Origin of the sequence: Nocardia transvalensis NBRC 15921, from assembly GCF_000308875.1 — a bacterium.
Classification (GTDB): Bacteria; Actinomycetota; Actinomycetes; order Mycobacteriales; family Mycobacteriaceae; genus Nocardia; species Nocardia transvalensis.
The window spans coordinates 57,516-113,982 of sequence record NZ_BAGL01000014.1 but is presented as its reverse complement, the minus strand read 5'-3'; the positions used below and the strand labels follow the sequence as shown (position 1 = coordinate 113,982).

At 67.6% G+C, this 56,467-nt stretch carries 57 protein-coding genes, 1 tRNA gene and 1 pseudogene (2 of these 59 only partly in view); 32 read left to right on the top strand and 27 right to left on the bottom strand.

The annotated features are described in order from the left end of the window. Window positions 1-342, top strand: the 3' portion of a protein-coding gene (gene soxR, locus ON41_RS06485) for a redox-sensitive transcriptional activator SoxR (RefSeq protein WP_063709841.1). 195 nt of this gene lie to the left of the window's left edge; the window shows 342 of its 537 coding nt (coding positions 196-537); its start codon lies beyond the left edge, outside the window; its stop codon occupies window positions 340-342. 127 nt (window positions 343-469) lie between these two features. Here the strand turns inward: soxR and ON41_RS06480 are convergent, their stop codons facing one another. The 6 genes from ON41_RS06480 to ON41_RS06455 all read right to left on the bottom strand — a co-directional run bounded on the left by ON41_RS06480 (window position 470) and on the right by ON41_RS06455 (window position 7,077). Further along, window positions 470-1,321: an SDR family oxidoreductase gene (locus ON41_RS06480; RefSeq protein WP_051161037.1), complete on the bottom strand. Its 852-nt coding sequence runs from the start codon at window positions 1,319-1,321 to the stop codon at window positions 470-472. A gap of 89 nt (window positions 1,322-1,410) precedes the next feature. Further along, complete coding sequence (locus ON41_RS06475) at window positions 1,411-2,538, bottom strand: glycosyltransferase (RefSeq protein WP_040746021.1); 1,128 nt, start codon at window positions 2,536-2,538, stop codon at window positions 1,411-1,413. A gap of 94 nt (window positions 2,539-2,632) precedes the next feature. Further along, entirely contained in the window at window positions 2,633-3,592 is a 960-nt protein-coding gene (locus ON41_RS06470; RefSeq protein ID WP_157185383.1) for a GAF domain-containing protein, read from the bottom strand. Window positions 3,593-3,616: 24 nt separating this feature from the next. Then, entirely contained in the window at window positions 3,617-5,434 is a 1,818-nt protein-coding gene (locus ON41_RS06465; protein WP_051161045.1) for a putative bifunctional diguanylate cyclase/phosphodiesterase, read from the bottom strand. A gap of 765 nt (window positions 5,435-6,199) precedes the next feature. Beyond that, a complete protein-coding gene (locus ON41_RS06460; protein WP_040745976.1) occupies window positions 6,200-6,634 on the bottom strand; it encodes an effector binding domain-containing protein in 435 nt (144 codons plus the stop codon). Then, on the bottom strand, window positions 6,631-7,077 hold the full coding sequence (locus ON41_RS06455; protein WP_040745974.1) for a GyrI-like domain-containing protein: 447 nt from the start codon (window positions 7,075-7,077) through the stop codon (window positions 6,631-6,633). The genes ON41_RS06460 and ON41_RS06455 overlap by 4 nt, the downstream gene beginning before the upstream one ends. A gap of 220 nt (window positions 7,078-7,297) precedes the next feature. Between ON41_RS06455 and ON41_RS06450 the strand changes: the two genes are divergently transcribed. Then, window positions 7,298-7,984 (top strand): uracil-DNA glycosylase, encoded by a 687-nt coding sequence (locus ON41_RS06450; protein ID WP_051161044.1) that lies wholly within the window; start codon window positions 7,298-7,300, stop codon window positions 7,982-7,984. An 86-nt stretch (window positions 7,985-8,070) separates the two neighbouring features. Here ON41_RS06450 and ON41_RS42905 read toward each other — a convergent pair whose 3' ends face one another. From ON41_RS42905 to ON41_RS06440, 3 genes and pseudogenes are all read right to left on the bottom strand, one after another. Next, the gene (locus ON41_RS42905) at window positions 8,071-8,874 is read right to left on the bottom strand and encodes an MSCRAMM family protein (RefSeq protein WP_276325720.1); all 804 of its coding nucleotides are present in this window, start codon (window positions 8,872-8,874) and stop codon (window positions 8,071-8,073) included. Between the two features lie 213 nt (window positions 8,875-9,087). Further along, window positions 9,088-10,491 (bottom strand): annotated as a pseudogene (locus ON41_RS42900) (MFS transporter); the annotation flags it as partial. 129 nt (window positions 10,492-10,620) lie between these two features. Next, complete coding sequence (locus ON41_RS06440; protein ID WP_040746013.1) at window positions 10,621-12,348, bottom strand: N-acyl-D-amino-acid deacylase family protein; 1,728 nt, start codon at window positions 12,346-12,348, stop codon at window positions 10,621-10,623. A 157-nt stretch (window positions 12,349-12,505) separates the two neighbouring features. Between ON41_RS06440 and ON41_RS06435 the strand changes: the two genes are divergently transcribed. Beyond that, window positions 12,506-12,581: transfer RNA gene (locus ON41_RS06435), tRNA-Ala, on the top strand. Between the two features lie 70 nt (window positions 12,582-12,651). On the opposite strand, the gene ON41_RS06430 is transcribed toward ON41_RS06435, so the two are convergent. The 5 genes from ON41_RS06430 to ON41_RS06410 all read right to left on the bottom strand — a co-directional run bounded on the left by ON41_RS06430 (window position 12,652) and on the right by ON41_RS06410 (window position 15,962). Further along, window positions 12,652-13,788, bottom strand: coding sequence for an RNA polymerase sigma factor (locus ON41_RS06430; RefSeq protein ID WP_373281321.1), 1,137 nt, complete (start codon window positions 13,786-13,788; stop codon window positions 12,652-12,654). A gap of 95 nt (window positions 13,789-13,883) precedes the next feature. Next, window positions 13,884-14,099 (bottom strand): hypothetical protein, encoded by a 216-nt coding sequence (locus ON41_RS06425; protein WP_040745972.1) that lies wholly within the window; start codon window positions 14,097-14,099, stop codon window positions 13,884-13,886. 28 nt (window positions 14,100-14,127) lie between these two features. Next, the gene (locus tag ON41_RS06420) at window positions 14,128-14,721 is read right to left on the bottom strand and encodes a dihydrofolate reductase family protein (RefSeq protein ID WP_040745970.1); all 594 of its coding nucleotides are present in this window, start codon (window positions 14,719-14,721) and stop codon (window positions 14,128-14,130) included. Between the two features lie 12 nt (window positions 14,722-14,733). After that, a complete protein-coding gene (locus tag ON41_RS06415; protein WP_040745968.1) occupies window positions 14,734-15,378 on the bottom strand; it encodes a VC0807 family protein in 645 nt (214 codons plus the stop codon). Further along, window positions 15,375-15,962: a TetR/AcrR family transcriptional regulator gene (locus ON41_RS06410; protein WP_083905173.1), complete on the bottom strand. Its 588-nt coding sequence runs from the start codon at window positions 15,960-15,962 to the stop codon at window positions 15,375-15,377. Before ON41_RS06410 ends, ON41_RS06415 begins: the two co-directional genes overlap by 4 nt. 185 nt (window positions 15,963-16,147) lie before the next feature. Between ON41_RS06410 and ON41_RS06405 the strand changes: the two genes are divergently transcribed. Further along, on the top strand, window positions 16,148-17,290 hold the full coding sequence (locus tag ON41_RS06405; RefSeq protein ID WP_040745966.1) for a serine hydrolase domain-containing protein: 1,143 nt from the start codon (window positions 16,148-16,150) through the stop codon (window positions 17,288-17,290). On the opposite strand, the gene ON41_RS06400 is transcribed toward ON41_RS06405, so the two are convergent. From ON41_RS06400 to ON41_RS06385, 4 genes are all read right to left on the bottom strand, one after another. Beyond that, window positions 17,287-17,481 carry a hypothetical protein gene (locus ON41_RS06400; protein ID WP_157185382.1) on the bottom strand — a complete coding sequence of 65 codons (195 nt, stop codon included), beginning with the start codon at window positions 17,479-17,481 and terminating at the stop codon, window positions 17,287-17,289. The genes ON41_RS06405 and ON41_RS06400 overlap by 4 nt on opposite strands. A gap of 432 nt (window positions 17,482-17,913) precedes the next feature. Beyond that, entirely contained in the window at window positions 17,914-18,441 is a 528-nt protein-coding gene (locus ON41_RS06395; protein ID WP_051161035.1) for a nitroreductase/quinone reductase family protein, read from the bottom strand. Window positions 18,442-18,466: 25 nt separating this feature from the next. Then, window positions 18,467-18,643, bottom strand: a complete 177-nt coding sequence (locus tag ON41_RS06390; RefSeq protein ID WP_157185381.1) for a hypothetical protein — start codon at window positions 18,641-18,643, stop codon at window positions 18,467-18,469. A gap of 563 nt (window positions 18,644-19,206) precedes the next feature. Next, window positions 19,207-19,536: an ArsR/SmtB family transcription factor gene (locus tag ON41_RS06385; RefSeq protein WP_040745961.1), complete on the bottom strand. Its 330-nt coding sequence runs from the start codon at window positions 19,534-19,536 to the stop codon at window positions 19,207-19,209. A gap of 476 nt (window positions 19,537-20,012) precedes the next feature. Here ON41_RS06385 and ON41_RS06380 point away from each other — a divergent pair, with 476 nt between their 5' ends. The 6 genes from ON41_RS06380 (at window position 20,013) to ON41_RS06355 (ending at window position 26,064) form a co-directional block, all read left to right on the top strand. After that, complete coding sequence (locus ON41_RS06380) at window positions 20,013-21,098, top strand: GNAT family N-acetyltransferase (protein ID WP_040745960.1); 1,086 nt, start codon at window positions 20,013-20,015, stop codon at window positions 21,096-21,098. A 2-nt stretch (window positions 21,099-21,100) separates the two neighbouring features. Continuing rightward, a complete protein-coding gene (locus tag ON41_RS40050) occupies window positions 21,101-22,351 on the top strand; it encodes an MFS transporter (protein ID WP_083905171.1) in 1,251 nt (416 codons plus the stop codon). 29 nt (window positions 22,352-22,380) lie between these two features. After that, window positions 22,381-23,382, top strand: a complete 1,002-nt coding sequence (locus ON41_RS06370; protein WP_040745957.1) for an aldo/keto reductase — start codon at window positions 22,381-22,383, stop codon at window positions 23,380-23,382. After that, window positions 23,369-24,628 carry an ATP-grasp domain-containing protein gene (locus tag ON41_RS06365; RefSeq protein WP_040745955.1) on the top strand — a complete coding sequence of 420 codons (1,260 nt, stop codon included), beginning with the start codon at window positions 23,369-23,371 and terminating at the stop codon, window positions 24,626-24,628. Before ON41_RS06370 ends, ON41_RS06365 begins: the two co-directional genes overlap by 14 nt. Window positions 24,629-24,833: 205 nt before the next feature. Next, window positions 24,834-25,400: a DUF8020 domain-containing protein gene (locus tag ON41_RS06360; protein WP_157185380.1), complete on the top strand. Its 567-nt coding sequence runs from the start codon at window positions 24,834-24,836 to the stop codon at window positions 25,398-25,400. A 133-nt stretch (window positions 25,401-25,533) separates the two neighbouring features. Further along, the gene (locus ON41_RS06355) at window positions 25,534-26,064 is read left to right on the top strand and encodes a hypothetical protein (RefSeq protein WP_040745952.1); all 531 of its coding nucleotides are present in this window, start codon (window positions 25,534-25,536) and stop codon (window positions 26,062-26,064) included. 12 nt (window positions 26,065-26,076) lie between these two features. On the opposite strand, the gene ON41_RS06350 is transcribed toward ON41_RS06355, so the two are convergent. Then, window positions 26,077-26,721, bottom strand: a complete 645-nt coding sequence (locus ON41_RS06350; RefSeq protein WP_040745951.1) for an HAD family hydrolase — start codon at window positions 26,719-26,721, stop codon at window positions 26,077-26,079. After that, a complete protein-coding gene (locus tag ON41_RS06345; RefSeq protein ID WP_169336472.1) occupies window positions 26,715-27,818 on the bottom strand; it encodes an MFS transporter in 1,104 nt (367 codons plus the stop codon). The genes ON41_RS06350 and ON41_RS06345 overlap by 7 nt, the downstream gene beginning before the upstream one ends. Window positions 27,819-28,274: 456 nt before the next feature. On the opposite strand from ON41_RS06345, the gene ON41_RS06340 reads away from it, so the two are divergent. From ON41_RS06340 to ON41_RS06330, 3 genes are all read left to right on the top strand, one after another. Further along, window positions 28,275-29,189 (top strand): D-alanyl-D-alanine carboxypeptidase family protein, encoded by a 915-nt coding sequence (locus tag ON41_RS06340; protein ID WP_040746006.1) that lies wholly within the window; start codon window positions 28,275-28,277, stop codon window positions 29,187-29,189. Window positions 29,190-29,255: 66 nt separating this feature from the next. After that, complete coding sequence (locus tag ON41_RS06335) at window positions 29,256-29,669, top strand: hypothetical protein (RefSeq protein WP_157185379.1); 414 nt, start codon at window positions 29,256-29,258, stop codon at window positions 29,667-29,669. 165 nt (window positions 29,670-29,834) lie between these two features. Beyond that, window positions 29,835-30,791 carry an ABC-2 transporter permease gene (locus ON41_RS06330; protein ID WP_246829459.1) on the top strand — a complete coding sequence of 319 codons (957 nt, stop codon included), beginning with the start codon at window positions 29,835-29,837 and terminating at the stop codon, window positions 30,789-30,791. A 2-nt stretch (window positions 30,792-30,793) separates the two neighbouring features. Here the strand turns inward: ON41_RS06330 and ON41_RS06325 are convergent, their stop codons facing one another. The 3 genes from ON41_RS06325 to ON41_RS06315 are packed head-to-tail and all read right to left on the bottom strand — an operon-like array spanning window position 30,794 to window position 34,181. Next, window positions 30,794-31,723 carry a carbohydrate kinase family protein gene (locus tag ON41_RS06325; RefSeq protein ID WP_040745946.1) on the bottom strand — a complete coding sequence of 310 codons (930 nt, stop codon included), beginning with the start codon at window positions 31,721-31,723 and terminating at the stop codon, window positions 30,794-30,796. Further along, entirely contained in the window at window positions 31,720-33,183 is a 1,464-nt protein-coding gene (locus tag ON41_RS06320) for a mannitol dehydrogenase family protein (RefSeq protein WP_040745945.1), read from the bottom strand. The genes ON41_RS06325 and ON41_RS06320 overlap by 4 nt, the downstream gene beginning before the upstream one ends. Then, window positions 33,180-34,181: an NAD(P)-dependent alcohol dehydrogenase gene (locus ON41_RS06315; RefSeq protein ID WP_040745943.1), complete on the bottom strand. Its 1,002-nt coding sequence runs from the start codon at window positions 34,179-34,181 to the stop codon at window positions 33,180-33,182. Before ON41_RS06315 ends, ON41_RS06320 begins: the two co-directional genes overlap by 4 nt. Before the next feature lie 104 nt (window positions 34,182-34,285). On the opposite strand from ON41_RS06315, the gene ON41_RS06310 reads away from it, so the two are divergent. The 6 genes from ON41_RS06310 to ON41_RS06285 all read left to right on the top strand — a co-directional run bounded on the left by ON41_RS06310 (window position 34,286) and on the right by ON41_RS06285 (window position 41,133). Continuing rightward, window positions 34,286-35,296 carry a sugar-binding transcriptional regulator gene (locus ON41_RS06310; protein WP_040745942.1) on the top strand — a complete coding sequence of 337 codons (1,011 nt, stop codon included), beginning with the start codon at window positions 34,286-34,288 and terminating at the stop codon, window positions 35,294-35,296. Window positions 35,297-35,319: 23 nt separating this feature from the next. Continuing rightward, complete coding sequence (locus tag ON41_RS06305; protein ID WP_040745941.1) at window positions 35,320-36,657, top strand: ABC transporter substrate-binding protein; 1,338 nt, start codon at window positions 35,320-35,322, stop codon at window positions 36,655-36,657. Then, window positions 36,654-37,613, top strand: coding sequence for a carbohydrate ABC transporter permease (locus ON41_RS06300; RefSeq protein WP_040745939.1), 960 nt, complete (start codon window positions 36,654-36,656; stop codon window positions 37,611-37,613). Before ON41_RS06305 ends, ON41_RS06300 begins: the two co-directional genes overlap by 4 nt. Continuing rightward, the gene (locus ON41_RS06295) at window positions 37,613-38,497 is read left to right on the top strand and encodes a carbohydrate ABC transporter permease (RefSeq protein WP_040745937.1); all 885 of its coding nucleotides are present in this window, start codon (window positions 37,613-37,615) and stop codon (window positions 38,495-38,497) included. The genes ON41_RS06300 and ON41_RS06295 overlap by 1 nt, the downstream gene beginning before the upstream one ends. Window positions 38,498-38,513: 16 nt before the next feature. Further along, on the top strand, window positions 38,514-39,593 hold the full coding sequence (locus tag ON41_RS06290; RefSeq protein WP_040745934.1) for an ABC transporter ATP-binding protein: 1,080 nt from the start codon (window positions 38,514-38,516) through the stop codon (window positions 39,591-39,593). Between the two features lie 112 nt (window positions 39,594-39,705). Next, entirely contained in the window at window positions 39,706-41,133 is a 1,428-nt protein-coding gene (locus ON41_RS06285) for a phosphatase PAP2 family protein (protein ID WP_083905170.1), read from the top strand. On the opposite strand, the gene ON41_RS40045 is transcribed toward ON41_RS06285, so the two are convergent. Together ON41_RS40045 and ON41_RS06280 are read right to left on the bottom strand one after the other, a co-directional pair. Continuing rightward, window positions 41,030-41,908, bottom strand: coding sequence for a phosphotransferase enzyme family protein (locus ON41_RS40045; protein WP_083905169.1), 879 nt, complete (start codon window positions 41,906-41,908; stop codon window positions 41,030-41,032). The genes ON41_RS06285 and ON41_RS40045 overlap by 104 nt on opposite strands. Beyond that, window positions 41,905-43,140: an NsdA family TPR-like regulatory protein gene (locus ON41_RS06280; RefSeq protein ID WP_506339395.1), complete on the bottom strand. Its 1,236-nt coding sequence runs from the start codon at window positions 43,138-43,140 to the stop codon at window positions 41,905-41,907. The genes ON41_RS40045 and ON41_RS06280 overlap by 4 nt, the downstream gene beginning before the upstream one ends. A 233-nt stretch (window positions 43,141-43,373) precedes the next feature. Here ON41_RS06280 and ON41_RS06275 point away from each other — a divergent pair, with 233 nt between their 5' ends. From ON41_RS06275 to ON41_RS40040, 6 genes are all read left to right on the top strand, one after another. Continuing rightward, window positions 43,374-43,682: a hypothetical protein gene (locus ON41_RS06275; protein ID WP_157185378.1), complete on the top strand. Its 309-nt coding sequence runs from the start codon at window positions 43,374-43,376 to the stop codon at window positions 43,680-43,682. Window positions 43,683-43,686: 4 nt separating this feature from the next. Continuing rightward, the gene (locus ON41_RS06270; RefSeq protein WP_083905168.1) at window positions 43,687-44,769 is read left to right on the top strand and encodes a Gfo/Idh/MocA family protein; all 1,083 of its coding nucleotides are present in this window, start codon (window positions 43,687-43,689) and stop codon (window positions 44,767-44,769) included. Continuing rightward, complete coding sequence (locus tag ON41_RS06265; protein WP_040745928.1) at window positions 44,766-46,016, top strand: DegT/DnrJ/EryC1/StrS family aminotransferase; 1,251 nt, start codon at window positions 44,766-44,768, stop codon at window positions 46,014-46,016. Before ON41_RS06270 ends, ON41_RS06265 begins: the two co-directional genes overlap by 4 nt. Before the next feature lie 5 nt (window positions 46,017-46,021). Further along, complete coding sequence (locus ON41_RS06260) at window positions 46,022-46,474, top strand: NUDIX hydrolase (protein ID WP_040746001.1); 453 nt, start codon at window positions 46,022-46,024, stop codon at window positions 46,472-46,474. A gap of 137 nt (window positions 46,475-46,611) precedes the next feature. Further along, a complete protein-coding gene (locus ON41_RS06255) occupies window positions 46,612-46,914 on the top strand; it encodes a hypothetical protein (RefSeq protein WP_040746000.1) in 303 nt (100 codons plus the stop codon). 19 nt (window positions 46,915-46,933) lie between these two features. After that, a complete protein-coding gene (locus ON41_RS40040; RefSeq protein ID WP_083905167.1) occupies window positions 46,934-47,512 on the top strand; it encodes a GDSL-type esterase/lipase family protein in 579 nt (192 codons plus the stop codon). Here ON41_RS40040 and ON41_RS06245 read toward each other — a convergent pair. Next, window positions 47,472-48,371, bottom strand: coding sequence for a MurR/RpiR family transcriptional regulator (locus ON41_RS06245; protein WP_040745925.1), 900 nt, complete (start codon window positions 48,369-48,371; stop codon window positions 47,472-47,474). The two genes, ON41_RS40040 and ON41_RS06245, sit on opposite strands and share 41 nt — an antisense overlap. A gap of 151 nt (window positions 48,372-48,522) precedes the next feature. Between ON41_RS06245 and ON41_RS06240 the strand changes: the two genes are divergently transcribed. Genes ON41_RS06240 through ON41_RS06210 form a run of 7 tightly spaced genes read left to right on the top strand, consistent with a single transcriptional unit; the run spans window position 48,523 to window position 55,534 of the window. Further along, complete coding sequence (locus ON41_RS06240; RefSeq protein ID WP_040745922.1) at window positions 48,523-49,299, top strand: amino acid ABC transporter ATP-binding protein; 777 nt, start codon at window positions 48,523-48,525, stop codon at window positions 49,297-49,299. Window positions 49,300-49,336: 37 nt separating this feature from the next. After that, window positions 49,337-50,230, top strand: a complete 894-nt coding sequence (locus tag ON41_RS06235; RefSeq protein ID WP_040745920.1) for a glutamate ABC transporter substrate-binding protein — start codon at window positions 49,337-49,339, stop codon at window positions 50,228-50,230. Between the two features lie 11 nt (window positions 50,231-50,241). Further along, window positions 50,242-50,892, top strand: coding sequence for an amino acid ABC transporter permease (locus ON41_RS06230; RefSeq protein ID WP_040745919.1), 651 nt, complete (start codon window positions 50,242-50,244; stop codon window positions 50,890-50,892). After that, on the top strand, window positions 50,889-51,767 hold the full coding sequence (locus tag ON41_RS06225; RefSeq protein ID WP_040745917.1) for an amino acid ABC transporter permease: 879 nt from the start codon (window positions 50,889-50,891) through the stop codon (window positions 51,765-51,767). Before ON41_RS06230 ends, ON41_RS06225 begins: the two co-directional genes overlap by 4 nt. Before the next feature lie 28 nt (window positions 51,768-51,795). After that, on the top strand, window positions 51,796-52,587 hold the full coding sequence (locus tag ON41_RS06220) for an enoyl-CoA hydratase/isomerase family protein (RefSeq protein ID WP_051161033.1): 792 nt from the start codon (window positions 51,796-51,798) through the stop codon (window positions 52,585-52,587). A 5-nt stretch (window positions 52,588-52,592) separates the two neighbouring features. After that, complete coding sequence (locus ON41_RS06215; protein WP_040745997.1) at window positions 52,593-54,737, top strand: acetate--CoA ligase family protein; 2,145 nt, start codon at window positions 52,593-52,595, stop codon at window positions 54,735-54,737. Then, window positions 54,734-55,534: a crotonase/enoyl-CoA hydratase family protein gene (locus ON41_RS06210; RefSeq protein ID WP_040745916.1), complete on the top strand. Its 801-nt coding sequence runs from the start codon at window positions 54,734-54,736 to the stop codon at window positions 55,532-55,534. Before ON41_RS06215 ends, ON41_RS06210 begins: the two co-directional genes overlap by 4 nt. 300 nt (window positions 55,535-55,834) lie before the next feature. Here ON41_RS06210 and ON41_RS06205 read toward each other — a convergent pair whose 3' ends face one another. After that, on the bottom strand, window positions 55,835-56,467 hold the final stretch of the coding sequence (locus ON41_RS06205; RefSeq protein WP_040745914.1) for an FHA domain-containing protein. The gene runs 666 nt beyond the window's last position; the window shows 633 of its 1,299 coding nt (coding positions 667-1,299); its start codon lies beyond the right edge, outside the window; the stop codon is at window positions 55,835-55,837.

The following is a 56,467-nucleotide window of genomic DNA, read 5'->3' as shown; positions in this document are numbered from 1 at the left end:
GGAATTCCGCTGAGTGAGATCCGCAAGGCGCTGGGCACCCTCCCCGAGGGCCGCACCCCCAACCGCAAGGACTGGGAGCGCCTGTCCACGATCTGGCGCGTCGACCTCGATCAGCGCATCGAGCAGCTGACCCGCCTGCGCGACAGCCTCACCGGCTGCATCGGCTGCGGCTGCCTGTCCCTCGCAAGCTGCCGCATCGTCAACTTCCACGACAAACTCGGCGACGACGGCCCCGGCGCCCGCGTCCTCGACGTCAACCTCAACTGCGACCAATCCCCCGACGACGTCGGATGCGACATGCCCGCCGAAACGGTAGACGCGGGAAGTATGGATTGCCGCTGAGCGCCCAACCGTTATCCCGGCACGCCACCACCGTCATCCCGGCACGCCACCACCGTCATCCCGGCACGCCAACTCCGTCATCCCGGCACGTCAACTCCGTTGTCCCGGCACGCTTTTGGCTGGGACCCTACTTCTTCAGAAAACTGTTGAAGATATCGTTGGCCCGGCGCATGGCGATCTCGTACGGCAACGCGAACTTACGGGCCCACCAGTATCCGAAGCGGACATCGAACGAGGTGTGGATCATGAAGCGCCCCTTCTCGATACCGCGCAGAATCTGGCCGGCCACCTGCTCCGGCGGCGAGGCGTGCCGCTGGAATCGCTTGACGTAGCGCTGGACTCGCGGATCGTCGCGATCCACCCCGGCGATCTCGACCGTCTCGACCAGATGCGTATCGACGGCACCGGGCACCACCAGGTGCACCGAGATGCCGTGCCGCGCCAGGTCGAACCGCAGCACCTCCGACGCGCCCCGCAGCCCGAACTTGCTGGCGCTGTAGGCGGCGTGCCACGGGAACGCGAGCAGTCCGGCGGCCGAGGACACGTTCACCAGCGCGCCGCCGCGCCCGGCGCGCACCATCGGCGGGACGAAGTTCTCGATCACGTGGATCGGCCCCATCAGGTTGACGTCGACCATGGTCCGCCAGTGCCGGTGCTCGAGGTTCTCGACCGTGCCCCACGCCGAGACGCCGGCCACGTTCATCACGACGTCGAGGCTGCCGTGTGCGGCGTGCACGTCCTCGGCGAACGCCGTGACCGCGTCGTAGTCGCTGATGTCGAGGGCGCGCGAGAACAGCACCTTGCCGCCCTCGCGGCCGATCTCCTCCGCCGTCGCCGCGAGACCGTCGGCGTCGATATCGGTCAGGACCAGTTCGGCGCCGGCCCGGGCCGCCGCGATCGCGGTCGCCCGCCCGATGCCGCTGGCCGCGCCGGTGACCAGAGCCTTCTTGCCACTCACGGACTTCAAGCGATCGCGCACGCCGTTCCTCGAATGCTCGCTGGGTCGATTTCCTGCTGCTGCCGAGAGCATACGGGCTGTTACCGGTTTCAGTTCGGTGCCCTGTGCCGTCAGGACCGGCCGCTGAGCACCTCCAGCATTCCGGCCACCGCGGCGGGCCAGGTGAATTGCTCGGCGCGGGTTCGTGCGGCGCGGCGCCGGTCGCCGGGCGGCAGGGCGAGGACGCCGGTGACGGCCTCCGCGAACGAGGTGGGGTGGTCGTCGGCGACCGCGCCGCATTCCGCGGTGACGATATCGGCGAGCGCCGAGGACCGGCTCGCCACGACGGGCGTCCCGGCGGCCAGCGCCTCCAGCGCGGCCAGCCCGAAGGTCTCGTGCGGGCCCGGCGCCAGCGACACGTCCGAACTCGCCAGCAGCGTGGCCAGCCGGTCCCGATCGGCGATGAAACCGGTGAAGTGCACGACCGGGCGCCCGTCGGGCAGCGGCGCCAGTCCGCGCGCCAGGCGGTGCAGCGCCTCGCGCCGCGGCCCGTCACCGGCCACGATCAGACGCGCGTCCACGCCCTCGCGGCGCAGCGCGTCGACGGCCTCGATACTGCGGTCCACCCGCTTCTCCACCGACAACCGCCCGCAGTGCACCAGCAGATGCCGCGCGCCGAACCGCTCCCGCAGCACGCCGTCGCGCCGCCGCGGGCTGAACATCTCCAGATCCACCCCCAGCGGCACCAGCGCGACATTCGGCGCGGCGATGCGCCCGAACTCCGCGCGCGCGAATTCCGTTGTGCAGACCACGATGTCGTAGTCCGCTGCGGTGCGCCGGTTGGCGGCGTCGGCGGCGCGGCGGGCCATCGGGCCCGGCAGCACCTGGCCGATCAGCCGGTCCAGCCGCTCGTGCGAGATCATCACCCCGGCGATATCGCGGCGACGCGCCCAGCGCCCGAATCCGCGCAGCGTCAGCCGATCCGACACCTCGAGCACATCCGGCCGCAGCCCGGTCAGCACGTCGGCCACCCGCCGCGGATCCGCCGCCCGGTACCCGCCGGTCCACGGAATCGGCAAGGCGGGCAAGGTAATTCGCCGCACCCCCGAGCCGAGGGTCTCCTCCGCCCAGCGCGGACCCGGCACGATCAGCACCACCTCGTGCCCAGCGGTCACATACCCCGCACCCAGATGATGCAGGGCGGTGCGCAGCCCGCCGGAGCGCGGACCGTAGAAGTTGGCCAACTGAACGATGCGCACGCGCCGATCGTCGCCCCACCCCGAACCCAACGGGCCAACACCGCCTGAACACAGGCGGAAGTATCGGAAAACCCGCACCTCCGGGGCATCGGCTCTACTCCTCCGGCGCCACCCGAATCAACCCGTGCGACGGCTCATCCCCCAACCGCGACAACTCCACCCGCACCGGAATCCACTCCGTATCGGCGAACCGGATACGCAGCACAAGCTCGCGACGGTCCGCACCGGACAGAATCTCCCGGCACGCCGCCCGATACCGCCCGAAGTCGTCCGGATGCGGGCGCGGCCGCTCGGTCAGCCAGCGGTGCAGCGGGGGCGGCGGCTCGTTGGTCCACTCGTAGATCAGCCCCATGGCCAGCTCGACGAATCCGACGCCCACGCGCGAGGCTCGGGCGGCGGCGCGGGTCATGGCCAGATCCGTATCGGGCACCGACGGGCGCATGTCGGTGACGTCGTAGACCAGCGCCCGCGTCACGTGCTGCCGGTCGCGATGCACCCGCACCACCATCCGGATGCCGCGCACCCGCCCGTCGTCGCCGAGGAAATCGGCCTCGCCCTGCCAGCGGCCCGCCGGATCGGTCCCCGCCACCACCGCCGTGTACTCCGTCCGTCCGTCGAAGCGCACCATCCGCCCGAACACCTCCGGCGGCGTCCGCACGGTTCGTACCTCCGACGCCGACCGGGCGAAGACCAGTTCCTCCAATCCCGGCCCGTGATGCGCCAATTCGGTGTCCGATATCCAGTCCCACGCGGCGACGGGCCGACGTTGCGGTGGCTCCTCACCGGGCTCGCCGACCCACAGCTGCACCCCGTGCACCGCCCCGAACGCGCAGCGAACCGGCTCCGCGATCCCACACATCCCGGCGCCGGAACGGCTCACCGAGCCCGCGGCATCACGGACATCGTCCAGCAGCGCGGATACCAGGTCGGCCGCCGCGAACCGCCGCGCCCGCGACACGTTCGTCCAGTCCCGTGCCCGGCCGCCGTCGGCAACGATCGTCGGCTCCGATCCCGGGCCGAGCGTCTCCACCAAGAGCCAGTCGTTGCCGGTCACGCCGGATAGCATCGCAGACCGGAATCAGATCCGGTTCACACCCCGCGAGACCCGGGGCAGCTCGAGATCGAGCGGGATGCGGCCCATCGCCAGATGCGTCTCGACCTCCTCGGCCGGCATCGGACGGGCGATGAGGAAGCCCTGCGCCCGATAGCACCCGAGGCCGACCAGGGTGCGCGCGGCGACGGCCGTCTCCACGCCCTCCCCGACGACCCCGAGCCCGAACGATCCGGCAAGGCCGACAATGGATTTCACGATGGCCAGATCGTCGGTGCTGACCCCGAGCCGCTGCACGAACCCGCGGTCGATCTTGACCGCGTCCACCGGCAGCGCCTTGAGATGCGACAGCGAGCTGTATCCGGTGCCGAAGTCGTCGATGGCGATCTGCACGCCCATCCGCTTGAGCCCGCGCAGCGTGACCTGGGTGCGCGCCAGATCCTGGACCACCACGTGCTCGGTGATCTCCAGGCACACCGAACTGCCGTCGATACCGAACCGGCGTAGCTCGTCCTCGATGCGCTCGACGAAGTCCAGGCTGACCAGCTGCACCGGCGACACGTTGATCCGGATCACCACATTCGACGCCAGCCCGTGCTGCCGCCACTGCGCGAACTGCGCACATGCCGAGCGGATCACCCAGCGGCCCAGCTCACCGGCCAGATTCGTGGCCTCGGCCACCCCGACGAACGCGCCCGGCGGCAGCAGCCCGCGGGTGGGGTGCTGCCAGCGCACCAGCGCCTCGAGCGCCACGATGCGGCCGGTGCGCAGGTCGACCTCGGGCTGGTAGTGCAGCAGCAGCGAACCGTCGGAGACCGCGCCGCGCAGATTCAGCTCGACATCGTCCTGCAATTCGAATTGCGCGCGCATGGCGTCGGTGAACACCGCGACCCCGTCGCCGCCCCCGGATTTGGCCGACAGCAGCGCGTGATCGGCCCGCCGCAACACATCGGCGACCGTCGTCTCGCCGGGAATACCCAATGCGACGCCGACGCTCGCCCCGCGGCTGACGGATTCCCCGCCCACCGACACCCGCCGGATGATCAACTGGTGAATCCGCGTGGCCTCCAATTCCGCGGCCACCGCGTCCATCGGTTTCGCCGGGACGATCACGAACTCGTCACCACCGAGCCGGGCGATCATGTCGTTCGGATCGAGATGTTCTTGCAGCCGCGTCGACAGTGTGCGAATAAAATTGTCACCGGCGGTATGGCCGAGAAAATCGTTGAGCGCCTTCAGGCGATCGAGATCGAGGAAAAATGCGGCGACCGGCCCGGGACTGCCCGGCCGTAGCCGTTCCTCCATGTGTTCCAGCAATGCCCGCCTATTGGCCAGACCGGTCAGATCGTCGTGCAGCGCGATGTAGCGCAACCGCTCCTCGGCGACCACCCGGGCCTGCAATTGGCCGAGTAACGCGGCGATAGCCTTGAGCACGTTGATTTCCCGGGTGCTCCACTCCCGATCGCCGAGCTTCATGAATCCGAGCAGGCCGGTGGGCTCGCCGCGGGACATCAGCGGCACGGTCGCCGAGGTCACCCCGGAGATGCCCGAGGATCGCCGGATGGTCTCCTGGTAATCGGCGAATTCCGCTGTGGGGCGGACGATCATCGGTTCGGTCGCGTACTCCATCGCGCGGAATACCGAGTCGGCCTGGTCGAAGTAGACGACCTCGAGCGGGTCCGGATCCGGGACCGCGGGGCGGCGCGGCCATTCGGCGACCAGCACCGTCGCACGCCGTTCCCGATCGGTATGCCGGACGAAACTGAAATCCACATCGAAATACTCGACCAATTTGGCCAGCACGCGTTCCGTCGCCGCCACCATCGTCGTGGCGTCGACCCCCATCAACTCCGCGGCGACCTGGGTCACCAGTGAGTCGAGCGTTCGCCGAGGCACCTTGTCTCCGATCGTGCTATCCGCGGGTGTCCGTGCCGCGGACCGGACGTCGATCGTCACCGACGATCGCCACCGGTGCGTGGCTCGAACGAAGTACCAACGCCTTACTCAGTTGTCCGGGCACCCCCAGCAGGTCGATGAATCCGCCCTGAAGTGACGCTAGTGTATAGCCGGATTCCGCTGAAATCGCGACGAGTTCGCTGCGACGCCACGGGTGATCGTTCTCAATAGCCATATCGGCGCTGCACTCCCGGTCTCGACACAGGGGTAAACACCACACACCGGTATCCCGCACCTCGCCCGAGCGACCCCGGCGCGGTGCGTGACAGCGCGTCTCGCAACTTCGCAGCATTTGCCTCGTACGTCCGAGTATCCCACCGAATCGGCGTACTTCGGAGACCATCGTGTGCTCGCGAATCCACGACAGCCGCCCGACCGGCCGCGCTGGCTTCGACAGTCATACAGTTCCTACTCCGTTGCTGCGCGGTGCCGCGCGACTACCCTGACCCTCCCGTCGGCCACCGGACCGCGTCCGGCGCCCGGGGGTGGTCGCCTAGGCAGTATCCGTCATCGGACCGGAATTGACCAGACGTCTGGCAAATCTTCCGAAACCCGAGCGGAAGGTCGGAAATCGGGCCTGGTCAGAGAGTTGAAGTCGACAACTGGACAGAACCGAAAGACCAGTCGGTACCCAGAAGGCTACCTGGCGGCTAACTAGACCAGGATGGAGATGAGCAGCTCGACCTCGGCCGGTCCGCGCCAGATCTCGATCTCCTCGCGGTAGGCCCGGGTGATCTCGGCCGAGGCCGTCGCGTCGTCGACCTGGGCCCAGACGTCCTCGACCGGGTCGTGGTAGTCACCGTTGGGTTCGAAGCGGGCGTAGACGCCCTTGGGCACTCGGATCAGCACATCGCCGACCGGCACCGCCTCGACGACCGGGTAGTCGTAGCTGACCAGGACGTTGTAGTTACCGGCCGGATCGGGGACGTACACGGTGTAGAGCGGGTGGTCGGCGCCGTCGCGATCGCGCAGCCGGTCGCGCAGGAATTCGATCAGCTCGCTGTTGCTGACCTTGAAGCTCGGGCGCACCCGCGGCACCACCAGACCGCCGTAGATCCCCTCGTCGCGCACCACGATCGAATAGCTCATGACTGCGCCTCGACCGCCAGGTACAGATCGATCTTGTAGGCGTGCGGATAGCACTCGAAGTCCCCCGTGTAGGTCCGTTTGATCTGGTTGTGTTCCTCGGCGTAGGCGATCTGGGTCCACAGATCGGTCATGATCCGCGGGAAGTTGCCGACCGAGGAGAACCGTGCGTACGTGCCCTGCGGTAGCCGCGCCACGATATGGCCCCGGGTGACGTCGTCGAACGACTGGCATTCGTAGCCGACGATCTGGGTGTTGAAGGTGTTGAGCTCGAAGGAGTAGTCGGTGTAGGCCGAGGCGAGCGGGCCGCCCAGGTCCTGGTGCAGGACCGCGGCCCAGGCGGCCTCCAGGTCGCGGTCACGCAGTTCTCCGAGCGGGCGCTTGGGACTCCGCACCGGAAGCCCGGCGACCCACGTCTCGTCCCGCTCGACGATCTCAAACTGCATGGATGAAAACTCTCTCGAGGTGATCGAGTGGGCAGCGCGCAACGAGGTGGCTGGCGCGTGCCGTCCGGCCAGGAAGGTCATGCTATCAACACGCACGGTGAGAGATCGGCGACACGACTCGGCGGCCCGGCATGGGGCCCGCCCGGCGTGTCCGACCCCGGCCGTCACCCGGACGCTCCGGCGTGATTAAGTGCGAATCGTGTACCGGACGCTGGCCGATATGGACGCCGCGCTGACCGACTGCCGCGCCTGCCCGCGGCTGGTGGAGTGGCGGGAGCGGGTCGCGCGCGAGAAGCGGGCCGCCTTCCGCGACGAAACCTATTGGGGCCGGCCGGTGACCGGCCTCGGCCCGGCCGACGCGCCCCTGCTCGTGGTCGGCCTCGCCCCCGCCGCGCACGGCGGCAACCGGACCGGACGCATGTTCACCGGCGACCGCAGCGGCGACGTCCTGTTCGCCGCCATGCACGCCGTCGGCCTGACCAATCAGCCGACCGCCACCCACGTGGGCGACGGGCTGCGGCTGCTCGGCGCGCGGGTCACCGCCCCCGTCCACTGCGCCCCGCCGGACAACAAGCCCACCACCGACGAGCGCGACCGCTGCCGGAGCTGGCTGACCACCGAACTCGGGCTGCTCGCCCCGACCGTGCGGGCGATCGTGGTGCTGGGCGCCTGGGGCTGGCAGGCCCTGATGCCCGCGCTCACCGAGGCCGGCTGGACAGTCCCGCGCCCCCGCCCGAAATTCGGGCACGGCGTGCGGTACTCGATCGCACCGGCCCGGCCGGACCGCGGACCGCTGGAACTGTTCGGTTCCTATCACGTCAGCCAGCAGAACACCTTCACCGGACGCCTGACCCCCGCGATGTTGGAAGACGTTTTCGCCCAAGCGAAGTCGGCCGCCGGGCTCTGAGTAACCGAAATCGGCTTCCGAATTCGCGGCGGCCCTCCGACGACACCGGCACCGAGCGCGCCGGAGGGCCTGCCCCGGAACGGTCCTCAGACCGTCCCGGGAGACTGCCGGTTGTCCACGGCGCGTCCGTTGCGCTCGGCGAGGCCCACGGCCGTCGACCCGTGTCCCAGTTCCATATCGAGGGCGTCGACGTCACCGCCGCGGACGCTGACCCGAGCGGTCACCGGGCCGTATCCGCTGGCGACCAGGGTGTAGCTGCCCTCGTCCAGATTGCCGAAGCTGTAGGAGCCGTCCGGACCGGTCGTCACCGTGTCGACCACGTTGCCGAGCGCGTCCGCCAGAGTCACCTGGGCGTCCTCGACCGGACGGCCGTCGCGCACGTGCACCATGCCGCGCAACCGGACGCCCGGCCGCAGCAGCACGTCCAGCGGCGTGACGCCGCTGCCCGACACGCGCACCGGAACGGCCGTCGGATGGAATCCGAGCGCGCTCACCGCCACTGTGAACTCGCCCTCCGGCAGCTCCGCGAGCCCGAACCGGCCGTCGGCGCCCGTGATCGCCGAGGCGAGCACCTCGCCCCGCATATCCAGCGCCGAGACGTGCGCCTCGGAGATCGCCGTGCCGTCGCCGGCGGCGGCCACCGTGCCCGCCAGCCCGGCCATGGCGGCCAGGGTGATATCGCAGGACACCGGGCGGTCGCCCAGCGACACCGTCGACGCGTCGGGCCGCCGCCCCTCGGCGGAGGCGATGAGGACGTAGGAGCCGGCGGCCGGAGCGGCCAGCTCGTAATACCCGTCGGCGCGCGAGAGTGCCCGGCCCAGTTGCTGTCCGGACGTCGAGATCAGGGTCAGCGTCGCACCCGCCACCGCGGTGCCGCGCGTGTCGTGCACGCCGCCGAACAGCACGGGACCGTCCACCGACGGGCGTGGGGCAGCGCCGTTCCGAATCCCTTCGCCGCCATGGCTCGCCACCTCATTTCGCCGCGCCGCGACACCGTTGACCGCCGGCACGCCGTTGCGCTGCGCGGACGCCTCGGGAACCGATACCACCGGAGTGGCGTCGCCGGTCTCGCGATCCGCACCCGCGGCATGCTTCGGGGCGGTGGCCGCCGCGATCGCCTTCCGCGCCGGAATGAACAGCGCGACCACCGCGCCGAGCGCCGAGACGCCGCAGCCGATCAGCAGGCCGACGCGGAACCCGTTCTCGGTCGGGATGGAATGTCCGGCCAGGGTGACGCTCAGCTGCGCGAGCACCGCGCCGATCACCGCCGCCGCGGTCGAGGTGCCGATCGAGCGCATCAGAGTGTTGAAGCTGTTGGCCGCCGCGGTCTCCGACTGCGGCACCGCACCCATCACCAGCGCGGGCATGGCCCCGTACGCGAATCCGACGCCGACGTTGATGATCAGCGTGACCACCAGCAGTCCCCAGGTCGTGCCCATGAGCGCCATCGACGATCCGTAGCCGGCGGCGATGACGACGCAGCCGACGATGAGCGTGATCTTGGGACCGCTCAGGGCCGACAGCCGCGCGCCGATCGGCGAGACCGCCATCATCATCAGACCGGCGGGCGCCATCCACAGGCCCATCGCCATCATCGACTGACCCAGGCCGTATCCGGTGGATTCCGGCAGCTGCAGCAGCTGCGGCACGATCAGCGACTGCGCGTACATGGCCATGCCGACCACGATCGAGGCGGCGTTGGTCAGCAGCACCTGCGGCCGCGCGGTGACCCGCAGATCCACCAGCGGATCCCGGCTGCGCAGCTCCCACACACCCCACAGCAGCAGCACCACGACCGCGGCGACGAACAGGCCGATCGTGATCCCGCTGGTCCAGCCCCACGAGGCGCCCTTGGAGATCGCCAGCAGCAGGCAGATCAGCGCGGCGCCGAGGCCGATCGCGCCGAGGAAGTCGAATCGCCCGCGCGTCGTGCTGGGCGGGGTGGCGGGAATGACGACGAAGATCAGCACCCCGACGATGGCGGCGAGCGCGGCGACGCCCCAGAACAGCACCCGCCAGCTGCTGTATTCGATGACGGCCGCGGCCAGCGGCAGTCCGAGCGCGCCGCCGATACCCAGCGACGAGCTGATCAGCGCGATCCCCGACCCGAGGCGCTCGGGCGGCAGCAGATCGCGCAGCGCCGCGATACCGACCGGGATCAGGCCGACGCACATGCCCTGCAGCACGCGACCGATGATCATCGGCCACAGCGACGTGGCCACCGCGCAGATCACCGAGCCCACGACCAGCGGGACGATGGAGGCGAGCAGCACCTTTCGCTTACCGATGAGATCACCCAGCCGCCCCGCGACCGGAGTGGTCACCGCGCCGGCCAGCAGGCTCGCGGTCACCACCCAGGTGGCGTTCGAGGCGCTGGTGTGCAGCAGCTGCGGCATCTGCCCGAGCAGCGGCACCACCAGCGTCTGCGTCAGCGACGCGACGATGCCGGCGAAGGCCATCACGCCCAGGATCCCTCCCGGGTGCTTGGCGGTTTCTGTCTTCTGCACGACCGGCTCTCTCCCTACATCACCCCGAATGTCATGTGCATAGTGCACACTACATGTATGATGCATATCAAGGGGTGGTGAGGACACGGGTAAGTGACGCAGGTCTCACGGGAGCGTGGGATCGGGCCCTTATCCGGTCGCGCGGAGGAAGGTCCCGGCGCGCAGCGTGGCGCCGAAGCCGTCCGCGAATCCATGCCCGTCGAATACCGGCACACCGTTGACGATGGTCGCGGCCACCGCCCCGCCGCTGCGGTTGACCATCCGGTTCACGCCGGCGGCACCCGGCATCGGCGCCTCGTGATACGCCGCGCTGGAGCCGTCGAATCCGGCCGGATCGATGACCGCGATATCGGCGCGGGTCCCGGGCGCGATCCGCCCGGTATCCAGCCCGTACCACTCCGCGAGTTCGCCGGTGAGCCGGTGCACGGCCCGCTCGACGGGCATGACCCGGTCGCGGTGCACGCGCTCGAGGAATCGGACGCCCATGTTGTAGAAGGCCATATTGCGCAGGTGCGCACCGGAATCGGCGAAACCGATCTGCACCTGCGGCGAGCGGGCCAGCCGGTTCAGCTCGGCGCCGCGGTCGTTGGCGATGGTGGTGCGCCAGCGCACCGCGGAACCGTGCTCGGCCACCAGGTCCAGCAGCGCGTCGGGCGGCAGGACCCCGCGCTCGTCGGCGATCTCACCGAAGGAGCGGCCCACCACGGACGCGTCGGGGCATGCGACGATCTCGGCGTCGTGCAGGTCGCGATGCCACACCCGCGAGCCGAACTTCTTGGCCATATCCTTGCGGAATTCCCGGCGGAATCCCGGATCGTTCAGAAATTCGTGGCGCCGCAACAGGTCTCGGATATTGAGCGCCGCCACACCGGAACCGAACTCCTCGAACACCACGAGATCCACGCCGTCGGCGTACACCTCGAACGGCACCGGTAGGTGCTGCCAGCGGAAGTCCGCGCCCAGCACCCGATTCACCAGCGCCGCAACGGTTGTGGCCAGCCGGACCACCGAGCGGTCGGCCTTGATATCGGCCGCCGAGATCAGCGTCGTCTTCAGCGGCCGACCGTGCCGCCGCGCCGCGCTCTGCAGGAAGAACTGCGCCAGCTCCAGCCGGCCGGTGAGGTTCGGAGTGCTCTGATGCACCCGGCCACGTTCCCGCAGCACATCGTTGAGCTGCCGGTACTCCGACCACGACGCGTAGGTCGAGGGCAGCTGCCGCCCCGGATACCGCTTCCCCTCGAGTTTGGAGAAGGAACTGCGAATCGTGGACAGCCCCACGAATCCCGCGTCCAGGGCGTCGGTGAGCATTCGGGCCATCTGCTGCCGCTCGGCCCGCGTCGCCTGCGCCTTCCCGTCCGATGCGCGGGCCAGCCCCATCGCCGCCACCCGGATATCCGAATGTCCCAGGAACGCCGCGACATTCACCCCGAGCGGCCGCGATTCCAGCGCCGCGGCGTAGCTCGCCGGATCGGTCCAGTCCCGATGCTCCTTCACCGCCGAATGCACCACGTCCCACGGCAGCGCCTCCACCCGCGCGAACATATCCGCGCAGTCCTCGGCCTCGGCATAGACCGTCGACAACGAACAGTTCCCGATCACCACGGAGGTCACCCCGTGCCGCGCCGACTCCCCCAGCCCCGGCGCGAACAACGCCTCCGCGTCGTAATGGGTGTGCACATCGATCAGCCCCGGGAGCACCCACCGCCCCTCGGCCTCGATCGTCCGCACCCCCTCCGGTAGATCGATCCCGATGGCCGCCACCTTCCCCCCGGCGATCCCCACATCCGCCCGCACCGGCGGCGCCCCCGTCCCGTCGTAGACCATCCCGCCCCGCACCACGACGTCGTACCCGGCCACCGAGACCTCCCGCACACTACCTACAGCGTTCAATACACCACTGTATCGAAATCCCCCTCCCCCGACCACCCCCGAATACCACCCCCCACCAGCAGATTCGGCACCTCCACCCCCAACCTGCTAAAGTTCTCCAGCGTGGTTCGGCAACGTTCCACACGGGGCTATGGCGCAGTTGGTAGCGCGTCTCGTTCGCATCGAGAAGGTCAGGGGTTCGATTCCCCTTAGCTCCACCACAGCGGTATCACCAGTACACGGTGCCAGGTCGATGCCGTGCCGTCGGCGCGGCATCGACCGCATTGCCCTCTATTCGAGGTAATCCCGAAGCGACTGTGAGCGCGAGGGGTGGCGTAGCTTCGACATCGTCTTCGACTCGATCTGGCGGATCCGCTCGCGGGTGACGCCGTAGACCTGTCCGATGTCGTCGAGGGTTCGAGGTTGCCCGTCGACCAGGCCGTAACGCAGGCGCATGACGCCGGCTTCGCGCTCGCTGAGCGTGTCGAGTATCGACTGCAACTGCTCCTGCAGCAGGGTGAACGCAACCTTCTCGACGGCTACGACTGCCTCGGAGTCTTCGATGAAATCGCCGAACTGGTTCGTGCCCTCGTCACCGAGCGTCTGGTCCAATGAGATCGGTTCCCGTGCGATCTGCCGAACCTCGAGAACCTTCGCGGGCGTAATACCCAATTCCGCGGCAAGCTCCGGGGGTGTCGCCTCGCGGCCCAGTTGCTGAAGCAGTTCGCGCTCCACCCGCGCGAGCTTGTTGATGATCTCCACCATGTGCACGGGGACGCGGATGGTGCGGGCCTGATCGGCCATGGCGCGCGAAATCGCCTGGCGAATCCACCATGTGGCGTAGGTCGAGAACTTGAATCCTCTGCTGTAGTCGAACTTTTCGACCGCCCGCACCAGACCCAGATTGCCCTCCTGAATCAGGTCGAGGAAGGCCATGCCCCGCCCGGTGTACCGTTTGGCGATCGACACCACCAGCCGCAGGTTCGCCTCGAGCAGATGATCTTTGGCCGCGACGCCGTCCCGTGCAATCCAGGTCAGATCTCGGTGACGCGCGATCGTGAGACCCGCGGGCCCCTCGCGTTCGGCCCGCAGTTTCTGCGCCGCGTACAGACCGACTTCTATCCGGATCGCGAGATCGACCTCCTCGGCCGCGGAGAGCAGGGGAACTCGCCCGATCTGCTTCAGATACGCCCGCGTCGAGTCCCCGCCGCCGGCGAGTTCGGCTTCCTTGCGCGCCCGGCGCAGCGCCGGAGACTCGTCCTCATCCCAGATGTCGTCCGCGGCGTCCTCTTGCTCCGCCAGGGCGCCGGGGGGATCTTGGTCGCTTGTTTCGCCTGCGGTCGTTGCCACATTCGCCTCTCCGAGTACTTCGGGCGGCATCGCGATTCGAGAAACAGGACCGCAGAGAGGCCTCCAGCGGCTCGGCAATCACCGGGACCAATGCCCAGGGTACTGGTCGACACACGAAATGAGGCAAACACCGGCCCGCCGCGGCGGCCGAGCCGGCGATACCGGTGACTCGATCAGCGACCGATACCTATCGAGCTGGACAGCGTCGACAGGTTGCAGGGGATATTCCCGGGATAATTGACGCAAGGCGGTGCATCGATCGTGGTAGCCGAGTCAGCCACCTCCGGAGTCAGTGGCACAGCCTCCGCTGCGGCGGGTGCGGCCAGCGCCAGCGGCGTCACGAGCAGGCCGATCGTGAGGATCCAGAATTTCGAGCCGGATTTCGACATGGCATACCTTTCATTTGTTTGCGTCGGATCATCGCATCACTGCGAAGTGCAGATGGGTTACTCCCGGCGCGGCTACCACGTCCGTCACCCGGAGGTCGACGTGGCTCGGCAACTCCTGGAAGAACCGGCGGCCCGCACCCAGGAGCACGGGTACCTGGTGGAGGATCAGCTCGTCCACCAGTCCGGCCGACAGCGCGGCAGTGAGGACGCCCCCGCCCATGACCGCCACGTCCTTGTCGCCGGCCAGCTCTCGTGCCGCGGCGACAGCGTCCTCGATGCCGCTCGTGACCAGGGTCTGCCGCTCGTGCGCGGCGGGCAGCGGCCGATGACTGAGCACCACCAGCGGCGCTGTCGGATGGGGAGTACCGCCGTCACCCCAGCCCGAGTCGTCATAGGTGCGGCGGCCGACCAGGCTGGCGCCGACTCGTGCGGCCGCGGCGTCGAAGACGCGCCGGCTGGGCTCGCTGAGTGTGAAGCCGTCGAACACCCGGCTCGGCGTCTCGCCGTCGAAGTACCAGTCGAACAGCATCGTGCCGTCGCCGAGCCCGCGTCCGGCGCCCGGCTCGCGGCCGGTGATGTAGCCGTCGACCGACACCGACAGTGCCGCTAGGACTTTGCTCATGTAGCAGCCCGCTCACACCCGCAGCCCGCGGCGTGCGGTGTAGGGAAAGAACCAGCCGAGCAGTCCGACCAGCATCGCGACGTACTGCGCGTTGGTGACCAGCGGCAGCAGGTCGAGCGGCACCGTGTAGGCGAGGATCACCCGCACCACGGCATCCAGCACCAGCACCACCCCGATCACCCAGCTGACCAGACGCAGATCGCGGCGGAACCGAGGCTCGGCGCCCCAGCGCCGCTCCCACCCCTGCGCGGCCTCCTCGCCCTTCCGCGCAGTGGCGATCATCGTTCCCAGATGCAGCATGAACGGGCGGCGCAGCCCCAGCGAGGCGATGACCCAGACGCCGAGCAACCCGGTCAGCCAGCCGTCCTTGGCGAACACGACGCGCGGATCTCCTTGCAGCACACTGACGGCCGCACCGGCCACGAACAGACTCACGGTGACCAACGCGACGACATCGGGGCGGCGGCTTCGGGCCAGCGACAGCAGCGTCCGCACGGCCGGGATCGCGCCGGCGAGCAAGCACGCCGTCAGCACCGAGACCCCCGCCCCACGCAACACGTAGAAGGCGACCAGCGGCGCGAGAACGTCGACACCGAACTGAACGGCCAGCCGGCGGCGCAGGTTTGCCGCCGACACGTCGGCCGATGCCGTGCTCATCGGTGCATCCGTGTGGCAGCGTCGAAGATGTCGACCAGTTCCTCCGCGTACCGGCCCAGGTCGACATCGCCCGACACCATGCGGCCCACCGCGGCGTCGATCGCCGCGCGCACACTCACCGCCATCACCGTCGGATCGAACCGGCGCATCTCCCCGGCCGCCTGGGCCGCCACGAACGACGCCTCCAGCAGAGCCACCGACACATCGTTCTGCTGCGCCGCGCCCGGCCGGGTCCGCAGGTGCGACACGATCGCCACCGCGGCCTGCGCGCACGCCGGCTCGGCAGCCAGGAACTCCAGGTTGCCGCGAATATAGGCGGCGAGCTTCGCCGGACCGCCGTCGGCCTCGTCGATCCGCCGCCGCATGAACACCCCGGCCCGCCGCACCACATACTCCAGCGCCTCGGCCATCAGCGCGTCCTTGGACTCGAAGTGGTAGGAGATCAGCCGGGTGCTGCTCATCCGCGCGTGCTCGACGATCCGGGCGAACGACGTCCGCTCGTATCCCAACTCCGCGAGCACTTCCACGGTCGCCCGCAACAGTTGCTCGCGCCGGTCCGGCGCTGCCCGCCTGGTTACCTGCATGAGTAATAGATTTACTCACCCAGGTAAAAGTGTCAAGCCGCGTTGGCGAATACGGCACTGACACCGCAGGACCGCCACGCATGGCGACCGCGTCAGCGCGATGGCCGCGCGATGTCAGGCCGGCGGGCGAATGTTGTCGCCGTGGCCGGGACGAACCCGCGCCCGTGACGAGAGAGCAGCGAACCATGAACCTCCCCCTGACCGACCAGGACAAGGCCACCCGGCGCACCGCCTGGCCGGTCGCGCCGGAGCGCCCCGAGTTGCAGCAGATGATCGAGGAGTTCGTCGCGTCCGGTTTCGTCGGTGTGGCCTTGCGCGTCCATGACGAGCGGGGTGAGTGGACCGGCAGCGCCGGGCTGGCCGAGTTGGGCGGGACCGCCCTGCCGCCGGTCGACGGGCACGTGCGAATCGGCAGCAATACCAAGACCTTCACCGCCGTCCTGGTGCTGCGGCTGGTCGACGAGGGCAAGATCGCGCTGGACACCGCGGTCGTCGACTATCTGCCCGACTTCGACCTGGACCCGCGGATCACCGTGCGAATGCTGTTGCAGCACACCAGCGGAATCTTCAACCACACCGGCGAGTACCTGCCCGACGGCACGATCGTGCCGGGCATCCCCTGGTCCGGAAAGGAGTGGGTGGAGGGCCGGTTCGAGACCTACGAGCCGGCGGAACTGGTGCGGTTCTCCCTGTCCAAGTCCGCACGCTTCGAGCCGGGTACGGGCTGGAGCTACTCCAACACCAACTACGTGCTGGCCCGCCTGCTGATCGAGAAGGTCACCGGCCACACCTACGCCGAGGAGATGCAGCGACTGATCGTCGGTCCGCTCGGGCTGACCGGAACCATCGCGCCGACCACCCAGACCGATATCCCCGACCCACACGCCCGCGCCTACTACCGCTACGAGGAGGACGGCGAGCAGAAGACCGTCGACGTCAGCCGCTCGAACCCGTCCTGGATCTCCAGCGGCGGCGACATGATCTCGACCAGCCGGGACCTGCACCTCTTCATCTCCGCACTGGTGACCGGCGAGCTGGTGCCGACGCCGCTGCTGGCCGAAATGCTCGCCCCGCACGACACCGGCATTCCCCAGATGGGTTACGGCCTGGGCGTTTTCGTCCGTGAAACGGCCGACGGCGCCACCGTCATCACTCACAACGGCGGCCACGGCGGTCACGGCGCGCTCATGTTCAGCACGCCCGACGGCCGCACCACTTTGACCGCCACGCTGAACTACATCGATGACGCCGAACTCTCCTTGGCGGGTGCGTTCCAGACCCTCCAGCAGCGCGTCCTCGACGCCGTATTCGGCAGCGGAAAGGCCTAGCCGCGGGGGATCTCGGTCGCCGACCACGCCATCGGGCCCGGCGCACAGGCGACGACCGGCAACCGAACGGTCGGCGCGTCATCGGCAGCATCCGCCTCCGCGCGCAGTCGCGCGAAGAACGCGTCCAACGACCCGTAGCGGGCAGTCAACTCGCCTACCACGTGCAGCGCTTCCGGCCGCGACCCCAGCACCACTGCTCCTCCGATTCCGGCCTCGTACAACAGATTTCACCTACTGTGGTGCCGGTGGAGAAGCCCTCCTCCGCAGGCTTCTCCACCGGCACCCGACGCCACCGATCCAGACAGGCACGGCTGGCTCCACCCCACCCCGGGGCACCCGTGCGAGGCGACGCACACGAACTCTAGAGCCAAAGCAATCAGTCAGCAAACATGATGTGAAAGCATGGCGTGTTCATTCGACGGCTCGGACGAACTAACGAAAACTGCGGAGGTAAGCGGGTTTAGCTGCGAAGCCGTTGGGTTGCCGAACCAGGCAACCGGATGTCGAAGGAGGCTGACCGACTACAGAGACCAGAAACAGCTATCCATCAGCAATTAGCTGGAGTGGCTGTACTCCGGGCCGCCGCCGAGGACCTGGCCGCAGCCCTTTCGGCGGCTGGTCGATCAGAGCGCGCCGCGCGGCGTCAGTCGGATGAGCGGGACGGTTCGGCCTGCTCGGCTCGCCTCCCGGCGGTAGAGGAGGTAGGCCGGGAAAACCCGATCGGCGATGGTCCAGAGTCGCCTGCGCTCGGCCTCGTCGTCTATCACGGTCGCCCGCATCGGTTTCCCGCCGAAGACGACATCGGGATGGGCCCGAAGGTTGTGATACCAACCGGGGTTGGTTGCGCTGCCCGCATTGGACGCCGCGAAGACGACGTGGTCACCGTCGATGAAGTAGATGATGGCGTTACGTCGCCGGGCTCCCGTCCTGGCCCCCTCGGTCTCCAGCACGGCGGTCGGAAAGACGAGCGTCGTCGCCAGACGGCCGCGCGTGAGCCGCAAGAGCAGCGGATCGAGCTTCCAGGCGATGTGACGAGAGAGGAATCTCGCCGAGCGGGCGGCGGCAAGAGCCGAAAAGACCCGTACGAGCCAACCAGGCCGACCGACCGGCCTCGAGCGTGCTCCGGTGGTACCCGTGATGAAGTTCTTCATTGCGTTCCCCCACTCCACTTGACTACTACAGAGCATCGTAGTCGGGTTCGGTCGGCGCACAAGGATTCTGCGGGCCGGGCTGTTCCGGGGGCAGGGTGGCGAGGTCGATCAATCGCGTGATCTGCCGATACAGCCGCAGCGCCGCGCGCGGGCTGTGTGACCTGCCGCGATACACCTCACCGGACGCGGTGTGCACCGTCACCCGATACACCGGCCGATCAGCCGGCCGCAGAGCGAGCACCGCGGCCGACGACCTGTCAGCGGATCGCGATCCGGCCGTTGGGGTCCCGGCGCGCTCACTGTCCAACGACACGCTGGCCCCGCGCAGTGGCACCGACCGTAGCGTCGGCCGAGCCCGCCACCGGTACGCCGACGCCCGCCCGCGCCCGCGCCCGCGCCCGGGACGGATGTAGAGCACATCACCCTCGACGAACAATCCGGCCACCTCCGGCCGCCGAATCCGCTTGCGCCAGAAGGCGAACCACGGTCCACGTGCAGCAGATTCGATCTCCGGTAGGCGCGCGTGGCCGTCCATGGGTCCTCGCCCCCTCCCCTCGCGTCGCATCACCCACCGACCCCCAGCCGGCACAGGACAGGAGTTCTTGATTGCAGAACTTGTAAATTAGATACCTCGCGGATTTGTTTATCAAATTGCCGGTCGGCCCGTTCCGGCAAACGACGCAGAAGGGAGAAAAGCCCTGTCGGACATAGACATCGCGCCGAAGACTTGACGTTGCGACGGGCGTAGCGGTCCCCGGTTCGCGGCTAGGCGGACTGTTCGAGGGCTTCGGCCTGACTGGCCACGACGCCGGTGAGGATCGTGCGAGCGACGGCGAGCAGTTCGGCGACCTCCGGGGAGGTGATGGCGTAGGTGACCGACAGCGCTTCGCGACGCGCGGTGACCAGCCCGGCGCGGCGCAGGACGGCCAGCTGCTGAGACAGGTTGGCCGCTTCCACATCGACCTCGGCGAGCATCTCCGACACCGCGTGTTCGCGCTGGCTCAGCAACTCCAGCACCCGGATGCGGATCGGGTGCCCGAGGGTTTTGAAGAATTCGGCTTTCATCTGGTAGAGCGGCCTGCTCGATCCCGGCATCCTCAGCCACTCCCTTCCACCGAACAACTACGGGCTACTGATTGCCTATTTTAGCAAATAGTCCGAATTGCCATGGCCACACGCCCGCTGACGCCTGTCGACCCGCATCGGTAGGCCGGCCGCCGCGACAACACGGTAGCCCGGCAGGGGCATGCGCGACCACCGCCACTCGCGGCACCCGCCGTGTGTCGCAGACCGCCCCGCCGACGCTCGGGCCCAGGGGCCTCCCCGCACTCCGATAGCAATACGGATATTCGTCCACGTCGGTAATCAATAGGTATTCGATAGGTATTTTGCAGGCATTTAATGTACCCCTATTGAGTGGCACGTAGTTTCATGGCACCATAAGCAGGTACACGGATTACGCCTCGGTTCAACCGGAGCATCAGCGCCCGCGAGCGTGTCCGTGCGAAACCCTCGCCGATCGCGCGAATATTACTGATTTGCTATGCCCGAAAGGTCTGAGAGGGCTGGATATGGAAATATCTCACCGCAGGCCACCGGAATGGGAATACCTGGCAGCCGGAACCGACGACATCGAGGTCACCTCGCGTTGCCTGGATGCCACCGGATCGCAGGTTCCCGGCGAGCCGTATTGGCTTGTATCGCGGGTCGGCGGCGAGCCTGTTCTAGGGCTGCATCTGCGACTGCTGGATTCCGCTCCCGACGATCCCCGATACGATATCGACGCGATTGTGCGCGGGGAATTGCCCGCATTCGACGAACGCCCGCCCGGTTCACCTTCCGATCGGCGCCTCTATCCGGCCGTTCTGGCGATACTGCCCAACTGGGCATGTATACCGGTGGGCCCCGGCGCTCGAGAGGTGAATCTCCTGGTCACCGCGCTCGAGGAGATCGATACGTGGGCACGGTCCAAGGGAGCCGGTTCCGTTGCATTTCTCTTCGTTCCCGACGGACAAGAGGCGCTTCGCCAGGCGTTGCATCGATTCGGCGCTCGGCAGCTGGAGCTGTATCCGTCGTGCGAAATGGTGCTGAACTTTTCGACGCTCGAAGAATATCTGAAGCTTCTACCGAGTGCGCGACGCAAGGATCTGCGGCGACTGCAACGACGCCTGGACGAAGGTGGCATGCATTTCGCGGAAGCGGATGTCGCTTCGGTCCGTGAACAGGTCCTGGAGATGCGCATCGCCGCCCTGCGCAAACATGGGCATCCGATCGATATCCGTACGCAAGCGGCTGTGCTGGACCGGATAATCGAACTGTATCCGCCCGCGGACCGTATTCTGCACATCGTCCGCATGGGCGAACGCCTCGTAGCGTTCAGCCTGTCGTTGCGGCACGGGTCCACGATACGGGGACTGTGGTGGGGCCAGCGACCCGAAGCCAAGGGCGCCTATTTCGTGCTGCTGTTTCCGAGGCTGGTGGAGACGGCGTTGAGTCTCGGTGTCTCGAGGATCAATTACGGCACCTTCAACTGGCAGTTGAAGGTGTCCTTCGGTTGCCAGTTGGTGCAGTTGTCAGGCCACATGTGGAGTCCCGGCGCGCTGCCCGGCCGGCTGGACGCCGAGCACGAGGCGAGCAGTTCGGCAGGGATGGCATAGATATGCTCGGATCGTCCGGTTCCATCGCGCTCCTGCGTTCACGCGAATTTCGGAGGTTGTGGGCGGGAGATGCCGCCACGAGACTCGGATATCAGGCGACAAATTTTTCACTACCCATGGTGGCGGTTACCGTCCTGCACGCCAACGCATTTCAGGTGGGAACCGTTTCAGCGGCAATTTCCGCGCCGGTCGTCGCGCTGGCGCTGTTGGCCGGACGAGTGACACGCAGACTACCGAGCCTGTTGGTGGCGTGTAACGTCGTTCGCGTTTCGGCCTTGGGCATCCTGATAGCGGTGAACGCGATTACCGGATTACGGCTGGCGTACCTGGTGGTAGTCGCGGTCATAGTCGGGTCGGCGACAGTTTTCTATGACATCGGATGCCAGACGATAATCCCACAGGTGGTCTCGACGACCATGGTCGTGCGCGCGGTCGCCGCCCTTCAGGCCGTCCTATCCGTTACTCAGCTCACAGGCCCGGCCATCGCCGGATTTTTGCTCGGGGAAACTGGGCCATCGATCGCCGTAGCATGTATCGCAGCCGTGTTCGCATTCGGAGCGATGAACTTCTCCCTTTTGCGATCGGCGAACCACGATGTCCCGAAGGAATCGGACACGAGAATAACGGTCACCGATGGCCTGCGGTTCGTCTTCCGGACGCCGGTCGTACGCAGCATATGCACCCTGACAGGGCTGCTCAATTTGCAGCAGCAGGCGTACTTGACAGTTTTCACGATCTACCTGGTACGAACGCTCGGGGTATCCACAGGCGTTGCCGGGATGGTGCTCGGCGCGGGCGCGCTCGGAGCGCTGATCGGTTCACTGACTATCGGCGAATTGGCGGATCGATTGCGACCCGGTGCTGCGATATCCGCGGGAGTGACGGTCGCCGGGGCGGCCCTGTTCCTCGCTGGTCTCGTAGGTATCTCGATCGGAAAGCAAGCACCCATCGCGCTTGCCGCCGGTTTCGTCGTCAACGGGTTCGCGCAAGCATGCTGCAATGTATTCATGGTCGGTCTGCGTCAGGTCGTACCGCCACCTGAATTTCGACCTGCGGTGAACGCGACATCCCGATTGGCCTCGTACGGTCCGATTCCGATAGGCGCGCTGATCGGCGGAAGTCTGGCCGGCGTCGCCGGCTCCGCGCATGCGCTGCTGCTCGTCTCGGGAGCCATGGTGCTGACTTCCTTGTATCTGTTCCGCTCACCGCTCGGGCGGATTCGAACCATGGCCGATCCGGCGGCCGTCGGCTGACGCCTGCATCGACAACACGGAGAATCGACATGATATCCAGAAGACTCGGCGAGCTCACGGTCGGCGCCCAAGGCCTCGGCTGTATGCGGATGAGCGGAATCGACCCCGGAGTGAAATCCGTAGCCGCGGCAGCCGGCAGCGATACCGAGTTCGTGTCGCTCATACGACACGCGATCGACGCGGGGGTGACGCTGTTCGATACCGCGGATGTCTATGGGCCCCATACGAACGAACGCTTACTCGGGCGCGCCGTGACAGGTAACCGCGACAACATTGTGCTCGCCACGAAATTCGGCATCTACTACGACCCGGACGGATACCTGCGAGCACGCGGCGACAGCGCCTATGTCCGCCGATCCTGTGACGATTCGCTGAGCAGGCTCGGCGTCGATCACATCGATCTCTACTATCTGCATCGAGTCGACCCGGATATTCCGGTCGAGGAGACCTGGGGGACGATGGCGGATCTCGTAGCGGCCGGAAAGGTGCGCTACCTGGGCATGTCGGAGGTATCGGCCCGGACCGTCCACCGTGCGCACTCGATCCACCCGGTCACCGCGCTGCAGAGCGAGTGGTCACTGTGGCACCGGGAGATCGAACCGGAGATAGTGCCGACCTGCCGACGCCTCGGGATCGGCATCGTCCCGTTCGCCCCGCTCGGACGCGGGCTGCTGACAGGCGATATCACCTCGGCGGACCAGCTTCCGGTAGGCGATCTCCGGCGATCGCTGCCACGATTCTCCGAAGACAATTTGAATCACAATCTGGCCATTGTCGATGCTTTGCGCGCGGTCGCCGCGGAAAAGTCCGTGACCGTCGCACAGCTGGCCCTGGCCTGGGTTCATCATCGGGGCACCGATGTCGTCCCGATACCGGGAACCAGGTCGCTCGGCCATCTGAAGGAAAATATAGTCGCCACAGATCTGGACTTGTCCGCGGACGATCTCTCGAGGATCGAGGCCGCCAGTCCGCCGGGCGCAGTGGCCGGCGCCAGATATTCGGACCGTCTCATCCGATATGTCGGTCGGTGACACCATGACTTCCGTCGTTATCGTGGACGCCCGCCGGCAACGGCTGATCGAGGAATTCAGAAAAGCCGGGACGAAGATAATCAGAGTTCAGAGCGCCGTCGACGAGCCGGGCCCGGGGTCGGAGAATCCGGACCTGTCCAGGTTCATCGGGAACGTCGTCCACAGCGGGGACCTGGAGACGACCGCCGCCGCGGTCGCCGGATACAGCCCGATCGCCGTCGTGGCCGGCAGTGAAACGGGCGTGGAACTGGCCGATGCTCTGGCCGAGAAGCTCGGCTGCGCGGGGAATGGGACGCTGCTGAGCGCGGCCCGGCGAGACAAGTACCTGATGGTCGAGGCCGTGCGGCGAGCCGGGCTGGCCGCCGCGCGGCAGACGGCGACCGTATCGGCGACCGAGCTGGCGGACTGGCACGATTCGATAGGCGGCCGCATCGTGGTGAAGCCGCTCCGGAGCTCCGCCGGCGATTCCGTGTTCTTTTGCGATTCCACAGCCGAGTCGGTTGCCGCGTTCGATCGCATACATGGTTCGAAGAACATCTTCGCTGTTCCGAATATCGGCGTAGTCGCGCAGGAGTACCTTGCCGGAACCGAATATATGGTGAACACCGCGAGCCGCGACGGCTGCCACCGTATCTGCGAAGTGTGGAGTACCACACGGATTCCCGTCAACGGAGTCCCGGAACTCGCCGATTCCTACCACCTGATGCCGCGGACCGGAGCTGTACAGGATGAACTGGCCGCCTATACCGAGGGGGTACTCGACGCTCTCGGCATTCGACACGGCCCGGCACACACAGAGATCCGGATGACCGACAACGGTCCGGTGCTGGTCGAAATCGGGGCTCGGATGTGCGGCGACAATCTCCCGTACTATGTGCAACTCGCCCAGGGCGAATCCCAGCTCGACTGGACCGTGCGAGCGTATCTGGATCCTTCGCGATTTCTCCGTACCTATCGGGATATTCGGCAGACGCCTCGCCTGTGTAGCGTCGTACGCCTGATAGCCCCGGCATCAGGTCTCCTGAGGGGATATCGACGGCTCCCGGCACTCCGTCGGCTGACGAGTTTCTACGATGTGCAATTGGCAGTGCGGCCGGGCAGCCCGATCCGGCGCACCGTCACCAATCTGACTTGCCCAGGGGCCGTGATTCTCATGCACGACGACGAGGCGGTCCTGCGCCGGGACGCGAACACGGTCCGCCGCCTCACGTCACCGGACTTCTACGATATCGACGGCGAGCGATGATGGGAGATATCACAGCGTCCGGCGGTCGAATCCGACTCATAGCACAGTCGCATTATTCGGCGCGGGGGGCAATTCCACGCCGCGACGGTATGGCCTATAGCGGTTTTCGGACGGGCCGCCGCGAAACCCGGTTGGCATCGTGCCCGAATCAGGCGTATTTTCGCGACGATCCATCCAACAAATTGTTGATGAACGCGAGGTCTACATGTCAGTCTCGAAACGCGCCGTCCGCCGCAGTACGACCGTTGCCGTCCTCACCGCGGCAGCGGTGGCGATCGGCGCGAGCACTGCGGGTGCCGATGCGCCGGCCGCCGCTCAGCCGACGCCCGCTCCCGCGGCTCAGCAGATCATCTCCTCCCAGGTCGACCAGGCCGCGCACACGGCGACACTGACACTCGCCTCGGGCACCTTCGCCATGGACCCCGCCGCCCAGGCCATCGACGTGCGCAATGTCGACGGCCAGAGCGTCGGATCCATCCCGCTCACCGTGCACGACTCGGCCGTCCCGGTCGCGGGCACCGTCAGCGACGACGGTCACGCCCTGACGCTGCGTCAGGTCGCGTTCACCGACACCGCCAACGCCCTTGTGAACCAATGGGTCTGGGGCGTCCAGAACGGCGGCGCGGTCGGCGCCATCATCGGCTGCCTCCTCGGCGCCTGGCTCTTCGTCATCCCCGGCTGCATCGTCGGCGCGGCCATCGGCGGCGCCATCGGCAGCCCCAACTCCGGCGAAATCAACGCCACCTTCTACAACCTCATCACCGGCCGCTGACTCCCCACCCCGGGAAATCGCAGCCCGGAACTCCACCGAGTTCCCCGAATCGCCACCCCCTCCGGGGTGGCGATTCCTGTTCCAGGCGTCGGTGTTCCGCTCCCAGGGAAGAAGTGATCACACAGTGACAACGATGAAGAACGCCGTTGCTGCCCTGGCGATCGGCGCTCTGCTGACGAGTGCGGGTTGCGGTCTGCTGGACGGCTCCGACGATGGTGACGCCGGTGCCGGGTGCACGACGACATTCGACCTGTCTCCCGTCAAAGAAAACCTGGGTCCCCGAGTGGGTTTCAAGGAGAAGGCCGCACAGGCCGCCGAGGCGTCGGCACCTACCACTCTGATCGCCATCACCACCGCCGCCGGCTGGAGCGGGGACTGGGACCGCATGGTCGACATTCCCCAGAACACGCGCGCCGATCAAATAGATGCCCTCGCAGGGACTTCCGGTGTCTGCTGGAAGAACGCACCGAAACCACGCAGTGCCGACGGCGACGGTCCACACCGCGGCTACTACCTTTTCCTGAAAGGAGATCAGCCCCGCCAGACGATCGACTGGAGCGGCAACTTCGACCAGGTGTTCGCTGTGGACAAGGGGACCGTACTCACACCGGACACCACATTGACACCGGTGCCCGGCCCGCATCCCCAGCTTCGGCCGACGTAGATCGGTCCGAATCTAGGTAGTGACGGTGGTGAGGCGGAGGTGGGTTTCTATGTCGGTGGGGGTGCCGGTGTAGTGGAGGGTGCGTAGGCCGAGGCTTGCGGCGGCTCGGCAGTTGTCGGGGCGGTCGTCGATGAACAGGACGCGGCCGGGGTCGTGGATTCCGGTGGCGGCGAGGGCGTTTCGGTAGGTGTCGGGGTGGGGTTTGTTCAGGCCGAGGCGGGCCGAGTAGAGGGCGTCGGTCATCAGGGTGCGCCAGTCGGCGGCGTCCAAGGCATCGCCGACCGGGTGGGGCGCGTTGGAGAGCAGCACCATGGGGAGGCCCGCCCGGCGAGCCTGGTGGAGCAGGGCGACGACGCGCGGGTCGGTCTGGATCCACAGGGCGGTGTCGACGGCGCGCAGCCGGGTGAGCAGGTCGGGGTCCGGGCGACGGCCGAGGACGGCGGCCCAGAAGTCCGCGTCGGTGAATTCGCCGGAATCGTAGGGTTCGCGAGCGCCCCAGAAGACGTTCTGGAAGTGCCCGAGCTGACCCGGGTGCCATCCGGCGAGTTCGGCGAGCCCGCTCCACATGGGCTCGGTGGGTTGCAGGCCGATGACGCCGTTGTAGTCGAAGATCACCGCGTCGAGTTCCGCGGGCTGCTGAGATAGTGCGATTACCACCGGTTCTCCAGGGCTCGATGAGACAGGAAGGCCACGCCCGCGGCGAGCAGGGCGGGGAGCGCGAGTGCGCCGGGCAGGGTCGTCACGGTGGCCAGGGCGCCGATGAGCGCCGGGCCCGCGAGGAGTCCGAGGTAGCCGGTCACGGCCACGGTCGCGACCGCGCGCGGGCCGCCCACCCCGGCCGCGGTGAACAGGGAGGGAATCGTCACGGACAGACCGAGGCCGAAGACGGCCCACCCGGCCAGCGCGAACGACACCTCGCCTGCCGACAGGCCCGCGAGGAGTCCGGCCGAACTCAGAATCGCCCCCGCCCGAACGACTTTCGGCGCACCGAAGCGTGCGGTCAGCCGGTCGCCGACGAGGCGCCCGCCGGCCATGGCCGCGCTGTACCCGGCATACGCCGCGGCGCCGGTAGCGGCGGACGCGTGCAGCCCGGTGAGGTGGACCGCCGACCAATCGGCGGCCGCGCCCTCGCCGAGCAGGCACGCGGCGGCGAGCAGGCCCAGCAGCCAGACCCGCGACCGGGACAGTCCGCCCACCACGGTGTCCACCGGACCGGGATCCGCGACCACCGATCCGACACAGCGGGTCATCGGCGCCACCGCGACCGCGGCCACGATGACCACGACCGCGGTGACACCGAAGGTGTACGTATGCGAATTGCGCGCGGCGACAGCGGCTATCACCGCTCCGCCCAGCGCACCGAGGCTGTAGGCCGCGTGCAGGCCCGACATGATCGGCCGACCGTAGGCGTCCTGGCACCGGACCGCCGCGGCGTTCAACCCGACGTCCAGCACGCCGTGCGCGGCGCCGAAGAGCAGCGCCGCCGCGGCGAGCGCGATCGGAATCCGGCACGCGCCGACCACCGCGAGGCTGGCGGCGAGACCGAGTCCACCGCCGGTCAGCAGGTAGGGAAGCCGGGCGGGCTCGGCGAACCGGCCGCCCACCTGAAGGCCGCCGACCATGCCGATCGCGGCGGCGAGAAGTACCGCGGCCAACCCCGCGGTGTCCAGCCCGGCGGACTCCTGAACAGCGGGGATCCGGGTCCCCCAGACGGCCATCACCACGCCGAGTCCGGCGAAGTATCCCGTCAGCAAGCCCCGGCTCCGCAGTGCGGCGCCGGGTATCGGTCGCGCTGGTCCCGAAGCCGGCGCGAGGGTGCGTGTCATGAGAACTCCATCGATGCCGCAACCGTTTTCGCCGTCCGAAAGGACGCGACACAGGCCGCGAATAGGTATGACGAGACGCGCCTTTCGCTACGACGAAAAGGCGCAAGAACTTGAGGGATCGGAGGAATTTCCGTGAGTCAGAGGCTGAGGGTGATGCGCGACGCTGCACGAATAAGCCGGAAAGCTACCAGGCGGTCTTCCTGGCTACCACCCGAAAAGGGCCACGGTGATCCGCCACACAAACTGCCACCCATGGGTCTGACCGGCGGCGCACCCGGAAACGCCGCGCCCCGGGCGGTCGATCCTCCCATCGCTGAGAAGAATCGAGTTACCGATGGGCACGAAATACCGCCGGTCCGCGGAATCGAACGGCACAATATGGCGATGCGAACATTTGCCCGAGTGTTGCAGGCGGTCGTTGCCGGTGTTCTGATCGTGGTGTCCGGCCAGGCCGCGGTCGCCGCGCCCACCACGGTCGCGTCACACAGCCAACTGCCCGTGCCCGCACCCGAACCCGAGGGCGTGCAGGCGGTCGGAGCCGCGTTGGCGGACGGGAACACCGGGGCCGTGCGATGGTCCCGGGAGATGAATACGCAAGCGCCGATCGGCAGTATCGCGAAGGTGATGACGGCGCTGGTCGTGCTGAACGAGGGCGGGCTGGACCGGCCGATCACGGTGCCGGACGGAATCATCGCCTACGACAACAGGTTCGGAGCCAGCACGGCGGATCTCGTACCCGGCGAAGTACTGACCGCGCGGCAGTTGCTGTACGCGATGTTGCTGCCGTCCGGCTGCGACGCCGCCTATGCGCTCGCCGAGGCGTACGGACCCGGCCAGGAGGGCTTCATCGCCAAGATGAACGACACCGCGCGCCAGCTGGGCCTGGGGAACACCCATTTCACCGACCCCAGCGGACTGCCCTACCCCGATGGATATGCCACCTACTCCACACCCGCCGACCTGGTAACACTCGGTTTGCGGGCAATGATCCAGCCGGAGTTTCGCGACATCGTGAAATTGCAGACCTACCACGTCCCCGCGGCCGCCGGGAATCGTGATCATGTCTGGGAGACAACGAATCTGCTGGTCCAGAACTACCGCGGCGCCATCGGCATCAAAACCGGTTCCACCGACGCCGCCGGAACCTGCCTCCTCTTCGAAGCGGTCCGGGCGGGCCAGCCCCTGATCGGCGTGGTCCTGCACAGCTCCCCCGACGACGAGGACACCGCGGCCGAAGACGCCGAACGCATGCTGGACTGGGGCTACGGCCCGATCCTCGGCGCCCTCCCGATCAGTTAGTCGCCGGCCACTCCCGCCGAGCGTGGGAAATAACGTTCGCCGCGACTCCCGGGCATGATGTCGCACATGACGATTCGACGGATTTCCCTCCTCGCCGCGCTTCCGGCCCTGGCGACCATGCTCATCTCCGGTGCCACCGCGGGTGCGGACGACGTGCTCGAGGCGCCGGTGATGGAGGAAGTGTTCTCGGTGCCGGGGACCGTGTCCGCGAAGTTCCACAATCCGAACGATCGGGGTGTGTGCTGGGTGTACAACGACGACACCGGGGAGATCTTCGGCGGCGACAATCCGACGTCGTACGCCATCCCCGACGGGAAGATGGTGCAGACCTCGCTGGGCAACGGAGCATTGCCGGCCGGTGTCATGCGCGTGCGCGGGGCGTGCGCCTTCGATCGCCCGACCGGCAACCACGACTACGCCTCGACGACCGACGTCATCACCGTCGAGGTGACGGGCAAACCGAGCACCGGCAGTTTCTGACCCAGGTTGCCGGGAAGTAATTGCCCGGCAACCTAGGCTGGCCTCATGGCCGAGGGTGAGACCGAGCAGGCAGCTCAGCTGGATAGCCAGGACGATAGCGACCGACTAGCTGTATGGCGCGGACGATGGGACAGGTTCCGGCGGTCGCCTTTTCTGCCGGCGACCGTGCTGGTGTTCATTCTGGGAGCCGCCGCGGGCCTGTTCGCCGGCTCGTACACCTACACGCTGGCCAATCCGACTCCGCATCGCATTCCCGTCGCGATCGTGCACCCGGACGGCGATCCGTCGGCCCGCGACACCGCCTTCCTCGCGGGTATGGACAAGGCCCTGGACGGCTCGCTGCACCCCATGCCGTTCGACAGCCCGGAGGCGGCGCGGGAGGCCGCCGAACGGCAGCAGGTCTTCGCGATCATCGACGTGCGGCAGGCCGACCGGGTGCCGGTGGCGGTCTCGGGCGCGTCGGGTTCGTCCGTGGCCGAGGTGATTTCGAGTGCGGCGGCGCAGGTGGGGCGGCAGGTCGAGGTTCCGGTGACCGTCACCGATATCAACCCGCTGCAGAAGGGCGATCCGCGCGGGCTGGCGATCTTCTACATCACGCTCGCGGCGGTGATCATCGGCTTCGTCGGGGCGATCCAGCTGAGCGTGCACGCGCGGGCGCTCAATCCGGCGGAGCGGATCGCCTACACCGTCGCGTACTCGGCCCTGGGCGGCTTCGTGATCGCGGCGATGGTGGACTGGTGGCTGGGCGCGGTGCGGCTGCCGTTCCTGGAGTCCTGGTTCATCCTGGCGCTGACCATGTTCACCTCCGGCATGATCTTCACGATGTTCAACACCCTGTTCGGGCGGTGGGCGATGATCCCGACCTGGGGCCTGATGGTGCTGCTCGGCAACCCTTCCTCGGGCGGCGCGGTCTCCTGGCCGCTCCTGCCGTCGGTGCTGGGCAGTATCGGCCGCTGGCTGCCTCCGGGCGCGTCCGTGAACGCCCAGCACACCGCCGTCTACTTCGGCGGGCACCAGCACGTATTTCCCTTCCTGGTGCTGGCGGCGTGGGCGTTGGCGGCATCGACGGTGTTCTGGGTGTGGCGAGAGCGGCATCCAGGTGGGCGTGCGGAAGACGCCTAGGTCTACTCCACGGTCGAGTGGGCGTCGCGGGTAGCGCGGTAGGGAAGATCCGCGCCGGGGCGGGAGACCGTCAGGGCTGACGACAGAGCGGCGCTCTCCAGTGAAGAACGGAGGGCGCCGACCTCTATGTCCCGCAGGGATTTTCGGTTGTCGGAGCCTAGTAGGCCGTGGTCCCACAGCGCATCGATGAGCCCGCTCATGAACGCATCCCCCGCACCTACCGTGTCCACAACAGTCGCGGGGCGAGCGGGGATGCGGACGGTGCCCGCGCGGCAGACGGCGAACGAGCCCTGGCCGCCGAGGGTGACGGAGACGATCGACGGTCCACTCGACAGCCATTGGGCGGCAATGTCTTCCGGCGCGGTGCCGGGGTACAGGAACCGGAGGTCCTCGTCGCTGGCCTTCACGACATCGGCGCGGGACACCAGAGATTCGATGCGGGCGCGGGCGACCTCGGGGTCCTCGATGAGCTGGGGCCGCAGGTTCGGGTCGAAGGTGACGGTGGATTCCGGTGCGTGCCGGTCGATCACCGCCACGACCTCGTCGCAGCCCGGTTCGAGTACGGCGGCGATCGATCCCGTGTGCACGACCAGCGGCGCGGCGACCACACCCGGCCGAGGCCGCCACTCGATATCGAAACGATAAGTCGCCGAACCGTTCTCGTCGAGGGTCGCCCGAGCGGTCGCCGTCTTCGCCAGCGAAACGCTCCCCTCGGCCAGCCCGACGCCGGACGCCTCCAGATGCGAAACGATCCGCCGCCCATAGTCGTCCGCACCGATCGAGGTCAGAAACGACACCGCCCGCCCGAGCCGCCCGAGCCCGACTGCCACATTGAGCGGGCTACCGCCCACGTGCTCCCCGGTCACCCGCCCATCGCGAATCACGATGTCGATGAGCGCCTCACCGATGACCAGCGCGACCGATTCCGTCATTCCGGCTTCACCACGACTTCCAGTGTCGCGCGCGCGCCGTCGCGATGCAGTGACCGCAACACGCCCACGTACGCCTCCACGAATCGAGGGCGGTCCACCAGATCGCCGAACACCGCGCGATTCTCCAGGAAGGCCGTCGGATCGTCCCGCTGCGTCCGGGCGAGGGGAATCAGGGTGCCGGCCAGCCGGTCCACGACCTCGATCGGCTCGCCGTGCTCGTCGATGCCCTCGGCGTACCGGGCCCAGCTCGCGACGGTGGCCGCGGCCATCCGCACCGGACGCCCGGCGTCGAGGTTCTCCCGGATCACCGGCAGCAACCACTTCGGAATGCGGTCCGACGATTCCGCGCACAGCCGAGCCACGGTGTCGCGGATGTGCGGATTGCCGAACCGTTCGAGCAGCGCCCCGCGGAACTCGTCCACCCCCGGGACCCACGGTACGGTCGGCAGCCCCTCGAAATCCAGGTACTGGTCGAGGAATTCGGCGATCAGCGGATCCCGCGCCGCCTCGTGCACGAGCCGGTAATCGGCGAGATACGCGAAATAGCACAGACATTGGTGCGCGGCGTTGAGCAGCCGCAGCTTCATCAGCTCGTAAGGTCGCACATCGTCGACCAGGTGCACGCCCGCCTCGTCCAGCGGCGGCCGCCCGGCGGCGAAATCGTCCTCCAGCACCCATTTCGTGAACGGCTCGGCCACCACCGGCCACTCGTCGCGCAGCCCGGTCTCGGACTCGAGCCGCGCGACGGCCTCCGGTGTGGTGACCGGGGTGATGCGGTCGACCATCGAACTCGGGAACGCGACATGCTCATCGATCCAGTGCGCCAGAGCGGGATCCACCAGCCGCGCATACGTTGTGAAGGCCCGCCGGGCGACGTGCCCGTTACCCTCGATGTTGTCGCAGGACACGATCGTCGGAGCGGCCGTCCCCCGCTCGCGGCGCCGGGCCAGCGCGGCGGAGACCAGCCCGAAGACCGTCGCGGGCGGCCGCTCACCGCCGAGATCGCGCCGCACGGCCGGTGCGTCGCTGTCGAATTCGCCGTCGCTGTCGCGCAGGTTGTAACCGCCCTCGGTGATGGTCAGCGAGATGATCCGAATCGCGGGATCGGCGAGCAGTTCGATCACGGCCTCGGGATCGTCCGGCGCGTATCGGAAGTCGACGATCGAGCCGATCACCCGCGACTCGCGCGAGCCGTCGGAATGGGCGAGGGTGAGCGTGTAGAGAAAGTCCTGCTCCCGCAGCACATCCCGCATGCGGCGGTCCGCGGGCGTCACCCCGATACCGCAGATACCCCAGTCCAGCGCCTTGCCCTCGGACATCAACCGGTCCAGGTACATCGCCTGATGCGCCCGGTGGAAACCGCCCACACCGAAGTGCGCGATACCCGCCCGGACCGCGTCGCGATCGTAGCCGGGCCCGGCAATGGGCAACCCGGGCAATGCCTGTCGATTCAGATTCACTTCTCCGCCACCTCGACGATCGTTTTGAGACTGCCCGGCCGCCGATCCGACTCCAGCGCCTCGGCGGCCCGTTCCAGCGGGTATCTCGCGGTCACCATCGCGTCCAGGTCGACCCGGCCGGTCGACACCAGCGCGATCGCCGCCGGCCACGTGCCTGCGTAGCGGAACACCCCGGTGAGTACGAGTTCGCGATTCTGGATCCGTTGTACCGGAAGCGTCATCACGGGCGATCCGGAGCCCACCAGGACGACCCGTCCGGCCGGGCGCACGGCCTCGATACCCGCGGTCACCGCGGCCGGAGCGCCCGAGGCGTCCACGAACGCGTCGACCGTGTCCGGCACATCGGTGGCCGGATCGATCACAGCGGTCGCCCCGAACCACAATGCGATCTTCCGCCGCTCCGGATCCGGATCGCTGACCACGATCTCGGTCGCGCCGTACGCGCGCGAAACCTGCGCTACCAGCACGCCGATCGGCCCCGCACCGGCCACCAGCACCCGGGAACCACCCTCTACCCCGGCCTTGCGCACCGCCGCGATACCCACCGACAGCGGCTCACACAGCGCCGCCGCCTCGTCCGATACCGACGCGGGAACCGGATGCGCGAAGGCCGCGCCGATCGTCACGTACTCGCAGAACGCGCCGTCCACCGGGGGCGTGCCGAAGAACCGCATGTGCGGGCACAGGTTGTAGTGCCCGCTCCGGCTCTCCGCGCTGTCCGGGTCGGGCCGTTGCGGTTCGATCGAAACCCGCTGCCCGACACGCTCTTCGGGGACGCCGTCGCCGACCGCGACGATCACGCCGCCCGCCTCGTGCCCGAGAATCAGGGGCGCCTCGACCACGAATTCGCCGATCCGGCCCTCGCGGTAGTAATGCGCGTCGGACCCGCAGACGCCGACCGCGTGCACCTGGATCAGGACATCGCCCGGCGCAGGCCGGGGAACCGGCATATCCCGCATCTCGATACGCCCCGGCGACCTCAGCACGGCGGCCCGCATCCGCGAAAGTGTTGTCTGCGTCACACTCCGCATGCTAGCGTGATGAGCATCTCAACGCACCCCTGAGCATTTGCTCACGGGTCGGACGTGACGGAGTGGTTGCGATGGCCGGATCGGCGCTCAACGGACGAGTGCCACCCGCACCGGGTTCTGCCCCGGAGGATCTGCGGCTGGCCTTGCGTGCGGCCACGCTCTACTACCTCGACGGGCTCACACAGGCAGAAGTCGCAGGTCGGCTGGGGGTTTCGCGCCCCACGGCCGGGCGGCTGATCGCGCGGGCCAAGGCGCGCGGCCTGGTCCGCATCGAGGTCGTGGTCCCCGACGACCAGCGCGACGCCCTGCACGCCGACGAGGAGGCCGCGCTGGAACGCGCCTTCGGACTCACCGAGGCGGTGGTGGTCGGAGACACCGTCGGCACCGTCGGCCAGGACGACCCGGCCGGCTGGGCGGCATTGGGCCGCGCGGCCGCGCGCCTCATCACGCGACGGCTGGCCGAGACCGACACGCTCGGATTCACCTGGGGCCCCGAGACGGTCGCGATCGCCCGCGCCCTCCCCACCGGCACGGCCACCTGCCGCGCGATCGTCCAGCTCGACGGGGCCATGACCACGGGCAGCTACCAGACCGGTAGCGAATACATCCTCGGCCGCTGCGCCGAACAGTTGCAGGCCGACATGATCCGCCTCCCCGCCCCGCTGTACGCCGACGCGGCCACCGTGGCGTCGCTGCGTTCGGATTCGGTGTTCTCGGTCGCACTGGAGGCGGGCCGCACCGCCGACGCGATGATGTTCGGCGTCGGCGCGGTCTCCACCTCGACCACGCTGCTCGAGGGCAGCTACCTGGACACGGCCATGCTCGACGCGCTGGCCGCCGTGGGCGCGGTCGGCGAGATCGGCGGCCGCTTCTTCGCCGCCGACGGCACCGTCCTCGAGACCGAGATGGGCGACCGCACCGTCTCGGTACCGCTGGAGGACATCCGCGCCTGCCCGAAATCGCTCCTCCTGACCGGCGGCGCCGCCAAGCACGAGGCCGCGCTCGGCGCGCTGCGCGGCGGCTTCGCCCGCTTCCTGGTCTGCGATATCGACTGCGCGCGAAGGCTTCTCGAACGGCAATGAGATCAAGGGGAAATGAGGTACACATGAAACCCCGTCTGCTCACGGCGGCCGTCTCGGCGCTGTGCCTGGCGCTGTCCGGCTGCGCCGGAGCCGGCTCGTTCGGCTCCTCGGGCAATACCGTGACCATCGCGATGGTCTCCAACTCGCAGATGACCGACGCGCAGAAGCTGGCGAAGCAGTTCGAGGCCGCCAACCCGGACATCCACCTGCGCTTCATCACGCTGTCGGAGAACCAGGCCCGCGCCAAGATCACCGCATCGACGGCGATGGGCGGCGGCGAATTCGACGTCGCCATGATCAGCAACTACGAGACCGCGCAGTGGGCCCAGAACGGCTGGCTGGTCAACCTCTCCGACTACACCCGCAAGACGCCCGGATACGACGAGAACGATTTCATCCCGTCGCTGCGGAAGTCGTTGTCCTACAACGGCGATATGTACTCGGTGCCGTTCTACGGCGAATCCTCGTTCCTCATGTACCGCAAGGACCTGCTGGCGCAGGCGGGAATCACGTTGTCGCCCAAGCCGACCTGGCAGGAGGTCGCCGACGCGGCGGCCAAGCTGGACCGGCCGGATCTGGCGGGGATCTGCCTGCGCGGCAAGCCCGGCTGGGGCGAGGTGCTGGCTCCCCTGAACACGGTCATCAACACCTTCGGCGGCCGCTGGTTCGACGAGCAGTGGCATCCGCAGCTCACCAGCCCGGAAACCGAACGGGCCGTGCAGTTCTACGTCGACCTGGTCCGGGCGCATGGCGAACCGGGCGCGGCCACAAGCGGATTCGGCGAGTGCGCGACACAGCTGGCGCAGGGCCGGGTCGCCATGTGGTACGACGCCACCTCGGCGGTCTCGGTACTCGAGGACGCCGAGCAGAGCAAGGTCGTCGGCAAGATCGGCTATGCCCCCGCGCCGATCGCGCAGCAGGACCACTCCGGCTGGCTGTACACCTGGGCGCTGGGCATTCCGGTCAACAGCAAGCACCACGACGCGGCCTGGCGCTTCATCTCCTGGATGACCGACAAGGCCTACCTGCGCACCGTCGGCGAACAGCTCGGCTGGGAACGGGTGCCGCCGGGGAGCCGGTTGTCGACCTACCAGATGCCCGAATACCAGCAGGCGTCCGCGGCATTCGGCCCGCTGACGCTGGAATCCATCGAGAACGCGAATCCGGATCACCCCACCGTGCAACCGGTTCCGTACACCGGGGTGCAATTCCTCGCGATCCCGGAGTTCCAGGACCTCGGGACCCGCGTCAGCCAGCAGGTCAGCGCGGCCATCGCCGGTCAGAAGTCCGTTCACGAGGCGCTGACCCAAGCACAGGAGTACGCCGAGGCCGTCGGCAAGACCTACCGGGAGAACCAATGACCACCGTCGCCGCCGAGGCCGGCACCGTCGCCGAACGGGTACGCCGAATCCGGGAAACCAAGGACACCAAGGTGTCTCGCGCCGAGGGGTGGCGGCGGCGTGGTCCGCTGCTACCGGCGCTGATCTTCATGGTCGTGGTGACGCAGGTGCCGTTCCTGTTCACCCTGTACTACTCGACGCAGTCGTGGAATCTGGTGCGGCCGGGCTCGCGCCGGTTCGTCGGGCTGCGGAACTACCTGGAGATCGTGCGGGACAGTCAGTTCTGGTCCGTCGCGCTCAACACCGTCGTGCTGATCGTCGGCGTGGTGCTGATCTCGGCGTTCCTGGGGCTGCTGCTCGCGCTGCTGCTGGACCGGGCCTTTCTCGGCCGCGGCATCGTGCGGACGCTGCTGATCACACCGTTCCTGGTGACTCCCGTCGCGGGGGCGCTGGTCTGGAAGACCGCGATGCTCGATCCGGTATTCGGCATCGTCAACTTCGTGCTCACACCGTTCGGGCTCGGTGACGTCGACTGGGTGAGCGACTATCCGCTCGCCTCGGTGATGGTCGAAATGGTCTGGCAGTGGACGCCGTTCATGATGCTGCTCATCCTGGCCGGATTGCAGTCGATGCCGCGCGACATCCTCGAGGCCGGGCGGGTCGACGGGGCGGGCGCGGTCGCGCTGTTCCGCGAACTCACGCTGCCGCACCTGCGGCGGTTCATCGAACTCGGCGTGGTGCTGGGCGCGGTGTACCTGGTCAACACCTTCGACGCGATCTACATGATGACCCAGGGCGGTCCCGGCACCTCCAGCGCCAACCTGCCCTTCTACATCTACCAGCGCGCATTCCTCGGCTTCGACATCGGCCAGGCCGCCGCCATGGGCGTGGTCGTGGTGGTCGGCACGATCGTCATCGCGACCTTCGCGCTCCGGCTGATCTTCACATCGTTCACGGGCAAGGAGGAGGCCGCCTGATGAGCACGACGACATCGGTTGCCACGGAAGCGACGCAGCCGTCCGAGCAACCCCCGGAGCCGCGGCGAATTCGCAAGCGCCGCAGCCTGAATCCGTGGGGCGTGGTGGCGTGGATCGCCGCGATCGGATTCTTCTTCCCGGTGCTGTGGATGGTGTTGACCGCGTTCAAGAAGGAGGCCGACGCCTACACCGATCCGCCGAAGCTGTTCTTCGCGCCGACGCTGGACCAGTTCCGCGCGGTCTTCGATCAGGGCGTCGGCACCGGCTTGGCCAATTCGGCCTTCGCGACGGTGGTTTCGACGATTCTGGTGCTGGTGCTCGGCGTCCCGGCGGCGTTCGCGCTGTCGCTGCGGCCGGTGCGCAATACCAAGGACGCGATGTTCTTCTTCCTCAGCACCAAGATGTTGCCCGTGGTGGCGGCCATCCTGCCGCTGTACGTGATCGTGTCGGATATCGGCCTGCTGGACAATATCTGGGCGCTGATCATCCTCTACACGGCGATGAATCTGCCGATCGCGGTGTGGATGATGCGCTCGTTCTTCCTCGAGGTGCCCGGCGAGATCCTGGAGGCCGCGAGCCTCGACGGCGCGAGCCTGTGGCGCTCGATGCGCGAGGTGGTGCTGCCGCTGGTCTCCCCCGGTATCGCCGCGACGGCACTGATCTGCGTGATCTTCGCGTGGAACGAATTCTTCTTCGCGGTGAATCTGACCGCGGTACAGGCGCAGACGATGCCGGTATTCCTGGTCGGCTTCATCGCCGGCGAGGGCCTGTACTGGGCCAAACTGTCCGCCGCCGCCACCATGGCCGCCCTTCCGGTGGTGCTGGCCGGGTGGCTGGCGCAGAACAAGCTGGTGCGCGGGCTGTCGTTCGGCGCAATCAAGTAGAGAAAGGGATCGGGCCATGGTCGCCATCGCCTACCGCAATGCCTCGTGCATCTACTCCGGAGCGGACACGCTCGCGGTCGACTCGCTGAACCTGGATATCGACGACGGCGAATTCGTCGTGCTGGTCGGGCCGTCCGGATCCGGGAAGTCGACCGCCCTGCGGATGCTCGCCGGTCTCGAAGCTATCGATGAGGGGAGCATCGAGATCGGCGGGCAGGACGTCACCGGCGTGCCGTCCAAGGACCGGGATATCGCGATGGTCTTCCAGAACTACGCGCTGTACCCGAACAAGACGGTCGCCGAGAATATGGGTTTCGCGCTGAAGATGCGCGGCATCCCCGCCGACGAGCGCAAGCGCAAGGTGCGGGAGGTCGCCCAGTTGCTCGACCTGACCGACTACCTCGACCGCAAGCCGGCGAAGCTGTCCGGCGGGCAGCGGCAGCGAGTGGCCATGGGGCGGGCCATCGTTCGCGAGCCGCGGGTGTTCTGCATGGACGAACCGCTGTCGAACCTCGACGCCAAGCTGCGCGTCCAGACCCGCACCCAGATCGCCGCGCTGCAACGGCGGCTGGGCACTACCACCGTCTACGTCACTCATGATCAGGTCGAGGCGATGACGATGGGCGATCGGGTGGCGGTGCTGCGCGGCGGCAAACTGCAACAGTTCGCCTCGCCCGCCGAGTTGTACGACCGCCCGGTGAACACCTTCGTCGCCGGGTTCATCGGATCGCCCGCGATGAATCTGCTCACCGCGCCGCTCGCCCCCGAGGGTGTCCGGATCGGCGAGTCCGTGCTGGAGCTGGAACGCGATCAGCTCACGCTGCTGCACGAGCGGAAGCTCGAGACGGTCACCGTGGGCGTGCGACCCGAACAGCTCGAGATCGCCGAGACGGGCGTGGAGGCGACGGTCGAACTGATCGAGAGCCTGGGCAGCGAATCCTTCGTCCACACCCACGCCGAGCCCGAGGTGAGCCTGGTCGCCCGCTGCCCCGGCCGCGCCCCGGTCGCCCTCGCGGAGACCATCCACCTCCGGAAACGCCAGGACAGCGCGGTGCACCTGTTCGACCCCGATACCGGACTACGTCTCGGGGAATAGGAGGCGCCCCCGCCTCGGGGAGTAGCCACCCTCATGGTTCCGGCGCGCTTTTGGCCGGAACCATGGCGAACTGGTGGAAACCGTCCGTTCATGCGGTGTTTACGATGGCCGAATGCTTCTCGACGACGCGCATGAGCGACCGGTCCCGCCGGTCGCGGGGGTGGGCGCGGAACGACCCCGTACGAATGGCCTCGGACCGCTCGCGGTCCGGCTCGCCCTGGCCGGTGCGGTGGTCGTGCTCGTCGCGGGTGAGCTCATGGCCGCCCATCTGCATGCGCTGGGCCCGCTGACCAGCCTGTCCCGTGATTACATCGGCATTCCGAAGTCGGCGACGACGCCGTGGGCCGGCTTCCTGCTCGCGCTGGTGGGCATCGGGTGGCGGGAGCGCGCGATCTGCCTCGGCGCGGCAGTGGGCCTGGACCTGGTCTACGTGATCGTGCGCGCGGTGGAGGGGGCCAAATTCACCTTCGGGAACGGGCCCACGCTGGTCCTGACCGCGCTGACGGTGGTCGTCGCGCTGCGCTGGACCGGCGAGCGCCGGACCACCGCGCTGCGCACGATCGGACTCGGGGCGCTGCTGATCCTCGCCACCAAGGTCAGCGAGATCTGGCTGGACATCACCGCCTGGGCGACGCCGCAGGTCCTCGATCCCTATGTGCAGCAAGCGGATCGGGCGCTGGGCAATCCCTCGTGGCTGGTCGGGCAACTGCTGGACGCGGCCGGTCCGATACCGACGGGTGTGGTGCGCTGGGTGTATTTCGAACTCCCGGTCGCCGCCATCGTCATCGCGATCTGGCAGCTGCGGGGCGTGACCGCCGGCCGGTGGCCACGCCACCACCTGGTCCGGACGTTCCTGACGATCGGCCTCATCGGGCCGATCTTCTACGTGCTCTTCCCTGTGGTGGGCCCGGTGCTGGCATTCGGACCGGACGGACACGGGATGGAGCTGGCCGACGTCTGGCCGAATATCGTTCCGCCACTGCCCGCTTCGATCGAATCGATGCCGTTCGACGACATCACCCCCCGCAACTGCATGCCGTCCCTGCACACCGCCTGGGCCCTGTCCCTGTTCATCCACTCCCGCCGCGGCCCCCGCTGGCTCCGCTGGGGCGGCGCCTTCTGGCTGTTCTGCACCCTCACCGCCACCCTCGGCCTAGGCGCCCACTACGGCATAGACCTCATAGTCGGCGCCACCCTGTGCCTCACCATCGAATCCGCCCTCCGCGACCCGGAGCGCGGGTGGGACCGGGGACGGCGACAGCTCATCGCAGCGGGTGCAACGTTGTTCACAGCAGTACTGCTGTGTACCCGCTATCTCGCCGAATCCATGGCGCGCTATCCGATTCCGTGGGGTGCCGCCCTGCTCATTGCCTTCGCCGCACTGGTGGGGTTGTTCTACACCACATGGTTCGCCCGCCAATCACCCGGTTATGACCCTAAAGAGCGCTCCATTTCCACGGCCGAGGGAATTCACCACGGAGACAGGCAATTCGATGATGCGCCTCGGCCGCCGCAGCCACCCGACCGGATGCAACGCTGAGGGCGAATGCGGTCCAACGCAGTTCTTGTATGTCTGCGACAACCCGAAATCCCGGCCACCGCGTGACGTCATAACCACCGTACGCCATGACGAATGCGCTGTACTCACTCGCGCCGATCCGCTCGAAATCGGTGTAGTCCACAGCTATCTGGATCAAATCCCACTCACGCCGTCCGATCGAAACCTTGTCCAGATCGAGCACAGTGGGGACACCCGATGCCGGAACCACCAAATTGCCCTGCCAAGCGTCCCCGTGAATCACGGAAGTCGACTCCGAATCGGGAAACCCGTCGTACTGTTTTTTCAGTGCACGACAACGGCCGATCAACCAGGACCGGTCGCCCTCCCCGATGCTCTTCGCCTGGACTACGCGTTCCTCGATACCAGCGAAGGGGTTGTACGCGGGCAGTTGGAAAGTGGTCGGCGGGAGCAGGGCGTGTAGTGCCCGTAGCATCGCCCCCAGCTCATCAGGTGTCGATGCCCGATGGTCGGGAATCAGCTGCCACCAGGTCACCGGCCGGTCGTCGACCACCACCGGCTGTGTAGCGGCGAAAGCACGAACCGTTGGGATGCCGGATCGGTTGAGCCACTGAGATAATTGCAACTCCCGCGCTGCGGCGGCATAGCTGCCAGGCTTGCCGATTCTGGCCACGATCCTGTCGGCAAGCTCGTAGATGGCGTTCGACCCGTCGCGGATGGAAACGGCTCCAGCAGCGTCTATCCCGCTGAGTTCTGCCGCCCTGACCAGTACCTCCGCCGTCGAAGCCGCTGTCATATCCGTACCGGCTTCAGGCTACGGGCGATGGTGTGGCGCAGTTCGGCGACTTCCTCGATGCCGCGATGCGCCGAGGCGGCCCGGGCCAGCACGGTCAACTCGTCGCGAATACGGCTCGAGTGAAACATCTTCGCCTTCTCGGCCGCCCGCGATCCGATAGCGGCGGCTTCACAGGGATCGCCCAGGCGCATGGTGATCGTGGCCAGGCGGGCGAGTGAAAATGTACGGGAGCGCGGATAAGCCTCGCTCTGGAGTTGCACCGCTCGCCGGATTCGCGGTGCCGCCAACTCTATTCTGCCTCGTGTCTCGGCAACTGGAATCAGTGCCTTGCCGGTACTTCCCATATGTTCGGCTTCGTCGTAATAGCACAGCCACGGCGCATCGGCCTCAGGTGTTCGTCCTGCAAAATGTTCATCGGCGCGGGCCACTTCGGTCAGCGCACCTTCGGCCCGGCCCGTCGCGGCGAGAAACTGTGCCCGCAGCGCACAGAGCATGGCTCGAGCCGTAGCGGAGAGGCGGTCCGACCGAACCTGCGCCAGCTCGATCAGGGACAACGCGTCGTCTGCGCTCCCGAGATACGCGACCTTGCGGGACATATCCGCCAGAGTAGTGGCTCGCAGTTCCCAGGAACCGGCGGAATCGGCGCACCAGAGCGCGAACCGAAAGCATCGTTCGGCTTCGCTGTAGTCGGCAATATCGAAGGCGGAGAACGCGACAACTCCGCTGAGGTTCCCTATTGCCTCGAGCAGAGCGCAGCGAGTTGCCGGATTCGCCTGCCCGGCCAGCAGTGGAGAAAGCAGACGCAATTGTTCCCCGGCGACCCTGCTCGCCGACGCGCCGCCGTGAAGATTCTCGGACAAGGCCGCGACGTGCGTCGCCTTCTTCACCCTGTCGACATCGGACCCACCGACACGGCAGACAGACCTGCCGCTCGGGAGGTAATCGGCCGGAGTGATTCCGAGATCGAACGGACTGAACAGATTGACCGAGAGCATATGTTCGAACTCTTGGGCCCGCTGCTTGCGTGTCGGCGCGAACCCCAGTTCGGCGTCTGTCGCATCGAGAAGCGCCCGGAACGCTTCGCGATACTCGTCGTTCGGCCATCGCACAGCCCCACGTTCGTATCTGGCGATAGCGTGCGCATCCAGTTCTCGACGCTCACCCCTGACTCGCCAGATGTACTCGTTGACGGCGGCGGCCAGCTCCGCCCGACCCATCCCACGGCCGGGCACTGCGCGGGACGGGGTGGCCTCGCGGCGTTGTCTTAGTTTGAGGTTTTGCGGCACGTCAAACCCCCTCCCGGTCTCGGTCAGGCCAGTGTATCCAGGCCGGGACCGAGCAAGTGGCTTCGATTGTTTCTGCCCCGTAAGGTGCCCTCCCCCGCGAGCGCAGGGACGGATCACTCTGGACCGTACGACGTTCAACGGGAACGGCCGAGCTGGAGGACGGTGAAATGAGGCCCCTGATGTACGGCTATCTGCGCCTCGATATCGCAGGCCACCATGTCATCGCATGCGAATCGCAGATCCGACGGTTCGCGGAGCGTGACAGTTTCGACCTAGCAATGATCTTTCACGAGCGTATTCATGGCGGTTCAGCACTGACAGCTCTGATCGCCGAGCTACGACGCTCGCAGTGCCACCACGTCGTGGTGCCAACGTTGGAACACCTCGTTCGGCCCGGCATGTCCCGTCAGGCAGTCGAGGCGCGGTTGTGGCGCGAAGCCGACACAGGGGTGTTCGTCGCAGCCGAAACACCCGATCGCATCGGGTGATCGCATGCGACCCCTGGAAACCAAGATCGGGCAGACTGTTGCGGATGCCGACGCGACCGCGTGGCGCACAACGCCTTTCATCCTCAAGCAGAGGACTCTTCTCCGGATCGCCTTGGTCGGCCTGGGACGTCAAGCACTGGAAGACCACCTGCCGGGGCTATCGACCACAGATGGCGTCGAGCTGGTTGCCATCTGCGACGAGAACCCGGAAGCCCTCCGGGAGTTGCAATCTCGTCACTATGTCCCCGGTTACAGGAATTTTCGGCAGATGTTCGATTCGGAACAGCTCGACCTCGTGGTCGTGTGCGTTCCGCACGATATCGGGCGGGCTGTAATCGAAGCCGCAGCGGAGCGACACGTTCACGTGCTGAAGGAGAAACCCTTCGCGATCACCTTATCGGAGGCGAAAGGGCTGGCGGCGATCTGTGAGGAGGCCGGAATCCAGCTCATGGTGACTCTCCAGCGACGGTTCAACCCGATCTACACCAGCTTCACGCAATTGGCAGACCAAATCGGCACACCCTTCGCCATAGACGCCCGCTACACACTGCACGTGGATGATCCATCCGACGGCTGGCGTGGCAGCACCGCAACCGCCGGCGGCGGTTGTGTCATCGATATGGGGTATCATCTGGTCGACCTGATCTTGTGGTATTTCGGTCTGCCCGACCGGATTACCGCGGATCTTTCCGTGGGCGCGCGACCCGACCGGACCTACGATGCCGAGGACACGGCACTGATCCATTTCGCGTACGACAGCGGCCTCTACGGCTCACTGCTGCTCTCACGATTCATCGGCCCGAAAACCGAGGAAATCCGTCTCATCGGCAGCAAGGGCATCGTGCATCTGGAACGCGGTCGGCTTCGACGCCTCACCAACAGTGGCGAAGTCGTCGAGTCACTGATCCGCGAACAGGGGTGGCCTTCGGCCGCCGCGAGCCAGATCGACTACTTCCGGCACGTCATCGACGGAAGGAGACCGAATCTCAGTGGGCCACAAGAGAACCTGGCGCATATGAGCTTCGTTGCCGCCTGCTACGAGTCCGCCCGCACACGCACAACGATCGACCCCAAGGAGCTTCTGTGAGTTCATCTCTGGCCCTGCTGGGCGGAAAACCGATGATCGCTGACAACGGACCACATTTCAGCTGGCCTCCGATCACCGGCAGCACAGCCGAAGCCGTGCTCGACCAATTGAACGAGGGGGTCTCGATCTACGATCGATCGGGTATCGTGGCTCGGCTCGAGGACGCGCTGCGAGGCTACTTCGGTACGCGTTACGCGGTGCTGACCGGTTCGGGCACAGCTGCGTTGTACTCGATGTACGCCGCCTGCGGGATCGGCCCGGACGACGAGGTCATCGTACCGGCCTACACCTTCTTCGCCACTGTGACACCGCTCCTGCATCTCGGTGCCGTTCCGGTTCTGGCAGACTGCGACACCAACGGCAACTTGGACCCCCATGACATCCCCCGGCGAATTACGGAGAACACCAAAGCAATTGTCGTACAACATATGTGGGGAAATCCCGCTCAGATCGGAAGCTTGCGGAGCCTGGCCGAGGTGTACGGTCTGCAGCTTCTCGAGGACGCCTCACATGCGCACGGTGCGATGATCGGAAACCAGAGGATCGGCACCTTCGGCCGGGCCTCCGCGTTCAGCATGAACGGCCCGAAACCACTCTCCGCAGGTGAAGGTGGCTTCATCCTCACCGATGACGAACAGGTGTACTACCGGATCCTTTTGCACGGCCAGTACAACAAGCGATGTCGCGAAGAAATACCCGTCAGCTTCAGCCTGAGCCGCTACAGCGTCACCGGCATGGGCCTGAAGCACCGGATCCATCCGATGGGCGCGGCGCTCGCGCTGGAACAACTCGGTCGACTGGACGAGTATCTGGAAGGACGAGCGAATATCGCCGAACGGATCTGTGCAGGGCTCGAAGACCTGGACGGAATTGTCATGCCGCACCGCGATACCGGGATTCGATCGTCATGGTATGGCCTAATTATTCGGAACGAGGAACAAGAACTCGGGGTCCCTCCTGAACGACTCTATGAAGCGCTCAAGGCCGAGGGCTGCATCGAGGTGGATCGTCCCGGTTCCACTTGCCCGCTCAATCTCCTGCCGCTGTTTCAGGAACCTGGGCCGCTGTTCCCGCAGTACGAACGTACGTTGAACTACCGACCAGGAGACTTTCCACAGGCGGAACACGTCCATCGCACGACATTCAAACTGCCGGTCTGGCATCGGGACCAGGACCTCCCAATCGCCATGCGCTACGTCGACGCCTTCCGCAAGGTAATCCATCACGTCGATGAGCTGAAAGGATGAGGACCATGGATCCAGCCCTGATCGATCGACTTACCGCGGAAGCGGCGAACGACGGCATACAGCAACTCGTTGTGGGCGCAGTCGTCCGGCACTGCGGCAAAGTTCTACTGCTGCAACGTCCCGAAGACGATTTCATGGGCGGTATCTGGGAGTTGCCCAGCGGCAAGGTCGAGGCCGGGGAAACACTCGACCGAGCCTTGATCCGGGAAGTCACCGAAGAAACAGGGCTCGATGTCACCGTCGTGGGTGCCTACCTCGGCAGCTTCGACTACCGGTCCGGCAGCGGGAAGCCATCCCGTCAGTTCAACTTCGCTGTCGATGTCGACGCGCCCGAGCCGGTACAGCTTCAAGAACACGATGCTTACGCCTGGACCGCACTCACCGACGACCCGCCCGTCACCGATGCCGTGCGGCAGATACTTCACGCTTATCAGGTGACGCAAGCCGAACGCAGGTAGCTCCATCCGCTTTTCCGAGAATCGTGATGCGCCAGTGGGTTCGGCGTTCGATTCGCCCGGCACCCGGTGCGGCAGCCGTCGGAGCCGCGGATTAGGGTCGGGGTGTCTCTCGAAGTTTCGTCTCGGAGGTTGTGCAGATGGCCCGGATTCCCACGTCCCTGCTCGCGGCCGGTGGACTTGCCGGTGGTTTCGCGCTCGCGCAGGCGACCAAGCGGCGGCAGCTCGGCGGGGTTGTTTTCGCGGCGGCGACGGCGGCGGCGCTGCCGCGGTGGCGGCGGGCCGTGGGGACCGGCGGGGCCGCGGCACTGACCGGGCTGTCGGTCGGGGCGCTGGGCGCCTCGCATCCGCTGGCGAAGAAGATCGGCCCGTGGCCGTCGGTGGCGGCCGTGTCGGGGGCGGTCGCCCTGGCCACATGGGCCACGGTGGACCGCCGGGCCTGAACCCGCGCCGGACCCCACAGTGCACGTCAACCCGGCCGCGTTCACCATCTTGTGTTTCGGTGATTCGAACACCTTCGGTCAGCGTCCCGATCGCAATGGGCGATGGCCGGCCGACGTGCGCTGGACCGGTCGGCTACAGCTTCTTCTGGGTGACGACTACTCGATAATCGAGGAAGGGCTCGGCGGGCGCACGACCGACTTGGATGATCCTGAGCGTTCGGATCGCAACGGCCGGGCCTACTTTCAGCCGTGCCTGCGCAGTCACTCGCCGCTGGACATGGTGGTCGTCATGCTGGGGACCAACGATCTCAAATCCAGGTTCGATCGAGAACCGGAGGATATAGCTACCGCGCTGAACGGCTATGTGGACAACATCGAGCACACGGCCTGGACCCGCGCTGGCGGAGTGCCCCGGGTCCTCTTGGTCAGCCCTGTTCATGTCGATCCCGCCAAGCCCGCGTTCGCCTACAGCAGCTGGGACTACGACGCCGACTCCGTGCGTAAATCATGCGAACTCGGTGCGGCGATTCGCCGCGTCGCCGAGAAGCGCAAGGCCGTCAGCCCCGGGAATCGGTTGTGTAGACGTGGAAGTCGCTGAGCAACCGCTCTTCCTGTAGCAGCGAGGCGCGGGCCTCGCGGCCGTGCGACTTCGCCACACCGGCGGTGAGCGCCTGGACGAGGGCGGTGAAGGCCGTCATCGAGCGCAGGACCGAGGGGCCGGCGGCGTCGACGTAGAAGCATTCGTCCGCGGAATTCGCCAGAGGGGATCCCGGGTTGTCGGTCAGGGCGACGACGTGTGCGCCCACCGACTTCGCCCAGGCCGCGCCGCGGACCGTATCGGCCATGTAGCGGTGAATGGATATGGCCACGAAGCAATCTCCCTCGCGGACCCGGCGCAGGTCGTCGGTGAGCGCACCGGCCGTCGCGGTCACCAGCGCCACATCCTCGCGGACCATGCCCAGCAGGTAGGCCAGGAGATAGGCCGGCGCGTGACATTTCCGCAGGCCCATCACGTGCACACGCGGTGCGTCGGTCAGGTGTGACACCGCGGAATCCCAGGTGGGATCGTCGATCCGCGCGAAGGTGCGGGCGATGTTCGCCTGATCGAACCCGAGGGTGCGGTTCAGCAACCCGCCCCCGTCGTCGGGGAGCCGGTCGAGGGTGTCGAACCGGCGCAGCAGCTGCGCCTGCTCCTGCAACCGCTCCCGGCACAGCCGGGACAGCCCCGGATATCCCTTGAGCCCCAGCGCATTCGCGAAGCGGACGACGGTCGCCTCGTTCACACCGACCGCCGCGGCGAGCTCGGACACCGTCATGAACGCCACGGACTCCGGATCGGCCGTCACCCGCTCCGCCAGTTTGCGGTGCGCCTGCGACAGCGACTCGTGCCGCGTTCTCAGCTCGGCGACCAGTTCGTCGAACGTCTGTGGCCCGGTGCTGGCTGGTTGATCCGTCACGTGGACATTCTCCCTCGCGGTCCGTACCCGCACCCTACACCGTGCTGTAATCAGATTTGCATCTCAGATCATTTCTGCAAATCTACTTGCATTCCTCGCTCCGAGCCTGTTAGCTACCTCACACGGACCTCCGATCACGACTGGACTCGCCATGACAACGACATCGCTGACCGATACCGACACCTCCCCCGAGCCCCCGCTGATCTCGATGCGCGGGGTGACCAAGACCTTCGGCCCCACCACCGTGCTACGGAATATCGACCTCGATATCGCCAAGGGCGAGGTCGTGGTGGTGATCGGCCCCTCCGGCTCGGGCAAGTCGACGCTGTGCCGCACCATCAACCGGCTGGAGACAATCAGCGGCGGCACGATCACGTTCCGCGGCGACCCGTTACCGGCCTCCGGCGCGGAGCTGAAGAAGGTGCGCGCGGACATCGGCATGGTGTTCCAGTCCTTCAACCTGTTCCCGCACATGACCGTGCTGCAGAACATCACGTTCTCCCCGATCCGCATCCGCAAGCTGTCCCGCGCGGCGGCCGAGGAGAAGGCGATGGCCCTGCTGGAGCGAGTCGGCTTGGCACACAAGGCCGATGCGTATCCGCCGCGCCTGTCCGGCGGTCAGCAGCAGCGGGTGGCGATCGCCCGCGGGCTGGCCATGGAGCCGGAGGTCATGCTCTTCGATGAGCCGACCAGCGCGCTGGATCCGGAGATGGTCAGCGAGGTGCTGGACGTCATGAGATCCCTGGCGAGCGAGGGGATGACGATGGTGGTCGTCACCCACGAGATGGGATTCGCCCACGCCAGCGCCGACCGCGTGCTGTTCCTGGCCGACGGCGTGATCGCCGAGGAGGCCACGCCCCAGCAGTTCTTCACCGAGCCCCGCAGCGACCGCGCCAAGGACTTCCTCGCCCGTGTCCTGCAGCACTGAATCAGACCGCACCGCAACGTATTCCAGGACATACACCATGAGAAGACTGTCCCGCCTCGCCACGGCGCTGCTCGGCGTGGCCGCGGTAACCCTCGCCGCCGCGTGCGATTCCGGCGCGCCCTCGATCGATATCACCGACTCCGGACCGCCCGTCGACACGAACGCGTCGTTCCCCGCCGGTTCGACCATGCAGCGGTTGCACGACGCCGGAAAGATCACCATCGGAACCAAATTCGACCAGCCCCTGTTCGGCCTGAAGAATCCGGTCACCGGCCGCCCGGAGGGTTTCGACGCCGAGATGGGCAAGCTCATCGCCGCCAGGCTCGGAATACCCGCCGACCACATCGACTGGGTCGAGACGGTGTCGGCGAACCGCGAGCCGTTCGTCCAGCAGGGCCGGGTCGACGCCGTCATCGCCACCTACACCATCAACGACCAGCGCAAGGAGATCATCAACTTCGCCGGCCCGTATTACATTGCGGGACAGTCGCTCATGGTGCGCAGCGGCAATCCGGCGAAGATCGCCTCGCCCGACGACGTCGCGGGCAAGAACGTCTGCGCCGTGGAGGGCTCGGCATCCTCGTCGAATATGCGCAAACGGGTCCCGGGCGCGCATGTCGTCCTCTTCGACTCCTACAGCAAATGCGCCGAGGCGTTGAAGAACGGCCAGGTGGCGGCGATGACCACCGACAACACCATTCTCGGCGGCCTCCGCAGCCTCGACGAGGGCGCCTTCGAACTCGTCCCCGGCACCTTCACCGAGGAGCCCTACGGCATCGGAATCGCCAAGGAGCGCACGGATTTCGCGCGCTTCGTCGACGACACGCTGCGGGCCGCCTTCGCCGACGGCGCGTGGTCGGCGGCCTGGGACCGCACCGCCGGCCGGATCCTCGGACCGGCGCCCGCCCATCCGGATCTCGACAGGTACTGAGGGCCGCCATCATGCACGTACTCACCGATAATGCCGCGCTGTTGTCGAGGGCCTTCGGGACCACCCTGCTGTTGAGCGCCGGAGGCGGCGCGCTCGCCGTCGTCGTCGGACTGCTGGTCGGCGTCGCCCGGATGTCGCCGGTGCCGTTTCTGCGGCGGGCGGGCGGGGTCTATGTGGAGACCATCCGCAATACGCCGCTGACCGTGGTGTTCTTCCTGATCGTCTTCGTCCTCCCGCAGCTCGGATTCAGCATTCCGAGCTATTCCGTCTCGGCGATCGCCGCGCTCGGCTTCTACACGGCCGCCTTCGTCTCCGAGGCGGTGCGCGCGGGGGTCAATACGGTCGGCCGCGGGCAGGCCGAGGCGGCGCGGGCGCTCGGGCTCTCCTTCGCCGAGAGCATGCGATTCATCATCGTCCCGCAGGCCCTGCGCGCCGTCGTTCCGCCGCTGGCCAATGTGTGGATCGCGCTGGTGAAGAACACCTCCGTCGCCGCCGGCTTCGGGGTGCTGGAGCTGACCGCGTCCGGGCAGCGGATCAACTTCCTCGATCCGGCCGCCGTCGTCCAGGCCCTGGTGTGGATCGCGGTGGCCTATCTCGTCATCACCCTCGGATCCGCGCTCGGATTCCGCAGGCTCGAGCACCGATTGGCGGTCGCGCGATGAACACCTCCTTCCTCTACGACGAGCCGGGCCCGCGGGAACTGCGCCGGTACCGGTGGACCACGATCGCCGCCGGACTCGTCACCGCCCTGGTCGTGGCCGCCGTGCTGGCGCGGCTCGGGTCGCACGATCAGCTCGAACGCCGGCGCTGGGCGATCCTGCTGGATCCGGATACCGGTGTGCCCCAAGCGCTGTGGCACGGATACGTCGCCACCCTGAAGGCCGCGGGGCTGGCGATGATCATCGCGCTGGTGATCGGGCTGTTGCTGGCGGCCGGGCGGCTGTCGATGTACCGGCCGGTCCGGCTCGCCACCGGCACGGTGGTCGAGGGTTTCCGCGGTGTCCCGCTGTTGCTGCTCATGCTGTTCGCGGCGCTCGGGCTGCCGAGTCTGGGCGTGGAACCCAGCCTGCTGCAGATCGTGGTGCTGGCCCTGGTCGCCTACAACTCCTCGGTGCTGTGCGAGATCTTCCGCGGCGGCATCCTCGCCGTGGACCGGGGACAGACCGAGGCCGCCGAGGCGATGGGGCTGGGCCGGGGCATCGTCCTGGGCAGAGTTCTGCTGCCCCAGGCGATTCCGAATATGCTGCCGGTGTTGGTGAGCCAGATGGTGATCCTTCTCAAGGACACCTCGCTCGGTTTCATCGTCGGCTACGCCGAACTGCTGCGGCAGGGCCGCTCGCTGGTGGAGTACTACGGCAGCCAGTATTCGATGCAGCTGTACGTCGGGGTCGCGGTGATGTACATCGCCACCAACTTCGCCCTCTCGTTCGTCTCGCGCCTGCTCACCTCCCGGCAGGGCCGCGGCCCGCGCCCGAAATCCACACCCGCCGGGGATATTCCGCTCACCCCCGCACCGGCCGTCGGCGCGAGCCGCTGACCGCATTCCCGACAGGAGATCCACTTCGATGACCACAGCCACCGACGCCTCGACCGTGCTGGTGACCCGTCGCGGCAGGACCGCCGTCCTGACCCTGAACCGGCCGGACCGGCTCAACGCCGTCAGCGAGCAGCTCTACCGCGACCTCATCGCCGCCCTGGAGGCCGCCGATGACGACCCGGAGACGCGATGCGTGATCCTCACCGGCGCGGGGCGCGCGTTCTGCGTCGGCGCGGACCTGAAGGCGCACGCCACCGGCACCCACACCCCCGCCGACCGGGAGCGATACGCCCAGCTGGGGCAACAGGCGTGCCGGCGGATCCAGACCATGTCGACGCCGGTCGTGGCCGCGGTCAACGGGTACGCCCTCGGTGCGGGCGCGGAGCTGGCGGTGAGCGCGGACTTTCTGGTCATCGCCGCCGAGGCCCGCATGGGCTTCCCGGAGGTGAGTATCGGCACCTTTGTCGGCGGCGGGATCACCCACCGGCTACCGCGTCTGGTCGGGCTGCGGCGGGCGACGGATCTGCTCATCCTGGGCGAACGCTTCACCGGCGCACAGGCATACGAGTGGGGCCTCGCGCACTCGGCCGTCGCCACCGGCTCTCTACCGGATGCCGCCGCGGCGCTGGCCGATTCGCTCGCGGCCAAAGCACCGCTGGCCTTGGCCCGGATGAAAGCCGCACTGCGACGGGACGATTCGCTGGAGGCGGCCTTGGACTCCGAACCGCGGGACCTGCTGGCGCTGATGGCGACCGAGGACTGGGCCGAAGGCGTCGCGGCCTTCGCCGACCGCCGCGATCCGATCTTCCGGGGGCGGTGAACGACGTGACGACACTCACCGATGTGGAGCGGACCGCCCTGCGGCGACTGCTCGATCCCCGGTCCATCGCGATCATCGGCGCCTCGACCGATCCGGCCAAGCGCGGGTACCAGGCGATTCGCGCACTGCGAGACTCCGGATACTCCCACCCGGTCTATCCGGTCAATCCGAAGGCCACCGAGATCCTGGGGCTCGAGGTGATCGCGAGTATCGACCGGCTGCCGCCCGGCGTCGACGTCGCGCTCATCGCCGTCCCCGGCGCGGCCGTCCCTGGGGTGCTGCGGGAGTGCGGGGCCGCGGGGATCGCCGGTGCGGTGGTGCTGGCCAACGGTTTCCGGGAGATCGGCGCGGCGGGTGAAAGGCTCGAGGCCGAATTGGCCGCCGCCGTCGCCGACAGTGGCGTGCGGGTGATCGGCCCGAACACCTCGGGCATCGTCAATGTCGCGAGCGGTGCGAATCTTGTTGGTCTGCAAGATATTCCGGCGGGCCCGATCGGTGTCGTCACGCAGAGCGGGAACATGCTCCTGTCGCTGGTGAACGATGATCGCGCGGCCCGGGGGCCCGGCTTTCACGCCTATGTGGGCCTGGGGAATCAGGCCGACGTCCGGTACGACGAATGCCTGACCGAACTCGCGGGCCAGCCCGGCTGCGGCGCGGTCGCGGTCCACGCCGAGGGCCTGGCCGACGGACGCGCCTTCCTGATCGCCGCGGCCCGCGCCACGGCGGAGACCCCGGTCCTGATGCTGCGCGGCGGGCGCTCGGCGGCCGGGCAGCGAACGGCGTTGTCGCACACCGGATCCGTGGCGGGATCGGATGCGGTGGCCACGGCCGTCCTGGCACAGGCCGGGGTGGAATTGATGCGGCGTTCGGACGAACTCGCCGTCGTCGCGGGGGCCCTGGCCACCACCCCGCCCGTGCTGCCGGGCCGCCGGGTCGCCGTACTCAGCGACGGCGGCGGGCACGCGACGCTGGCCGTCGACGCGCTCACCGCGCACGGAGTCGAGCTGGCCGAACTGGACGAACAGACCCGCGCGGCGCTGCGCGAACTCCTCGGACCGGCAGCGGCCGTACACGATCCCGTCGATGTCGCGGGGGCCACCGATGCCGATCCCGGCGTCTTCGCCGCGGCCGCCGACATCTTGATGGCCGATCCCGCGGTCGGGCTGGTGCTCGTGGTCGGCCTGTTCGGCGGCTACCACCGGCGCTTCGACCCGGCTCTCGAGTGCGCCGAGAACGACACCGCGCGAGATATTCTCGCCGCCCAGCGGCGGCACGGCACGCCCCTGCTCATCCAGAGCTGCTACGCCGGTGATCCGATCGCCAACCACGACGTGCTGCGAGCGGCAGGGGTGCCGGTGATCGCCTCGATCGATCACGCGGTGCGGATCGCCGCCGCCCTCGATCGGCGTGGGAAGCGGGCCGGTAACGCCGGGCAGCGGTCGTCACTCGTCCTGCCACACCCGGCCGAGCCGGTGTCGACCGAGCCGGGCGTACTGGACGAGCCCACCGGGCGCAGGCTGCTCGCCCAGGCCGGAATCGGTTCAGGGCCATGGGCATTCGCATCGGATGTGGACGAGGTGGAGATCGCCGTGTCCGGATTCGGCGAACCGTGTGCGGTGAAAGTCGTGTCGCCGCAGGTGATTCACAAGTCGGAGGCCGGCGGTGTCCGGCTCGACGTCGTCACCGAGAACGCCGCGGCGCGGGCGCGGGAGATCACGGCCTCGGTCCGGGCGGCCGTCCCGGACGCGCGCATCGACGGGATGATCGTGGCGCCGATGGCGCCGCGCGGCGTCGAGCTGCTGATCGGCGCCACGCGCGACCCGATATTCGGGCCGGTGGTCGCGTTCGGCAGCGGCGGGGTGCTGGTGGAGGCGCTGGCCGATGTGACCTTCCGGGCCGCGCCCTTCACCGAACTCGAGGCGCACGAGATGATCGGCGAGACGATCGCGTCGCGAATGCTCGACGGGTACCGGCATCTGCCCGCCGTCGACCGCACCGAGCTCGCCCGTTTTCTCGTCCGCGTGGGCGACCTGGTCGCGGCGCATCCCGAGATCGCGGAGCTGGACCTCAATCCGGTCGTCGCCGCGGGGACGGGCATAGTGCCGGTGGACGTCCGCATCGTTATCGCACCCGAGGAGTACGACCTGTGAGCGAGCCAGTTCTGACCGAACGCACCGGCGATGTCGTCGTGTGGACCCTCAACAATCCGCAGGCGCGCAATCCGATCTCCGAGGCCGAGACCGTCGACGCGCTCGAACAGGCCGTGGCCGAGGTCAACCGGGATCCCTCGGTGCGGGTGGCCATCCTGACCGGCGCCGGGACGGCCTTCTCCTCCGGCGGCAACGTCAAGCACATGCGGGATCGGAGCGGGATGTTCGGCGGCAGCCCCGCCGAACTGCGGCAGGGATACCGCCACGGGATCCAGCGCATTCCGAAGGCCCTGTACCACTGCGAGATTCCGACGATCGCTGCCGTCAACGGGCCGGCCATCGGGGCGGGCTGCGATCTGGCCCTGATGTGCGATATGCGCATCGCCTCCCGCACCGCGACCTTCGCCGAGAGCTTCGCGAAGGTCGGCATCATTCCGGGCGACGGCGGCGCGTGGCTGCTGCCCCGCGCCGTCGGCATGGCCCGCGCCAGCGAGATGGCCTTCACCGGCGAGCCGATCGACGCGGCCACGGCTCTGGACTGGGGACTCGTCTCGGCGGTGGTCGATCCCGACGCCCTCCTCGAGGCCGCCCACCACCTGGCCGCCCGCGTCGCCGCCAACCCGCCCCACTCCCTGCGCATGACCAAGAAACTCCTCCGCGAGGGCCAGTGGCAGAGCCTCGAAAGCCTCCTCGAACTCTCCGCCGCCATGCAGGCCATCGCCCACCAAACCGCCGACCACCACGAGGCCGTCGACGCCATGCTCGCCCGCCGCCCACCCGAATTCACCGGCCACTAACCCCCACTCCCGCACCCTCTGCGCATTCCCGCACCGGTTCCAGAGCACTGAACGTAGTGCGGGAATGTGGAGGGAGTGCGGGAGCACGCAGGGGTGCGGGAGCACGCACGGGACGCGGGAACGTGCACCGGATGCCGGAACGTGCACCGGATGCCGGAACGTGCACCGGATGCCGGAGCGCGCACCGGATGCGGGAGCGCGCACCGGATGCGGGAGCGCGCACCGGATGCGGGAGCGCTCAGGGTGCGTGTCGGCCGGCTGGGTCTCGATGTCCCGCCTACGTGACGCGGGCGGGGCCCGTTACCCGAAGGGGGGCGGGGCGGCGGGTTCCAGGCGGAGGACTCGGTTGCCGAGCATGATCTCGGCGCCCTGGACCAGGGCCATGGGCTGGTTGGGGGTGAGGCGGATCCAGTCGTGGTAGCCGGGGAGGCGGGCGCGGGTGCCGTTGGTGGAGCCGCGGTCGACGACGGTGACGTCCCAGTTCACCAGGCGGATCTCGGCGTGGGCGCGGGACATGCCGCCGGAGGAGTCCTCGATCTTCAACGGCATCAGGCCACGCTGGGCGGCCTCGGAATTCTCCGGATCGCGCCCGATCACCGCGTCCGAGGTCAGCAGGAAGGTCATGCCGTCGTCGAGCACCAGCATGCCCAGCGGCGGCCGCACCACCTCCGAGGGCGGCTGAGTCTGGTCCACGGGCATACCGCACACCGTGCAGAACGCCGAACGCGGATCGCTGGGATGTGCCCGCGCGCATTTGAATCCGACCACGCGCACGCTCAGCGAGGTGGCGCGCGTGGTCGCCTCCATGCGGCGTTCCAGATCCGGGTCCACGACGGGCGACGGGTTGGTGCCGACCTCCTGCGTCGGCTGGTCGGGCTCGGTGCCCGGCGAGGCGGGCCGGCCCAGCTGCGTCTCGGCCATGCGAGGATCCAC

Coding starts and splice junctions, on each gene's coding strand:
- ON41_RS40050 (WP_083905171.1), top strand. CDS start 21,101: ATGCTCGGATCGTCCGGTTCCATCGCGCTCCTGCGTTCACGCGAATTT.
- ON41_RS06270 (WP_083905168.1), top strand. CDS start 43,687: ATGCGACCCCTGGAAACCAAGATCGGGCAGACTGTTGCGGATGCCGAC.
- ON41_RS06340 (WP_040746006.1), top strand. CDS start 28,275: ATGCGAACATTTGCCCGAGTGTTGCAGGCGGTCGTTGCCGGTGTTCTG.
- ON41_RS06260 (WP_040746001.1), top strand. CDS start 46,022: ATGGATCCAGCCCTGATCGATCGACTTACCGCGGAAGCGGCGAACGAC.
- ON41_RS06285 (WP_083905170.1), top strand. CDS start 39,706: ATGCTTCTCGACGACGCGCATGAGCGACCGGTCCCGCCGGTCGCGGGG.
- ON41_RS06325 (WP_040745946.1), bottom strand. CDS start 31,723: ATGACGGAATCGGTCGCGCTGGTCATCGGTGAGGCGCTCATCGACATC.
- ON41_RS06385 (WP_040745961.1), bottom strand. CDS start 19,536: ATGCCGGGATCGAGCAGGCCGCTCTACCAGATGAAAGCCGAATTCTTC.
- ON41_RS06240 (WP_040745922.1), top strand. CDS start 48,523: ATGACAACGACATCGCTGACCGATACCGACACCTCCCCCGAGCCCCCG.
- ON41_RS06425 (WP_040745972.1), bottom strand. CDS start 14,099: ATGTCGAAATCCGGCTCGAAATTCTGGATCCTCACGATCGGCCTGCTC.
- ON41_RS06310 (WP_040745942.1), top strand. CDS start 34,286: ATGGCCGGATCGGCGCTCAACGGACGAGTGCCACCCGCACCGGGTTCT.
- ON41_RS06380 (WP_040745960.1), top strand. CDS start 20,013: ATGGAAATATCTCACCGCAGGCCACCGGAATGGGAATACCTGGCAGCC.
- ON41_RS06235 (WP_040745920.1), top strand. CDS start 49,337: ATGAGAAGACTGTCCCGCCTCGCCACGGCGCTGCTCGGCGTGGCCGCG.
- ON41_RS06220 (WP_051161033.1), top strand. CDS start 51,796: ATGACCACAGCCACCGACGCCTCGACCGTGCTGGTGACCCGTCGCGGC.
- ON41_RS06420 (WP_040745970.1), bottom strand. CDS start 14,721: ATGAGCAAAGTCCTAGCGGCACTGTCGGTGTCGGTCGACGGCTACATC.
- ON41_RS06360 (WP_157185380.1), top strand. CDS start 24,834: ATGTCAGTCTCGAAACGCGCCGTCCGCCGCAGTACGACCGTTGCCGTC.
- ON41_RS06365 (WP_040745955.1), top strand. CDS start 23,369: ATGTCGGTCGGTGACACCATGACTTCCGTCGTTATCGTGGACGCCCGC.
- ON41_RS06295 (WP_040745937.1), top strand. CDS start 37,613: ATGAGCACGACGACATCGGTTGCCACGGAAGCGACGCAGCCGTCCGAG.
- ON41_RS06370 (WP_040745957.1), top strand. CDS start 22,381: ATGATATCCAGAAGACTCGGCGAGCTCACGGTCGGCGCCCAAGGCCTC.
- ON41_RS06465 (WP_051161045.1), bottom strand. CDS start 5,434: ATGGGGGTCGACGCCACGACGATGGTGGCGGCGACGGAACGCGTGCTG.
- ON41_RS06410 (WP_083905173.1), bottom strand. CDS start 15,962: ATGCAGGTAACCAGGCGGGCAGCGCCGGACCGGCGCGAGCAACTGTTG.
- ON41_RS06315 (WP_040745943.1), bottom strand. CDS start 34,181: ATGCGGGCCGCCGTGCTGAGGTCGCCGGGGCGTATCGAGATGCGGGAT.
- ON41_RS06450 (WP_051161044.1), top strand. CDS start 7,298: ATGGACGCCGCGCTGACCGACTGCCGCGCCTGCCCGCGGCTGGTGGAG.
- ON41_RS06275 (WP_157185378.1), top strand. CDS start 43,374: ATGTACGGCTATCTGCGCCTCGATATCGCAGGCCACCATGTCATCGCA.
- ON41_RS06225 (WP_040745917.1), top strand. CDS start 50,889: ATGAACACCTCCTTCCTCTACGACGAGCCGGGCCCGCGGGAACTGCGC.
- ON41_RS06455 (WP_040745974.1), bottom strand. CDS start 7,077: ATGCAGTTTGAGATCGTCGAGCGGGACGAGACGTGGGTCGCCGGGCTT.
- ON41_RS06460 (WP_040745976.1), bottom strand. CDS start 6,634: ATGAGCTATTCGATCGTGGTGCGCGACGAGGGGATCTACGGCGGTCTG.
- ON41_RS40045 (WP_083905169.1), bottom strand. CDS start 41,908: ATGACAGCGGCTTCGACGGCGGAGGTACTGGTCAGGGCGGCAGAACTC.
- ON41_RS06395 (WP_051161035.1), bottom strand. CDS start 18,441: ATGAAGAACTTCATCACGGGTACCACCGGAGCACGCTCGAGGCCGGTC.
- ON41_RS06255 (WP_040746000.1), top strand. CDS start 46,612: ATGGCCCGGATTCCCACGTCCCTGCTCGCGGCCGGTGGACTTGCCGGT.
- ON41_RS06305 (WP_040745941.1), top strand. CDS start 35,320: ATGAAACCCCGTCTGCTCACGGCGGCCGTCTCGGCGCTGTGCCTGGCG.
- ON41_RS06415 (WP_040745968.1), bottom strand. CDS start 15,378: ATGAGCACGGCATCGGCCGACGTGTCGGCGGCAAACCTGCGCCGCCGG.
- ON41_RS06355 (WP_040745952.1), top strand. CDS start 25,534: ATGAAGAACGCCGTTGCTGCCCTGGCGATCGGCGCTCTGCTGACGAGT.
- ON41_RS06405 (WP_040745966.1), top strand. CDS start 16,148: ATGAACCTCCCCCTGACCGACCAGGACAAGGCCACCCGGCGCACCGCC.
- ON41_RS06335 (WP_157185379.1), top strand. CDS start 29,256: ATGACGATTCGACGGATTTCCCTCCTCGCCGCGCTTCCGGCCCTGGCG.
- ON41_RS06300 (WP_040745939.1), top strand. CDS start 36,654: ATGACCACCGTCGCCGCCGAGGCCGGCACCGTCGCCGAACGGGTACGC.
- ON41_RS06290 (WP_040745934.1), top strand. CDS start 38,514: ATGGTCGCCATCGCCTACCGCAATGCCTCGTGCATCTACTCCGGAGCG.
- ON41_RS06230 (WP_040745919.1), top strand. CDS start 50,242: ATGCACGTACTCACCGATAATGCCGCGCTGTTGTCGAGGGCCTTCGGG.